Below are 57,443 nucleotides of genomic sequence, written 5' to 3' on the forward strand. Positions count from 1 at the left end.
TGGACGCGGTGCTGCGCGGCATGGCCGATCGCGGCGAAGGCGTGATCATCAACGTCATCGGCATGGGCGGCAAGCTCGCAGCGCCGACCCACCTGCCCGGCGGCGCGGCCAATGCAGCCTTGATGCTCGCCAGTGCCGGCCTCGCGAATGCCTTTGCACGCAAGGGCATCCGCGTAAATGCCGTGAACCCCGGTCTGACCGCCACCGACCGCATGCAGCAAGGCCTCGAAGCCGAGGCTCGCCTGGCGGGACGCAGCGCCGATGAAGTCCTCGACGAACGGGTGCGCGCAATGCCGCTCGGACGCCTCGCGCAACCTGGTGACGTGGCCGACACGGTGGTCTTCCTCGCGTCGAAGCGTGCGAGTTATGTCAGTGGCGCAGTCGTCTCGATCGACGGCGCAGCGACGCCGATGGTCGTGTAGGACGCCGGGGCGACTCGATGTGCGGCGAGCCGGGTCGCCGTCGCTGCGCTATGCTGAATGGCGCGACTGCAGCGCGCATCGACTATTCACAGGCCCGACGCCCGAGGGGCGCCGCCATACGAGGGACATGCCATCATGATCAAAGTAAGCGTTCTCTACCTCCATTCTGACGGTTGCCGTTTTGACTTCGGGTATTACTGCAACCGGCACATGCCGATGGTGAAGGAGCGGCTCGGCGACGCGTGCCAGGGCATTGCGGTCGACCAGGGTATTTCCGGTGACGCTCCGGGCTCGCAGCCGCACTGCATCGCGATGGGGCATCTGTTCTTCGAATCGGTGGACGCGTTCCAGAACGCCTTCGCGCCGCACGCCGAAGCGATCATGGGCGACATTCCGAACTACACCGACATCCAGCCGGTCATTCAGGTCAGCGAGGTGCTGATCAATGCCCGGCGCAGCGAGACCGGCCCGTTCCATCTGCACCTGTCGGGTGGCACGGCCTAGGTTGCCAAGGGCACCCGGCGACGACGGGTGCCGCACGGCGCGCAAACGTATGTCAGCTCACGCGTTTGCTGGTGAACTCGTCTTCGATGTTGTCGCGGTAGTAGCTCACCGGCGAGCCGCTGGACAGGAAACGGCGGGCGATCTCGTCGCCGACGCCGCTGTGCTGGATCACTTTTCCGGTGTCGAATTCGATTTCGAGAATGCGGCTGCCGCGGTCGTAGCCCGCCGAACGGATGCCGCCGCGCCGGATCGGTTTGCGTTCGATCGTCATCATCGCTCCGTCGAGAGAATGGCTGGAACCGACATTCGACTGCAAGCCTGGCGGCGAGTAAAGACCGGCGTGCGCGGCAAGGACATGCTGCGCGCCGCTGCCACCATGCCGGCGAAATGACAACAGCGGAGACCTTGGTCGGCGGTCTTTGCATTTACTTGATGGTCAGTCCAACTTCACGGGAGGAGTACAGCATGTTCAAGGGAATTCTGGTCGAGAAGGACGAGGCGGGCTATCGCGCGACGCTCCGTGACCTCGACGAGGCGCAACTGCCCGAAGGCGACGTGACGATTCGCGTCGCCTACTCGACGCTGAACTACAAGGACGGGCTGGCGATCACCGGCAAGGGGCCGGTGGTGCGCAAGTTTCCGCTGGTGCCGGGCATCGATCTCGCGGGCACGGTGGAGACGTCGAGCCACGCCGACTACCAGGCCGGCGACCTGGTGGTGCTGAACGGCTGGGGCGTCGGCGAAGGGCACTGGGGCGGGCTGGCGCAGAAGGCGCGGCTCAGGGGCGACTGGCTGGTGCCGCTGCCCACCGCCTTCACGCCGCGCCAGGCGATGGCGATCGGCACCGCCGGCTACACCGCGATGCTGTGCGTGCTGGCGTTGGAGCGCCACGGCGTGACGCCGGACAAGGGCGAGATCCTCGTGACCGGCGCCGCCGGCGGGGTCGGCAGCGTCGCGGTGGCGGTGCTCGCGAAGCTCGGTTTCACGGTGGTCGCAACCACCGGGCGCCCCGAAGAAGCCGATTTCCTGAAGCATCTCGGTGCCGCCGAGGTGCTCGACCGGGCCCTGTTCTCCAGCCCCGGCAAGCCGCTCGGCAAGGAACGCTGGGCGGGCGCCATCGATGTCGTCGGCAGCCACACGCTCGCCAACGTCTGCGCGGCGATGAAATACCGCGGGGTGGTCGCGGCCTGCGGGCTTGCCGGCGGCATGGACTTTCCCGCCAGCGTCGCACCTTTCATCCTGCGCGGCGTGACCCTGGCCGGCGTCGACAGCGTGATGTGTCCGCGCCCGGAACGCCTCGTCGCGTGGCAGCGCCTGGGCACCGATCTGGACATTGCGAAGCTGGACCTGATCACCAGCGAGATCGCATTGGCCGAGGCGATCCCGACGGCGGCGAAACTGCTCGAAGGCAAGGTGCGCGGGCGCGTCGTGGTGGACGTGAACCGCTGAGCGGGGACACGGGCGGCGATCGATGCGCCGCCCGCAACGATCCGGCGGAACATCGCGCGCCTGAATACGCGCCCGGGTTCCGGCCGAATGCGGGCGCCGGTCGGCAGATGATCCGCCCACGGTTGCCAAGTCCTCCCCGGCTGATGATACTTCCGACCTTTTGACCCAGCCGCGAGCTGCGAGGAACCATGTCCGCTATCCTGCCCTGCCCCCAATGCACCCTCGAGAACACTTACCCCGATGGCGCGAACTACGTCTGTGCCGATTGCGGGTTCGAGTGGCCGATGACGGACAACGCGGCAGCCGATGACGACGGCGAGTCCGTTGTCAAGGATGCCAACGGCAACGTGCTGCAGAACGGCGACTCGGTCGTGCTGATCAAGGACCTGAAGGTGAAAGGCTCGTCGATCACGCTGAAGGTCGGCACCAAGGTCAAGAGCATCCGCCTGGTGGGTGGCGACCACGAGGTGGACTGCAAGATGGACGGCGGCAATTTCATGCTGAAGGCCTGCTACCTGAAGAAGGCCTGAGTCATGGCCGGGCGGCACAAGCCGCCGCCCGCTACCGCTCAGTGCTGCAGGATCTTGGCGAGGAAGCTCTGCGCGCGCTCGGAGCGCGGCTGGCCGAAGAACTCTTCCTTGGCAGCGTCCTCGACGATGGCGCCGCGGTCCATGAAGATCACGCGATGGGCGACCTTGCGCGCGAAACCCATCTCGTGCGTGACGCACATCATCGTCATGCCTTCGTGCGCGAGCTGGACCATGACGTCGAGCACCTCGTTGATCATCTCGGGGTCGAGCGCCGAGGTCGGCTCGTCGAACAGCATGCAGATCGGGTCCATCGCGAGGGCGCGCGCGATCGCCACGCGCTGCTGCTGACCGCCGGAGAGCTGGCCGGGAAACTTCGCCGCCTGCGACTTGAGGCCGACCCGGTCGAGCAGCTTCAAGCCTTTGTCCTCGGCCTCTTCGCGACTGCGGCCGAGCACCTTGATCTGCGCGATGACCAGGTTGTCGGTGATGGTCATGTGCGGGAAGAGTTCGAAGTTCTGAAACACCATGCCGACCCGCGCGCGCAGCTTGGGCAGATTGGTCTTCGGGGCTTCCACCGCGATGCCATCGACGACGACGCTGCCTTTCTGGAAAGGCTCGAGTCCATTGACGCACTTGATCAGCGTCGATTTGCCCGAACCCGACGGGCCGCACACCACCACCACTTCGCTCTTGCTGACCTGGGTCGTGCAGTCGGTCAGCACCTGGAAGCTGCCGTACCACTTGGAAACGTTCTTGATCTCGATCATCGTTCAGGACTCCGGAATGTCAGCGGATGATGGCGATGTGCGACTGCAACCATTTCACCAGACGCGACAGGGTAAAGCAGATGATGAAATAGACGACCGCCACCGTCGTGTACATCTCGACCGGGCGCAGGTCGCGCTGGGTGATCTTGTCGGCAGCACCGAAGAAATCGGTGGCGCCGATCGCATACACCAGCGAAACGTCCTGGAACAGGATGATGGTCTGGGTCAGCAGCACCGGCAGCATGTTGCGGAAGGCCTGCGGCAGCACCACGAAACGCATTGTCTGGCCGTAGGTGAAGCCCATCGCATAGCCGGCGGCGACCTGCCCGCGTGGCACCGACTGGATGCCCGAGCGCATGATCTCGGAATAATACGCGGCCTCGAAGATGGTGAACGTGAAGTAGGCCGAATTCGCAGCGCCGATCGGCATCTGTTTGCCGGTGACCATCTGCAGCACCAGCGGGAGAATCAGGTAGAAGGCGAGGATCACCTGCACCAGCGGCACGCTGCGGAAGATATTCACGTAGCCGGCGGCGAACCATTGCAGCGGCGTGATCGACGACAGACGCATCAACGCGAGCACGGTGCCGATGAGGATGCCGCCGATCATTGCGGTGATCGTGACCTGCAGCGTATAGCGCAGGCCCTGGGCGAGAAAGGCCCAGTTGGCGGTGATGACCGAGAAATCGAAATCGCTCATGATCATTTCCCTCCCTTGCTGCCGACGATCAGCCCGGGCACGCGGGTGCGACTCTCGACGATCGCGAGGATGCGGTTCATGACGAAAGCAAGAAGGAAATACAGCGAGGTCACGACGATGGTGATCTCGAGCACCTGCGAGGTCTTCTCGATGATCTGCTTGTACTGGAAATACAGTTCAAGAATGCCGACCGCGTAGGTGACGGCGGAGTTCTTGAAGATGTTCATCGCTTCCGACGTCAGCGCCGGCAGCACGATGCGGTAGGCCATCGGCAGGCGCACGTAGCGGTAAGTCTGCCATTCGGTGAAGCCCAGCGCGAGTCCGGCAAAGCGCTGGCCGCGCGACAGCGAGTTGATCCCGGCCTTGACCTGCTCGGCGATGCGCGCGGCGGTATACAGGCCGAGGCCGACGACTGCGGTGACGATGTAGGGCAGATCCTGCTTCATCCAGTTGCCGATCGTCTCCGGCACCAGCTCGGGCACGACGAAAAACCACATGAAAAGCTGCACGATCAGGGGGACGTTGCGGAACACGTCGACGTAGGTGTCGCCGATACCCACCAGCCAGCGATTCGGCGTGGTGCGCATGACGCCGAGCACCGATCCCAGCAGCAGCGCCACCACGAGCGAGGCGAGCGACACTGCCGTGGTCCAGCCCAGCCCGGACAGCATCCAGTCGTAGTACTTGAGACCGTCGTCGGTCTCCTGGAAGAAGAACATCCAGTTCCAGTGATAGTCCATCGCGATCCCCTTTTACGCCACCGGCAAGCAGGCGGCGACGCTGGATGGAAGGAGAAGCGGCCGGGCCCGCTGCGGCTGCCCGGCCGGGCCGTACGCTTACTCGACGCCCTTGTCGGTCGGCGTCTGGAATGCCGCCTTCACCGCCGCGCTCATCGGGAAGTTCAGATTCACGTTGCGCGGCGGAACCGGATTCATGAACCACTTGGTGTAGAGCTTTTCGGCTTCGCCGGACTTCATCAGGCCGACCAGGGTCTTGTCGACCAGCGCCTTGAACGGGGCATCGTCCTTGCGCAGCATCACGCCATAGGGTTCGTCACGCAGCGAGGGGCCGACGATTTCGAAATTGGCCGGATTCTTCGAGCTGGCGATGAGACCGGCGAGCAGGATGTCGTCCATCACGAAGGCCGCGGCGCGCCCGCTCTCGACCATCAGGAAGGAGTCGGCGTGGTCCTTGCCGTAGATGTTGCGCACGTCGATCGTCCTGCCTTTCTCGTTCTGCTTGATGAGCTGGTCCGAGGTCGTGCCGGTAGTGGTCGCGACCGGCTTGCCGGCGAGGTCGCCGATGTCCTTGATGCCGGACTCCTTGCGCACGGCCATGCGCACGCTGGTGATGAAGTAGGCGACGCTGAAGCCGACCTGCTGCTGGCGCGCCACGCTGTTGGTGGTGGAGCCGCACTCGAGGTCGATGGTGCCGTTCTGCATCAGCGGGATGCGGTTCTGCGAGGTGACCGCCTGGTAATTGACCTGCAGGTTCGGCAGCTTCAGTTCGGACTTGATCGCATCGACGACCTTGCCGCACAGGTCCATTGCGTAGCCGATCGGCTTCTGATTGGCGTCGAGGTAGGAAAACGGTACCGAGGATTCACGATGGCCGATGGTGATCGCGCCCGAGTCCTTGATCTTCTGCAGCGTGCCGGTGAGCTGAGCGTGGGCAGGGGCGACCAACCCGGCGGCGGTCAGGCACAGGGCGATGGCGGTGAGGGTCTTGCGCATAAACGGTCTCCAATTGTGTTGGTTCGGGAATGCGGACGGAACGCTTGCCCGATGAGGCAACGGAAGCTGATGCAAGGTGCCGGCTCCTGTCGCCATCCTAAGACAATGCGGCCATGACAGGTGATGCGGGTTGACCCGCAAGGCCTCGCCGGATGTGCACAAATGCCGCGCGTGGCATGGAAACAAGGATGCCGTGCATACGCCGCCCGGCAAGGCGGAGAGCCGACCTTGCAGGTCGCAGGCAACAACTGCGCGGAATTTCTGCCGACCCTCGCGCCACCTTTCCCCCTATCCACGTCGCATCGTCAGCTTACTGGCAACACCCGCCACCTGCCCGCTCGGGACGTTCGACGCGCACCGGACGCTCGACGCGGTCGGGGCGCTCCAGGCGGTCGGCCGCCGCGTCCTTGTCACTGCTGCCCGTATTGCCGGTGCGGAGCCAGTTCCAGAATCCGCCGCCTTCCTTGGACGCATCCTTGTCCGTCGTTTCAGGGGCGGTCGCCGGCTCGCTCGCAACCGGCCGATCGCCGCGGGGGCGCTGCGGCTGGCCGGTGTCGGCCCAGGTCGGCGGCGCGCATGCGAGATACACGAGCACCGCAAAAGTTGAAAGGCGCATGGACGAACTCCTTCGATGGGGAATGTGCTTAAACTATAGTTCAGCAGCGGAGTGACGCCAGATGACCCATTGGCGGGCCTTGCGCGGGCGAGTCGGGCATGGAGGATCTGCGGTGGCTGAACCCCCTTATGGCGTCATCTGGAACCGGCTCAGGCGCGGCAAGGTCGTGCCGTTTCTCGGCGCAGGGGCGTCGATGGCGGCGCGGGCGCCCGACACGACCTGGGATCCGGCCAATCCCGCAAGCCTGCCGAGCGGGGCGGAACTGTCGCGGCTGCTGGCCGACGAGACACGCTTCCCGTTCTCGCGTCCCGCCGAGACCGACGATCTGGCGACGGTGTCGTCGTATTACTGCGACATGAACGGACGCCGTGTGCTGCGCGAGCGCCTGCGCGAATTGCTCAACGGCGACTATCCCTGCGGCGAACTGCACCGCTTCCTCGCCTCGCTCGAGGTGCCGCTGGTGTTCGTCGTCACCAATTACGACTCCTTGCTGGAAAAGGCCTTCATCGCCGCCAACAAGCCCTATGACCTGGTGATCCATCCGGCCGACCGGCGCGACTACGCCAACGCGGTGCTGTGGTGGCCGCATGGCGCCGCGGAGCCGCAGTTCCGCGAACCGAACCGGCTCGAACAGGACATCGACCTCGCCGATACCACGGTCATCTACAAGATGCACGGCTCGGTATGCAGCGACAGCGCGCGCTGGGACAACTTCGTCATCACCGAGGACGACTACGTCGACTTCCTGTCGCGCATGACGACGCATACCGCGGTGCCCTCGCTGTTCAGTTCCGACTTCCGCGAGAAGAGCTTTTTGTTTCTCGGCTACGGGTTGAAGGACTGGAATCTGCGCGTGGTGCTGAAGAACCTCGGCCGCGACCAGGCGTCGCGCGAGGACGGCACGGCGGACGACGAGGAGTTGCCGCGCTCGTGGGCGATCCAGCGCAATCCGTCGGAATTCGAGCGGCGCCTGTGGGAGTCGCGCGGCGTCAGCATTTTCGACGTCGGCATCGACGAGTTCGTGACGAAATTGCGGCAGCAAGCCGAAGGCGGGCGGTCGTGAGCGACGCCGCCGGCGCCGTGACCTGCCCCTACGTCGGCCTGCGCCCCTACACCGAGGCCGAGCGCGAATTCTTCTTCGGCCGCGAACGCGACCAGCGCATCGTCGCATCCAACCTGTATTCGGCGCCCCTGACGGTGTTCTACGGCGCGAGCGGGGTGGGCAAGAGTTCGGTGCTGCTGGCCGGCGTGCTGCCGGCGCTGAGAGCGCGGCCGCGCACCGCGGTGGTGGTGTTCCGGGAATGGCAGCGCGCAGATTTTCTCGCCGCGCTGAAGGCGCAACTGCTCGCCGCCTTTCCACCCGCGGCCGTGGCGAGCGCCCAGGCGGACGACCCGCTGGATGACATCATCGCCGCGCTATCGCGGGCGGTGCATGGCGCGGTGCTGCTGATCCTCGACCAGTTCGAAGAGTATTTTCTCTACCATCCGGACACTCCGGCGGGCGACGACTTCGAAGCGCAGCTGGCGGTGGCGATCAACCACCCGGGCATGGATGTCGGCTTTCTCGTGTCGCTGCGCGAGGACAGTCTGTCGCGGCTCGACCGTTTTCGCCTGCGCATCCCGAACCTCCTCGCCAACACCATCCGCCTGAGCCATCTCGACACGCAGGCGGCGACGGACGCGATCCGCCGGCCGCTGGAGGTCTTCAACCGCCTGGCTGCGACGGCCGAGCCGGTAAGCATCGAAGACGGTCTGGTCGAACGGGTGATCGCCGAAGTCAGCGCGAGCGATGCTTCGCCGGATGCTGCTCCCGAAGCTGCGCACGGCGGCGAAGGCATTCAGGCAGCGATCCTGCAGCTGGTGCTGACGCGCATCTGGCAGGAAGAGATGCGCCAGGGCTCGCGCGTGCTGCGGCTCGCGACCTTCACTGCGCTGGGCGGCGCGCGGCAGGTCGCGCAGAAGTATCTGAACGAGGTGATGGAGCGCCTGACAGCCGACGATCAGGAGTTGTGCGCGCAATTCTTCGACCGCATGGTGACGCCGTCCGGCGCCAAGATCGCGTGCCGCGTCGTGGACCTGCAGGATTGGGCCGCGGCCCCGGCGGCGCGCGTCGAGGCGGTGCTCAGGCAGTTGTGCGACGCGCGCGTGCTGACCTATATCGCGCCGCCACCGGGCGAGGCGGGCAGTGCCCAGTACGAGATTTTCCATGACGTGCTGGCGCCGGCGATTCTCCACTGGCGCCGCGCCTATCTGGAAGTGCAGCGCCAGGCCGAGAGCGAACGCCAGCTCGCCGCGGCACGCGCACGCGCCGAGGAGCAGGCGGCCATCGCACGCCGCTTGCGCCGGCTGGCCGTCGGACTGGGCGTCGCGACCGTGGTTGCAGTCGTCGCCGCGCTCGCCGCGGTATTGGCGCAGCAGGCGGCCGACACGCAGCGCCGCCTGAAAACCGAACTCGCATTGTCGGTGCAGCTCGTCGCGACCGCCTTGCGCTATCTCGAGATCGACCCCGAAGTCAGCGCCCATGCGGCACTCGACGCGCTGCGCCGCACGCGCACCGCCGAACCCTTCCTGCGCATACAGGCCGAGGATGCGGCGCGCCGGGCGATCGACGCGTCGCGTCTCGGCCTGACGCTGCGCGGGCACGAGCAGCGCGTGCAGGCGGTCGTCTTCAGCCCCGACGGCGCACGCATCGCGTCGGCGGGTCAGGATGGCACGCTCAGGATGTGGGACGTGGCGACCGGCCAGAGCGTGTCGCTGCGCGCCCACGAGGACGAGGCGCGCGATCTGGCATTCAGTCCGGATGGCAAGCTGCTGGCATCCGTCGGTTATGACGGCCGCGCGATCCTGTGGGATGTAGCGGGCGGCACGCTGCTGCGCGAGCTGCCGCGCCAGCCGGGACGCCTGCGCGGCGTCGCGTTCAGTCCCAACGGGAAACTCATCGCGACGGTGGGCCAGAACCCCGTCGTGCGCGTATGGGACGTCGCCAGCGGCGGCTTGCTGATGAGCCTCAACGGTCACAAGGCGGAGGTGCGCGCCGTCGCCTTCAGCCCCGACGGCCGTCGGCTCGCCACCGCCGGCTGGGAGCCGTCGTTGCGGATCTGGGATCTGTTCAGCGGTGACACGCTGCACATCCTCGATCGCCACAGCGACAAGGTGTATGGCGTCGCCTTCAGCCCCGACGGCCGCTGGCTCGCCAGCGCCAGTCAGGACCGCAGCGCGATCCTGTGGGACGCGCAGAGCGGACAACTCGTCCGTGAACTGCCGGAACAGCCCGATACGGTGTATGCGATCGCATTCAGCCCGGACGGCAGCCACCTCGCCACGGGCGGCTTCGACGGTACGGCACGGCTGTGGGACGTGTATGGCTGCGTGCAGCCGGCCCTCGACTGCCAGCCGCTGCTGACGCTCGCCGGCCATGGCGACTACGTGCACGGCCTGGGCTTCGACCCCTTCGGCACCCGCCTCGCCACCGCCAGCTGGGACGGCACGATCAAGCTGTGGAATGTCGCCTTCGGCCATGCCGGGGCAATCTACGGCATCGCCTTCAGCCCGGACGGCAAGCGCCTGGCGAGCGCCTCGCTGGACACCGTCGCCAAGGTCTGGGACGCGGCCAGCGGCAAGCCGCTGCTGCGCCTGAGCGGACACACCAACACCGTATTCCGCACCGCCTGGAGCCCGGACGGCCGCCGCATCGCCACCGCCGGTTTCGATGGCAACGCGATGATCTGGGACGCGGCCACGGGTCAGCCGCTGCAGACCCTGCGCGGACACGGCGGCCGCGTGCAGAGCGTCGCCTTCAGCGCCGACGGGCGCCTCGTCCTCACCGCCGGGCGCGACGGCACCGCACGCCTGTGGGACGCGGTGTCCGGTGCCGAGCGGGCCCGCATCCGCGATCGCGGCGCACCGCTGAACCGCGCGATCTTCGGCCCCGACGGGCAGACGCTGCTGACCGCCGGCAGCGACGGCGGCCTGAACGTGTGGGACTTGCCGAAAGGCAGCCTGCGCCAGCGCCTGCAGGAGCAAGGGGCCGAGATCTACGATATCGCCTTCAGCCCGGATGGCGCGCGGCTCGCGAGCGCCGGCGCGGATCGCCTCGCGCGACTGTGGGACACCGCCAGCGGCACGCTGCTGCATAGCCTCGCCGGCCACAACAGCGCCGTCAGCGCGCTCGACTTCAGCCCCGACGGCCGTCAGATCGCGACCGCGAGCTGGGACAAGACCGCCCGCGTCTGGGACGTCGCCAGCGGCACCGAACTCTATGCGCTGCCGGTGCAGAGCGCGCAGATCAATGACGTCGCTTTCGCGCCCGACGGCCAGACGCTCGCGACCGCCGGTGGCGACAAGACGGTGCATTTCTATCCGCTCGACCCGGATCAGCTCGCGCTCGCGCTGCGCGCGCGCCTGACGCATGAATTCAGCGCCGCGGAGTGCGAGAAATATCTCCATCAAAGCCCCTGTCCGCCATGAGCGCGCTGCGTGCTAAGCTGAACGCACGTGAACATGGTGGTTTCATTTTCCCCGGAGCTGACTGTGCCTAGCTTGTTGCCGACGCCTGATCCCGATGGACTGCTCGAATATTCCGTGGTGTACACGGACCGGGCCCTCAACCACATGTCGCAGGCCTTTCAGGGGGTGATGCGCGACATCTCGCGCATCCTCAAGCAGGTGTATCGCGCGCACGCGGCGGTCGTCGTGCCGGGCAACGGCACGTTCGGCATGGAAGCGGTGGCGCGGCAGTTCGCGACCGGCCGCAAATGCCTGGTGATCCGCAACGGCTGGTTCAGCTACCGCTGGACGCAGATCTTCGACATGGGCGGCATCCCGTCCGAGTCGACGGTGCTGAAGGCGCGCCCGGTCGCAGACGGCCCGCAAGCCGCCTTCGCGCCGGCGCCGATCGGTGAAGTGGTGGCGGCGATCCGCGACAAGAAGCCCGATGTGGTGTTCGCGCCGCACGTCGAAACGGCGGCGGGCATGATTCTGCCCGACGATTACCTGCGCGCGGTGGCCGATGCCGTGCATGAAGTCGGCGGCCTGTTCGTGCTCGACTGCATCGCCTCCGGCACGATCTGGGTCGACATGCTCGCAACCGGCGTCGACATCCTGATCAGCGCACCGCAGAAGGGCTGGAGCGCGTCGCCGTGCTGCGCCCTGGTGATGCTCGGCGAGCGCGCACGCGAGCGCATCGACGCGACCACCAGCACCAGCTTCGCGTGCGACCTGAAGAAATGGCTGCAGATCATGGAAGCCTACGAAAAGGGCGGCCACGCCTACCATGCGACGATGCCCACCGATGCGCTGACCGCGATGCGCGAGGTGATGCTGGAAACCGAGCGTTACGGCTTCGACAAGGTGCGTGCCGAGCAGCAGGAGCTGGGCGAACGTGTGCGCGCGCTGCTCGCGAGCCGCGGCTTCCGCAGCGTTGCGGCAGAAGGCTACGAGGCGCCCGGCGTGGTGGTGAGCTACACCGACGACCCGGAGATCCAGTCGGGCAGGAAATTCATCGCGCAGGGTCTGCAGACCGCCGCCGGCGTGCCCTTGCAGTGCGACGAACCGGCTGACTTCCGTACCTTTCGCATCGGCCTGTTCGGTCTGGACAAGCTGCACAACGTCGAGCGCAGTGTGAAAAGTCTCGAACAGGCGCTCGACGCCATCGCGCTGGGCGCCTAGCGCCCGGTCTTGTGCGCGAAGTAGGTAAGATTCATGCGCGGGTTGAGGTACTCCACGACTGCCTGCGGCAGCGTGGACGGCTTGAGCACGCACTCGATCCTCACGTCTTCCGTTTCGGCGACACTGAGAACCAGCGCCTCACGGCGCGGCACCCCCGGCTCATAGACCAGCACCGTCGGCTTGAGCGTATTGCCCGGGGTCACGGCGATGACGATGCCGATCGAGCCGGTGGACAGCCGGACAAAGGATCCGGGCGGATAGACTCCGAGCTCCCGGATGAAGGCGGCGAGCATGAACGGATCGAAGTGCGCCGCTTCGCGCGCAAACATCTGCGACAGGGCCTCCGCCGGCGTCAAGGCATCGGCGAGGCTGTGCGGATTGCACAGGTTGTCGTAGCGGTTGGCGATCGCCACCATGCGCGCCAGCGCATTGATCTGCGCGCCCTTGCGGCCGGCCGGAAAACCGCTGCCGTCGACGCACTCATGGTGATCGCGAATGACCCCGCGCACCGACGGGATCACGTGCTCGCCGACCATCTGCATGCCGTACTCACCATGCAGTCGATATAAGGTCTCCTCGTGCCGGCTGCGCTGCTTGCTGCGCAGTATGATCGGACTGATCCTGCTGGTGCCGATGTCATGAAGCAGGGCGCCCATGCCGGCGGCTTCGAAGATCTCACGCTTGAGTCCCAGCCCCTTGGCCAGGATCATCGTCAGGATCATGACGTTGAGGGCGTGCTGGTGGGTGGCGTCGTCGCGCTTTCTCGATGCCACGAGCATTACCGTGGCGCCGTCATCGTCAAGGAATGTGGACGCCAGCGCGCCCACCATCGCGCCGGCCTGCGCCGTCGCTCGCGCCGGGTCGCGCAGGATGTCGGCGATGACGTTCTTCGCCGAGTCGACGCTCTCGCCGTAGGCTTTCTCGCAGCTCTGGATGCGTTCGCGCTGCTCGAGCATCCCCGCGGCGCGCCTGCGTTTTGCCTCGATCAGCTGCAGCTCGTCGGCTTCGATCCGGGGCGTTTCCCGCGTCGCGGTTTCGTGCTCCGCCGCCAGCGGCGCCGCTTCGGATCGCGCCGGATCGTAGGCAACCTTGCGCAAACCCAGTTCGCGCAAGGTTTGCAACTGCTTTTCGCTGGTGATGCGAAAGGAATTGACCAGGAAGGGATGGTCGAGCCACGACAGTTCCAGCGATACGAACATCCCCACCTGCAACTGATCGACGTTAACAACAGGAAGGGAATCGGACATCGGAGCCGCAACAAGCCATGGACAGAGGGTGAACCGGCTGTTTCCGCCAACCGGATGCGTGCTGCGCGAACCCGGACGGCGTCCGCGCCTACGCCCGCATCATAGCGGAAAGCCGTGTGCCGGCGGGCTTGTCTTCACGCGAGAGAGCGGCCGCGCGAGGCTCGCCCCCGCCCGGGCGCGCGTCTGCCCAGGCCGCCGGCGGCATGTATTGCGGCTTATTTCAGCGCTGCGAGCGCCGCGGCGTAGTCAGGTTCGTCCTTGATCTCGCCCACGAGCTGCGAATGCAGCACCTTGTTGTCGCGGTCGAGCACGACAACGGCCCGTGCCGTGACACCCGCGAGCGGGCCGGAGGCGATCTCGACACCGTAGTCGTGGAGGAAATTGCGCCCGCGCATCGTCGACAGCGTGACGACGTTATCGAGCCCTTCGGCGACGCAGAAACGCTTCGCGGCGAACGGCAGGTCGGCCGAAATCACCAGCACGACGGTATTGTCGAGCTTGCTCGCCTCGGCGTTGAACTTGCGCGTGGAGGTCGCGCAGGTCGGGGTATCGAGGCTGGGTACGATATTCAGGACCTTGCACTTGCCGGCGTAGTCGGCGAGCGTCACGTCCTTGAGGTCGGCGCCGACCAGCGACAGCGGCGGCGCGGTGTCGCCCTTCTGCGGGAAACGGCCGGCGATTTCGATCGGGTTGCCGCCCAGGGTCACGTTGCTCATGGGTTTGTCTCCTCTGTGGGTTCAGGAATGCCGACACCCGGCAAGGGTGTCATCGAACCAGTCTAGTCGGGAAAGCGGCAGAGGGGAACCGCGATGGCAGCAGGGGAAATCTGCGGGGGCAGCCGGCAAGGCCCCCCCCGCGATCGTCCACCGGCTTACGGACGCGAACGGCCGGCTTTCACTTCGTCGTGCCAGAACTGGTGGTGCTCCTTCGCCCAGGTCTCGTCGACATAGCCGGTCCTCATAGACTGGTAGGCCCCCTCGACACCGATCGTGCCCATATAGATATGGCCCAGCGACAGTGCGATCAGCAAGATCGCGCCGACGCCATGGACGATGTTCGCAAGCTGCATGTCGGCGCGCGTCTGGCCGAAGTTCGGGAAATCCATCACCAGGCCCGAAATTGCGACGAGCAGGCCGAGGAAGGTCACGCCGATCCAGAACCAGGTCTTCTCGCCGAAGTTGAAGCGTCCCGACGGCACGTGTTCGCCGCTGGCGATGCCGCCCGCCTTGCGGATCCACACGCTGTCGATCGCCTGCCATACGTTGTCGCGCAGGAAGGTCAGGATCATCAGCAGCGTGAATACGCCGAACACCGGCCCGAGGTAGTTGTGCACGGTCTTGCCGGCCCATAGCAGTCCGCCCAGCACCGCGTTGCCGAAGATCGGCTCGATGAAGTGCTTGCCGAACAGGATGCACACGCCGGTGATGCCCAGCACGACGAAGCTGCCTGCGGTGCCCCAGTGCACGAAGCGCTCGAAGCGGCTGAAGCGCTGCATCTTGCGCCCGGTCGGCGCGCCGTGCAGCTTGATCGCCCCCTTCACCGCGAAGAACAGCCCGATCGCGGTCGGCACGACCAGCAGCAGGATGCCGCCGTAGAAGCTGATCGGGCCGTTGCGCCACTGCCGCCAAGTGTTGCCCTCGTTCTGGATCAGCACGCCGGTTTCGGGGCCGCGCACGGTAGTGAAGTGCGATTCACCCGAGCGCACTTCGCGCCACACCGGCGCATTGTTGAGCGGTTGCGTCTGCTGGCGTTCGACCTGCGCGGCGGCCGGTTCGGCTTGCGCCATCACCGGGGCGCTGCCCAGCGCCAGCAGCCACACCGCGAGCGCCAGCAGCAGGCCTAGGCCGCCGCGGCGCGTGAGGATTGTGCTCATGGACGCCTCCTCATTCGACACGCTTGTATTCGTTCTGGCCACGGACGCGGTTGCGCATCGCCTGTTCCCACGCGCCCTTGTCACCCTTGAAGGCACCGGCCTCCCAGGGACGGGTATCGGCCTTGCCGGAATACTTGCCATCCTCGTACTTCGCGACCTGCGGTTGTTCGCCGCAGCCGGCCAGCAGCGACGCGGCAAGCGACGCGGCAAGCATGTAACGGATGCGCGTTTTCATTTCGCTTCCTCCTTGTCCTTGCCGTAGGCGGTCATCCAGCCCCAGGCCTCGACGCCCTTGCCACGGCGCAGCACGCGCTCGCGGAAGATATCCGAGAGCTCGGTCGCGTCGCCGGCGAGCAGCGCCTTGGTCGAACACATCTCGGCGCACAGTGGCAGCTTGCCTTCGGCGAGGCGGTTGCGGCCGTACTTGTCGAACTCGGCCTGCGAGCCGTTTTCTTCCGGGCCGCCGGCGCAGAAGGTGCATTTGTCCATCTTGCCGCGCGCGCCGAAGGCCGCCGGACCGTTGGGGAACTGCGGCGCGCCGAAGGGACAGGCGTAGAAGCAGTAGCCACAGCCAATGCAGCCGTCCTTGTCGTGGAGGACGACGCCTTCCTCGGTCTGGTAGATCACGTTGGTCGGACACACCGCGATGCACGGCGCGTCCGAACAATGCATGCAGGCCACCGACATCGAGCGCTCGCCCGGCACCCCGTCATTGATCGTGACGACGCGCCGGCGGTTCACGCCCCACGGCACCTCGTGCTCGTTCTTGCAGGCGGTGACGCAGCCGTTGCACTCGATGCAGCGCTCGGCGTCACACAGGAATTTCATGCGTGCCATTTATGTTCTCCTCAGGCCTTGGATACGCGGCACAGGGTGGTCTTGGTTTCCTGCATCATCGTCACCGAGTCGTAGCCATACGTCGTCGCGGTATTGACCGCTTCGCCGCGCACGATTGGCGCCGCGCCGTCGGGGTAGAACTTCAGCATGTCCTCTCCCTGCCACCAGCCGGAAAAATGGAAAGGCAGGAACACCGTGCCGGGTGCGACACGCTGCGTGACCTGGGCACGTACCTTGAGCTTGGCCTTGGTCGGCGACTCGACCCAGATGTAGTCGCCATTGCGGAAGCCGGCGTCGTTGGCGTCCTTGGGGTTCACTTCGGCGAACATCTCCTGCTGCAGCTCGGCGAGCCACGGGTTGGAGCGCGTTTCTTCACCACCGCCCTCGTACTCGACGAGCCGTCCCGAGGTCATGATCAGCGGGTATTCCTTGGAAATGTCCTTGACCTTGTCCTGGAGCGACTTGTAAAGCGTCGGCAGGCGCCAGAACTTCATCTTGTCGTCGTGCGTCGGGTACTTCTCGACGAGATCCGGGCGCGGCGAATAGATCGGCTCGCGATGCAGCGGCACCGGGTCGGGGAAATTCCACACCAGCGCGCGCGCCTTGGCGTTGCCGAAGGGGTGCATGCCGTGGTTCTTCATCGCGACGCGGATGATGCCGCCCGAGAGATCCGTCTTCCAGTTCTTGCCCTCGGCGGCGGCCTTCTCTACGTCGGTGAGTTCCTCCCACCAGCCGAGCTTCTTCAGCAGCACGTCGTCGAATTCGGGATAGCCCATCTGCAGCTCGGCGCCCTTCGAGGCCGAGCCTTCCTCGGCGAGCAGCGACACGCCGTCCTTCTCGACGCCGAAGTTGGCGCGGAAGTTGCCGCCGCCGTCCATCACGTGTTTCGACGTGTCATACAGGTTGGGCGTGCCGGGGTGCTTGAGTTCCGGGTTGCCATAGCACGGCCACGGCAGGCCGAAGTATTCGCCGTCGCACGGGCCGCCGGTCGCCTTCAACGTTTTCACGTCGAAGGTGTGCATGTTCTTCATGTGCAGCTTCAGCCGCTCGGGTGACTGGCCGGTGTAGCCGATCGTCCAGGTGCCGCGGTTGATCTCGCGCAGGATGTCCTCGGTGACCGGCTCGTCCCAGCCCTGCTTGTCCTTCACGAGCGGGATGTTCTTCACCAGCTCGTCGGCGAAGCCGAACTTCTTCGCGAAGGCGTACATGATGGTGTGGTCGGGCTTGGACTCGAACAGCGGCTCGATGACTTTCTCGCGCCATTGCAGCGAGCGGTTCGACGCGGTGGCCGAGCCCGAGGTCTCGAACTGGGTGCAGGCGGGCAGCAGATACACGCCGTCCTTCCTGACCATCGCCGCCATCGACGCGGTCGCCGACGGATAGGGGTCGATCACGACCAGGGTGTCGAGCTTCTTCATCGCCTCGACCATCTCGGCGCCGCGCGTCTGCGAGTTCGGCGCATGGCCCCAGTAGACCACCGCGCGCAGGTTGCCACCCGGCTGGTCGATGGCTTCCGGGTTCTCGAGCACGCCGTCGATCCAGCGCGACACCGTGATGCCCGATTTGGTCATCAGATCTTCAGAAGCGTAGCGCGCCTTGACCCACTCGTAGTCGACGCCCCACACCTTGCACCAGTGCTTCCAGGAACCGGCGGCGAGCCCGTAGTAGCCGGGCAGCGAGTCCGGGTTCGGGCCGACGTCGGTCGCGCCCTGCACGTTGTCGTGACCGCGGAAGATGTTGGTGCCGCCGCCGGCGACGCCGACGTTGCCGAGCACCAGCTGCAGGATGCACATCGCGCGCACGTTGGCATTGCCGACGGTGTGCTGGGTCTGGCCCATGCACCACACGACGGTCGAGGGCTTGTTCTTCGCCAGCGTCTCGGCGACCTTCAGCACCTGTTCCTCGGGGATGCCGGTGACTTCCTGCACCTTGTCCGGCGTCCACTTCATGACCTCTTCACGGACCTTGTCGAGCCCGTAGACGCGCTGACGGATGTATTCCTGGTCTTCCCAGCCGTTCTGGAAGATGTGGTACAGCATGCCCCAGATGAAGGGGATGTCGGTGCCCGAGCGGATGCGCACGTAATAGTCCGCCTTCGCCGCCGTGCGCGTGAAGCGCGGGTCGACGACGATCATCTTCGACCCGTTCTCCTTGGCGTGCAGGATGTGCAGCAGCGACACCGGATGCGCCTCGGCGGCGTTGGAGCCGATGAACAGCATCGCCTTCGCGTTCTGCATGTCGTTGTAGGAGTTCGTCATCGCGCCGTAACCCCAGGTGTTGGCGACGCCGGCGACGGTGGTCGAGTGACAGATGCGCGCCTGGTGGTCCATGTTGTTCGTGCCGAAGAAGGACACGAACTTGCGCAGCAGGTAGGCCTGCTCGTTGCTGTGCTTGCTGGATCCGATCCAGTACACGGCGTCGGGGCCGGATTCCGCGCGGATCTTCAGCAGGCGGTCGCCGACTTCGTTGAGCGCCTGTTCCCAGCTGATCTTCTGGTACTTGCCATCGACCAGCTTCATCGGGTACTTCAGGCGGTGCTCGCCGTGGCCGTGCTCGCGGATCGACGCGCCCTTGGCGCAGTGCGCGCCGAGGTTGATCGGCGAATCGAACACCGGCTCCTGGCGCACCCACACGCCGTTCTTCACCACGGCGTCGATCGCACAGCCGACCGAGCAGTGCGTGCACACGGTGCGGTGCACAGTCTCGGCCCCTGCCGCGCCGGCCGATTCGGCCGTCGCCGCATCGGCACTGCCGATCAGGTTGTAGGGCAATTGCACGGCCATCGCGCCGGCCCCCACCCCCAGACCGGAACGCTTGAGGAAGGTGCGCCGGTCCATCGTCTGGCCGAGATTGCGGGCCGCCGAACTGCGCAACTGGCGCGCACCGCCGGTCGAATGCGTCGATTTCCTGGTAAGCATCGTGAGTTCTCCCCCGCCTAGATGCGCGCAGTGCGGTAGTAGTTGCGGGCGTGCGCGCTGGTTCCGCGCTCGCCCGCGGGTTCAGCGGCGACCTGGCTTGCCGGGGCGACTGCCGGCACCGATTTGCCTGCGACCGTCGCGACGGCTGCCGCCGCTGCGGCACCACCGGCACCGAGCGTCAGCAGGAAATGACGGCGCTGCAGTCTGGATTTCGTGTCTTCCATGCTCCTTCTCCCCATAAAACGGGTCACATTTCCGGTGGACGTTCGTCGGGCCGGGTGCGGCCTACTCCATTGCGAAAGCTTCGCTTTCGATATCGAAAAATGCCCGCGCCAGCGCACCGACCCGGGTGTAGAACCGCGCCTGCGGCGCCGCCATCAGCGCGTCGGCGAGACGCCCGTACCAGGGCTGCAGATGGCGGGTGAAAAACTGGCGCTGGCGCGCGAGTCCGGCCTCGTCCGGACCGGTCAGCACGAGATGGCGCATCACTTCGGCGAGCGCGGCAATGTGGTCCTCGGTTTCGGCGACGCCGCTACGGCGTGCCAGGCCCAGCTCGGCAAGATCGTCACGCAGATGCGCGAGTGGCTCTTCCATCAGGAAACCGGCGAGGTAGAAGGAACCGTAGAGCATCACTTCTGGCCGGCCGATGCCGTAGAACAAGGTTTCGTACTCGTCGCTGACGGCCGCGGCATCGCTATCGGCGGCAATCTCGCCGAGCGCCGCCCAGGCCTGCGCGAAGGCCGACTCGCCGGCACCGAGCACGCGCGCGGAGGCGACCAGCGCGGCGAGCAGCGGCCCATCCGGTGCGGCAAAGAACAGCCGCCCCAGCAGCGCGTAATGATGGGCACGCGCGCGGTCCTCATCGCTCCACGTGGGCTGAGCCGATGGCGCAGCGGGCTGGAAGATCGAAGCGGGGGCGTTCATTCGTTCATGTCCCAGGCCTTGAGGCCGTTTTCGCTTTCCATCAGGTCGATCACCCGACAGTCGGCACACATGTGCAGGCGGCGACGTTCGGCCTCGCCGGCGAACATCGAGTGGCTCGCGAGACGCGCGAACATCGTGTCGATCAGCGCCTTCGCCCCCATCGGTTTGTCACAGCGGATGCAATGGAACATCTCCGCTTCCTTCAGCGGCACGCTGCGCCGCGCGGCGTCGTCGAGCAGCAGGCGCGGGCTGAGCGTGATGGCGTTTTCGGGGCAGGAATTCGCACACAGGCCGCACTGCACGCAGCTCTTCTCGAGGAAGCCGAGGCGCATCGCATCGGTCGCGGCGCTCAGCGCGCCGGTCGGACAGGCGCCGACGCAGGACATGCACAGCGTACAGGCGTCATTGACGGTGACCGTGCCGAAGGGCGCACCGGCCTTCAACGCGATTTCGGCGACCGGCGCCGGCGCGACCGCGAGCAGGTGACGCAGTGCGAGATCCAGCGTGTCGCGCTTGCGCGGCACCAGGCGGAAAGCGGCCGGACGGCTCACTGCGGCGGCGGGGGCCCAGTCCCACAGCGCGGCCTCGAGTCCGGACCAGTCGTCGGTGTCGATCACGCGCAGGTGCTCGCCGGCATAGCCGAGTCCCGTGAGGATGGTTTGCGCGTGCGCGGCCTGCGCCCGCAGCGGCGCGGCATCGTGCGTGCCGGCGGCGAGCACCGCGACCTGACAGGCGCCGAGCGCGACGCTGCCGAGCAGCACGTCGAGGCCGACGGCGTCGGCGCTCCACACGTCGAGCGGAATCACGCGCGCCGGCAGGCCCTTGCCGCGGCGCGCGAGGCGCTCGATCAGCGCGCGCCCGGCGTCGACGGAATGGAACAGCAGACAGGGCGCGTCGCCACCCGTCTCGCGGTAGCGCATCAGCACGGTCTTGATGCGTGCGCCGAGATCTTCGACGCGCGGGTACTGCGAGGCCAGCGCTCCGCTCGGGCACACCGTTGAACAGGTGCCGCAGCCCTGGCACAGATACGGATCGACGCGCACCGCGTCGCCCGCCGACGCAATCGCCTCGGCCGAACAGGCCTCGATGCAGCGCGTGCAGCCGGTCTTGCGCGAGCGACTGTGCGCGCACAACTTGGCGTCCAGCGCGACGTAGCGCGGTTTCTCGAATTCGCCGACGAGCTCGCCGAGCACCTGCACCGCCAGCGCCTGGTCGAGCGCATCGCGTCCCGGCGCGGCATAGCCCTGCGGCGGCTCGACACGCTTCAGCACGGGCTCGGCCGACAGGTCCAGCACCAGATCGAAGCGCCCCTCGCGCGTCACGTCGCCGCGCGCAAAATCGATCGCGCCGACCGAACCGCAGGCGGTGACGCAGGCGCGGTGGGCGCGGCAGCGCGTCGTGTCGACCTGGTAGTCCCAGCCGATCGCGCCTTCGGGACAGGCGCGGATGCAGGCATTGCAGCGCACGCACAGGTCGAGGTCGATCGGATTCGTCTGCGTCCAGGCGACGTCGAAGGCGCCGAGATGGCCGGATACGCGCACCGCGGCGCCCGACCACACCGCGTAGCGCCGCTCGACGGGCAGTTCGGCCTCCGGCGTCGCGCCGGTCGTCAGCACCGACACGTCGAAGCGCCCGGCGAGCCGCTCGGCCCAGCCCAGCGCCGCGCCTGCTTCGCCGACGATCAGCAGGCCATTGCCGGCGGTGAGGCTGACGCCGGCGACCGGCTCCGGTTCGGGCAGCATCGCCGCCGCGATCAGCGCCGCCATCTTCGGCGTCGCACCGGCGCCTTCGGCAGACCAGCCGGCGTTTTCACGCAGATTGAAGAAATCGATACGCGCGGCCGGTACGGCGGCCGCCACGTCGGAGAACAACGCGCTCTCCTGCGTACAGCCGACCAGCACACTGCCACCCGCGAGTGCCGATTCGAGTTCGCCGATCTCGCGGCGACACAGTTCGTGGTGCAGCGTGACCGGCTGCGCGCCGCCCGCCGTGGCCGCAAGGGCTGCGGCATCGACCGTGAAACTGCGATTGCAGTCGCACAGCCGGATCTGTTTTTGAGCTGTCTGCATTGTGGCCACGATGAGTTGGGTATGGACCACTAGCAGGCGCCGTACCGGCGCAGAGGAAATTAAATCAACCGCGAATCCTCAATTTTCTGCGGTTTCAACTACGTGTGTAACTCAGGTGGAACAATTTGTCGCAGAGGCCCCAAAATGTCGCATTCAAGTCCCCACATCCGGGCTACCCGGGCTCGGCTCAGCAATGACATCGGAATTGTCGCCAGCTGCCGCAGCGATCGGCAAGGCGGTTTCCGGGACGGCATCGCCCGCCACCGCATCCGCTGCGCCTTGCGGCGCATCGACGGGGGCCGTCCTGGCCGCTTCCTCCGCCACGGCTGCGCCTTCCTCGTCGTCCTTCAGCAAGGTGTCGAACTGCCGCAGGCGTTTCATCATGTCGGGCGGTATCGGATCGCTGACCGAATAGTCGTCGATGTAGATGTCGAGGCGGTCCATGCGGTCGAAATGGAAATGCGGGTCGCTGAACAGCTTGCGCAGTGCCGCGCGGCGCAGCGATTCGCTGACTTCCTTCTTCAGGAAGCCGCTGAAATCGGCCTCCAGACTGAGGCTTTCGAGCGGCGGCAACGCAGCGTCTGCCGCGGGCACCGCCGCGACAGCCTCGGCAGACGGCATTGCATCGACCTGCGGCGGCGGGATTGACGCAGGTGCGACGGCAGGGCTCGCCTGCGTGCCCGCGTCGCCCCGGCGCTTGAGGCGCGACCAGCGTTCGAGAAAGCGGCTCGGTGTCGTCATGGGCGTTCCCGGTCCTGCGCCAACGGGTCGTTGCGCCGCACCTTCTTGCGCGGCGCCGGTTTGTAGTGGAGGTTCACGAATTCGCCGACCCAGTCGGCCATTTCGCGCGACATCGCGATGCCGTCGACCTGCTCGCCCGAATCGAGCAGCCGCGCCGCCTCGCCGTAACTCACCGTCACCGCCACCGGACGCGCCACGCCGTCTTCGAGACGCCAATTCACGAAGACCTTGGGCACCGGCGAACTGAGATTGAGGAAATAGTTGTCCGCCTCGTCGCGGAACAGTTCGAGCGCGAAGCCGCCGACGAGGAACTGGTCTCGGTCGGTCTCGGCCACCAGCTGGCGCGTCGTCGCGGGGTTGTCACCGAAGGCCGGCACCACGCCGACCGCCTCCCACGCCTCGTCGGCCCAGCGGCTCTGCAGGCGGCGGCGCTCCATGATCACGGCGATGGGGAAAGTGTACATGCGGCGAACTCCAAGGATCCTGATTCATCATAGGATAGGCGAAGCCGGCGAGGCGAGCGAAGCTCCCCACCCGGCGGCGGCGCACGGCGGCCGGGCGGCTGCCGGCGCGCGCTAGAATACCGGCCCGGACATCCGTTTCCACCACCCATGACCTCATCCCCTGGCGCTGCGCCGCGCCGTCCCTTGCTGAGCCACGCCAGCCACCCGCTGACGGTCACGATCCCGGCGACCAACGAGCTCGGCGAGGCGGTGCCGACCGCGATCGCCGGCGAATATCCGCTGACGCTGTACGTCGACAAGCGCGAGATCGTCACGCTGATGACGCTCGGCGCCGAACCCGAGGCGCTGACGATCGGCTGGCTGCGCAACCAGCGCCTGGTGACGAGCCTCGACGACATCGAAGCGGTGCAGGTCGATTGGGACGTCGGCGCGGTCGCCGTCACCACGCGCACGGGCCTCGTCGATGCCGACGCGCGCCTCGGCAGCCGCACCGTGACGACCGGCTGCGGCCAGGGCACGGTGTTCGGCGGCCTGATGGACGAGATCGACGCGATCCGCCTGCCGCCCGGGCGCAGCCTGTCGCAAGCGACGCTGTATGCGCTGATGGACGCGGTGCGCCACCATGAGTCGATCTACAAGATGGCCGGCGCGGTGCATGGCTGCGCGCTCGCGGCGCCCACCGCGGACGGCAGCGAGATCCTGATGTTCGTCGAGGACGTCGGCCGCCACAACGCCGTCGACACGATCGCCGGCAAGATGTGGCTCGCCGGGCTCGAAGGCGGCGACAAGATCTTCTACACGACCGGCCGCCTGACCTCCGAGATGGTCATCAAGACCGCGCAGATGGGCATCCCCTTCCTCGTCTCGCGCTCCGGCCTCACGCAGATGGGCTGGGAGATCGCGCGCCGCATCGGCCTGACGATGATCGGTCGCGCACAGGGCAAGCATTACCTTTTATTCACCGGCGAGGAGCGATTCACGCGATGAGCGCGCGAGAAAAAATCACCGGCGTGATCCTCGCCGGCGGGCAGGGACGCCGCATGGGCAGCGTCGACAAGGGCCTCGTCGAGTTGCGCGGCCGGCCGATGGCCGAGTGGGTCATCGAGCGCCTGCGCCCGCAGGTCGACGAACTGATCATCAACGCCAACCAGAACGCCGAGCGCTACGCCACCTTCGGCTATCCGGTGTTTCCCGACGACATCGGCGGCTTTGCCGGTCCGCTCGCCGGCCTGCACGCCGCGCTGTCGCGCGCGCAGCATCCGCTGGTCGCGACCGCCCCGTGCGACTCGCCCTTCCTGCCCGAAGATCTCGTCGAACGCCTGTACCGCGCGCTCGACGCCGCCGGCGCCGAACTCGCCGTCGCGCGCACTTTCGATCAGCCGCATCCGGTGTTCTGCCTGTGCCGGCGCGACGTGCTGCCGCACCTCGACGAGTTCCTCGCATCCGGCGGGCGCAAGATCGACTTCTGGTACGCGACGCTGAAGATCATCGAAGTACAGTTCGACGACAAGGAAGCCGCCTTCCGCAATATCAATACCCGCGACGAACTCGACGACGTCGACCGCATCGACCGATGAGTGCGCACGAGCCGCTCGCCACGCCGGAAAGCCCCTGCCTGACGGCGCGCCAGGCCGCGGCCTATCTGCACCTCAACGAGAAGAAACTGTACGAGCTCGCCAACAGCGGCGAAGTCCCCGCCGCGCGCGTCGGCGGCAAGTGGCTGTTCCCGCGCAAGCTGCTCGACGACTGGCTGCTCGAGCAGGCGCACGGCGGCGTGTTCACCGACCGGCTGCTGATCGCCGGCGGCGACGATGCGCTGCTCGCCGCGGCCGTCCGGGCGCTGGCCGCCGACCTCGGTGCCGACGCTTTCGTCGCCTACAGCCCGAGCAACACGCTCGCGGGTCTCGGACAACTCGCGCACCGCCGCGCCGACCTGTGTGCGCTGCACTGGGGCGACGCCCAACACAGCGGTACCCAGCACGCGACCCTGCTGCGCGGCTATCCCGGCCATACGCGCTGGACCCTGGTACGCATCGCGCAACGCGAACAGGGCGTGCTGCTGCGCCCGGATGTCGGCATCGACCAGCTCGAAACGCTCGCCGCATTCGACGTGCGCTGGGCCATGCGCCAGTCCGGTTCGGGCGCCGGACACTTCCTCATGTCGGCGCTCAAGGCGCGCGGGCTGCGAGCGGAGGATTGCAGCGTCGTCGCCACCCCACCGGGCGAGCGCGACGCCGCGGCGCTGCTGGTGCGTGATGCCGCCGACTGCGCCCCGGGCACACGCGCCACCGCCACCGAATTCGGGCTCGACTTCCTGCCCTTGGGCTGGGAAGCGCTCGATCTGGCGCTGCCGAAGGAAATCTTCTTCCGCCACCTGTTCCAGCGCCTGCTCGCGCGCCTCGGCAGCGCCGAACTGCGCGAACTCGCCCGGCAACTCGGCGGCTACGACCTCACAGCGCTGGGGCAGGTGTTGGCGACAGCCTGAACATGTAATCGACGACGAAATCCGCGACCGCCTCGGGTTCGTTGATGTCGAGCTGTGGCAGCGGCGTGTCGAGCTCGACGTCGGTCGCAATCGCGACAATGTGCGGATCGTCCGGAAACAGCAGCGGCTCGCGCACTGCCGCGCGATGGACCTCGATCTTCGGCATCGACGCGCGCTTGAAACCCTCCACCAGCACCAGATCGCAGTCTGACAGCTTGCCCAGCAACGCCTCCAGCGGCAGTTCCTCGTCGCCACGCAGCTCGTGCATCAAGGACCAGCGCCGGCCCGAGCTGATCAGCACCTCGCGGCAGCCGGCGTTGCGATGGCGCCACGAATCCTTGCCTTCGTGGTCGATGTCGAATTGGTGGTGTGCATGCTTGATCAGCGACACACGCAAGCCGCGCGCGCTCAGCAGGGCGATCACGCGCTCGATTAGCGAAGTCTTGCCGCTGCCGGACCAGCCGGCGAATCCGATCACTTTCAATTCGCTTCCTTCTCTTCCCGGCCGAAACTTTCCAGCCCATTCACGTCACAGACTCGCCCCAGTCGGCGCACTTGCGCTCCAGCGTCTTGCGCGAAACCCCGAGGCGCCGCGCCGCTTCCGACTTGTTGCCGCCACAGGCATCGAGCATGTGCAGGATGTGGCGCTTCTCCACCTCGTCGAGCGACAGGTCGGCGTCGGAACCCAGCACATCGCCGCGCGCACTCAGCGCATCCACGGGGAATCCGCCGAGAATCAGCGAACGCTCGATGAAGTTGCGCAACTCGCGCACATTGCCCGGCCAGCCGTACGCCGCCAGCTGCGCCAGCAAGCCGTGCGACAGGGCCAGCGGCGCCACGCCGAGCTGCAGGGTCAGCAGATTCATGAAATGGCGCGCCAGATCCGGAATGTCCTCGGCGCGCTCGCGCAGCGGCGGAATCTCGATATCGACAACGGCGAGACGGAAATACAGATCCTGGCGGAAACGCCCCGCTGCCACTTCGGCGGCAAGCTTGCGGTTCGACGCCGCGACGATGCGCACATCCACGGGTACTTCGCGCTCCGACCCCACCGGCCGCACCTTGCGCTCCTCCAGCACGCGCAGCAGGCGTGTCTGCAGCGCCAGTGGCAATTCACTGATCTCGTCGAGGAACAGCGTGCCGCCATGCGCATAGTAGAACAGCCCGTTGCGGCTTTCCGTGGCACCGGTGAACGCCCCCTTCAAGTGCCCGAACAGCTCGCTTTCGATCAGCTCGGCGGCGATCGACGCGCAGTTTACCGGCACGAAGGGACGCTGCGCACGCGGGCTCATGCGGTGCAGCGCGCGCGCCGCGACTTCCTTGCCGGTGCCCGATTCGCCCAGCAACAGCACCGTGCTGGGCATCTGCGCAACGCGGCGCAACACCGCGCGCAGGCTCTCCATCGTCGCCGAATGTCCCACCAGGCCCTCGACGTCGGCGCTGAGTCCCGCCAGTTCGCGCCGCAGGATGAAGTTCTCGCGCGCCAGGTGGGCGCGCTGGAAGCAGTTCTTGATCGAATTGAGGATCTGGTCGACGCGGAAGGGCTTGAGGATGAAATCGGATGCGCCACCGCGCAGCGCATTGATTGCGGTATCGAGGTCGGCGAAGGCCGTGATCAGGATCACGTCGCCGGCGAAGCCGTGTTCGCGCAACTGGTGCAGCCAGTCGAGACCGGACTTGCCCGGCAGCGCGATGTCGAGGATCAGCAGGTCGAAATGCAGGCGCGCCATCAAGCGCATCGCGTGTTCGGCATCCGGCGCCGTCTCGACCAGGCCGCAACGCGGCTTGAGCGCCCGCTCGAGAAAGCTGCGCATGCCTTCCTCGTCATCCACGACGAGGACGGAATGGGCCTGCCAGTTGAACTCCGCGGAGCTGGCGGGGTTACCGGCCAGTACCTCACGCTCGTACTGCACCATAGGTCTTTGTCCTGAAATTCAGCCTGTGCGCGGTCTGCTTGAAATTTGTAACAAAATCATAATAACGACGCCAGACCTCCGGACCGCGTGCATAAATCACCAACGACGCAGGAAACCGGGCGCACTCGGCGAGACGTCATAGCGCGCGTCACGCCTCAGCCACAGCGAAAACTCACTGCCTTCGCCGGGGCGGCTATCCACCGTGATGCGTCCGCCATAGCGCTCGACGATGGTGTAGCTGATCGACAGGCCCAAGCCCGTGCCGCTGCCCTTCTTGGTCGTGAAAAAAGGATCGAAGATGTGCGACAGGTCTTCCGCTGCAATGCCGTGACCGCTATCACGCACCCGGATCACGGCACCCGCCAGTGCCCCGTCCTCGAGCCAGTCGGCCGTCACTAGGCCCAGCGAACCGCCGTCCGGCATCGCCTGCAACGCGTTCACCATTAGATTGATCAACACCTGTTGCAGTTCGCTGCGGTTGATCTCGATGCTCGTCGTCGCGCGCAGATCCGTATCGACACCGATCGCGCGCTTGTCGAGGTTGTGACGTGTCAGCAACAGGCAATCGGCCACCACGGCGTTCACGTCGACCGCCTCGGCGTAGCCGGCGAACTCGCCGGGGCGCGCGAACTGCAGCAGTTTCGCGACGATCTGGCGAATGCGGTCGGATTGCTCGTGGATCAGCCGGATCTCGTGGCGCACCGGTTCCGCGGCCGCCCCCAGCACATCCCGCAGCACATCGAGATTGCCCTGGATCACCGCCACCGGATTGTTGATCTCGTGCGCCACGCCAGCGGTCAGCTCGCCGATCGCCGCGAGCTTTTCGCTCATTGCCAATTGCTGCTGCGCGCGCCGCAGCGTCTCGTTGGCTTCGCTCAACTCGGCGGTGCGCTCAGCGACCTTGCGGTCCAGTTCGTCGGCCCAGCGCTGCAATTCCTCGCGCTTCGCCGACAGCGTATCGAGCAACTGGTCGAACTCGCCCGCCAGCCGCCCCAGCTCATCACGGCTCGCCACCTCGCCGACGCGCGCATCCGTCTCGCCCTGTTCGACCCGCTGGATCACCGCGTTCATGCGCTCGATCGGCCGGAACACGCTGCGCGCCCAGCGCAGACTGAGCACCGCCCCGGCCGCGCTGATCGCGATGAACAGTGCGAACAGCGCGCCCATCGCCATGCGCCTCGCGTCACGGAACGGTGCCTCGAGAAAGCCGACGTACAGCATCCCGACACGCTCGCCGCGACCGTCGACGATGGCTTCGTAGCCCGACACGTAATCGTCGTTCACAACGAAGGCCGTACCGTGCCACATCTCGCCACGCCCCAGCACCCGATCGCGCACCGCCTGCGACACGCGCGTGCCGAGCGCCCGCGTGTCGCCGAACAGGCGCACATTGGTGGCGATGCGCGTGTCGTCGAGGAAAAGGGTGGCGGTGCCGCGGCTGCCGAGCGGCAGCGAACCGTCGCGATAGACGATGGCATTGATGCGGTCGACCATCTCCAGATTGCCGTTGAGCAGCACACCGCCCTCAAGCACACCCACGAGCCTGCGCTTGTCGTCATACACCGGTGCGGCCGAGTGGATCACCAAGCCGCGGTCCTCGGCGGTGCGCGCATCGGGGGCCGCCGCGCGGGTGTCCACCAGCGGCAACCAGGCGCGCTCGCGCAGCTCCGGCGACAGGGTCGCCAGCGCCATTGCCGGAAATTGCTCGACCGTCGTCAGCGCCGAGCCATTCAATGCAGCCATCACCACGGGCCAGTCGCTGCGTGGCGGCACGGTCTCGGGCAGCGCACGCGACGCTGCCAGCGGACGCCCTTCGCGGTCGAGCAGCAGCAGGAAATCGAGACGCCGTCCGGGCGCCAGCTCCGCGAGCAACGCCGACATCGCCCCGGGCGAAGTACCGAGTCGCCCTGCCAGCTGGTGCGACTCGGCGAGGGACTGGACCTCGCGCCCGACACCGATGCGCACACTGTCGAAGTACTCGTGGGCAGTGACGAGGTCGGAACTGATCTTGAAATTGAGGAGGCGCTCGTAGGCCTCGTCGCCCCAGGTCCACACCAGTCCCAGCAAGACCGGGACCCCCACCAACAGCGGGGCGAGAACCAGCACCAGGAGCTTGGCGCGGACCGAACGCTCCAGCCGCTCGGCCCAGCGCCTCTGCGACGTCCGCACGCCGGCGCGCGTCGCAGTTTGCGACACCGCGGGTGCCTAGCGGCGCACGATCAGCTCGCGCAGGCGTGCGATGCGTTCCTGCGTCGACGGGTGGGTCGAGAACAGTCCGCGCAGGCCGCCGCCAGCCAACGGATTCATGATCATCATCTGCGCCGTCTCGGGATGCGCCTCCGCGGCATGCATCGGAATGCCGCGCGCGTAGGCATCGATCTTCGCCAGCGCGCTCGCGAGTGCGTCCGGATCACCGGAGATTTCCGCGCCGCCGCGGTCGGCACCGAACTCGCGGGTGCGCGAGATCGCCATCTGGATCACCATGGCGGCCAGCGGTGCCATCACCATCACCAGGATCTGCAGCACCATGTTCGGGCGCTCGTCGTCACGGCTGCCGCCGAAGAACATGCCGAACTGCGCCAGCATCGAGATCGCACCGGCAACCGTCGCCGAAATCGTCGAGATCAGGATGTCGCGGTTCTTCACATGCGCCAGCTCGTGCGCCATCACGCCACGCAACTCGCGCTCGGACAGCATGCGGATGATGCCCGTGGTCGCCGCCACCGCCGCGTTGTCAGGATTGCGGCCGGTTGCAAACGCGTTCGGCTGCGCCTCGTCGATGATGTACACCTTGGGCATCGGCAGCTGCGCACGCGTCGCCAAATCGCGCACCATGTTGTACAGATAAGGCGAGCTGGTCTCGTCCACCTGGCGCGCGTTGTACATCTTCAGCACCATCTTGTCCGAAAACCAGTAGGCCCACAGGTTCATCGCACCGCCGAACACCAGCGCGATCAACATGCCCTGCTGGCCGCCGAGCATGGCACCCACCGCACCGAACAGGGCGACGATACCCGCCATCAGGATGGAGGTTTTGACCCAGTTGCCGAACATTTTCCGTTTTTCCTCTCAAGTCATTACAGGACATCTGCCCGCTAGATGGGGCATTTTCGACAGGATTCAATCGGCTGCCGACGAGCGCATGGCAACGCGGCCGCGTTCCCGCGGCGTGCCCCCTTGCTCAGGCTGAAGCGCGATCAAGCCGCAGCGAATGCGAAGCGTTCGCCTGCAATGACCGGAAATCCGCGCAGAAATTCCCCCGCCGGCAGACGACGGCTACCCGGCTTCTGCATTTCGATCAGGCGTAGCGCCTGTTCGCCGCAGGCCACCACGACGCCCCCATCGTCAGCCGCCAGCACCGTGCCCGGCTCACCGTGTCCGGCAACCACCTCGGCGCGCCACACCTTGACCGGCACCTCGCGCAAAGTCGCGACCGCCCCCGGGAACGGGTTGAACGCGCGCACCGCAAACGCGAGCTCGGCCGCGGGACGCCGCCAGTCGATCGCCGCCTCGGCCTTGCCGATTTTCGCCGCATACGTTACGCCTGCGGCGGGCTGTGGCGTCGCTGCGAGACCACTCTGCGGCAGCAGGCGCAAAGCCTCGACGATCATCTGCGCGCCCAGCACCGCCAGACGGTCATGCAGCGACCCAGTGGTGTCGTCCGCGCCGATCGGCAGTGCACGTTTCATCAGCATCGGCCCGGTATCCAGGCCTTCGTCCATCTGCATGATGGTGATACCGGTCTCCGCATCGCCCGCCTCGATCGCGCGATGGATCGGCGCCGCGCCGCGCCAGCGCGGCAACAGCGAGGCATGGATGTTGATGCAGCCCAGGCGCGGCAGATCGAGCACCGCGCGCGGCAGGATCAGGCCGTAGGCCGCGACCACCAGCACGTCCGGCGCGCATGCGACGAGCTGTGCGCGTTGCGCGTCGGTACGCAGCTTCTCCGGCTGATCGACGGCGATGCCATGCGCCAGCGCGACCTGCTTGACCGGACTCGGGTTCAGCTTCATGCCGCGTCCAGCCGGGCGATCGGGCTGGGTCAGCACCAGCGGCACCGCAAAACCCGCCGCGATGATGGCCTCCAGCGCCGCCGCGGCGAACTCCGGCGTCCCCGCAAAGGCCACGCGCAAGGGCGCGGCCGTCACGCGGTGATCCGCGCTTTCTTGGCCAGTCGCGTCTTGATGCGGCCCAGCTTGAGCGGCGACAGGTATTCGACGAATACCTTGCCATTCAGATGATCGATTTCGTGCTGAATGCACACCGCCAGCAGATCGTCGGCTTCCAGCTCGAACGGCCTGCCCTGCGTATCCACCGCACGCACGCGCACGTACTCGGCACGACACACCGTCTCGTAGATGCCGGGGACCGACAGGCACCCCTCCTCGCCGATGTGCTCCCCCGATTTCTCGAGGATTTCGGGGTTGATGAACACTTGCAGCGCGGATCTGTCCTCGCTGATGTCGATCACCACGACGCGCTTATGCACGTCGACCTGGGTCGCGGCGAGCCCGATCCCGGGGGCCTCATACATGGTTTCGGCCATGTCCTTGATCAGTTGACGGATCGAATCATCCACGTCGGAAACGGGAGTCGCGCGGGTATGCAGGCGTGGATCGGGATAGCGAAGAATCGGTAATAGCGCCATAAATGCTTGCCGGGTTAAGTCATTACGTGCAGAATTTCAAGTGCTTTGGCATGCCGTCGGACCTACCCCGGCATTCGAATCGAGTCTGTGGATTGGACCCTCGTCCGGCGGGTGGCGTTCCGGTAGCACGAGAATCCCGTCTGCTCCAATCGGAAGCGAGCAATGACCCGCATTATATTCCCTCTCCTGTTCTGCGTTGCGACCCTTCTCAGCGCCCCCTCGGTCGCTGCACCGGCGGCTCTGGCAGACGACGCACCCGACAGCCACACGGTAGTGCGCGGCGATACGCTATGGGGTATTTCCGGACGCTTCCTCAAGGAGCCGTGGCGCTGGCCCGAAGTCTGGAAGCTCAACCGCGACCAGATCCGCAACCCGCACCTGATCTATCCCGGGCAGGTCATCCTGCTCGACCGCAGCGGCCCCTACCTGTCGATCGGCCGGCGAGTCGGCGACCAGAAACTGCAGCCGCAGGTGTACACCGACGGCGGCGAGAGCGCCGTCGCCAGCATCCCGATGCAGGTCATCGAACCCTTCCTGACCCGCCCTCTGGTCATTGACGAAGCCCGCCTCGCCGGGGCCGGCACCGTCGTTGCGACCGAAACCAGCCGCGTCTATACGGGCCCCGGGGACACCATCTTCGCGAAAAACCTCGGCTCCGAACAAGGTGTGTGGCAAGTCTTCCGCCCCGCCAAGGCACTGACCGATCCGGTGACCCGTGAAGTGCTCGGCTACGAGGCAGCCTTCCTCGGCACCGCCCGTGTTACCGAGTCGGGCACGCCGGCAACGCTTGAAATCGTCGATGCCGTCGAGGAGATCGGCACCGGCGACCGCCTCGTGCGCAGCGAGAATCCCGAGATGTTCTCGTTTGTGCCGCATGCGCCGCAATCCGACGTTTCCGGCCGCCTCATCGGCATCTACCGCGGCGTCGCCGAGACCGGGCGCAATCACGTCGTTACCCTCAACGTCGGCAGCCGCGACGGCCTCGAGCGCGGTCACGTGCTCGCACTCCACCGCAACCGCGGCGCCGTGGTGTACAAGGACGAAGAAGGCAACAAGGAAAACTTCACCCTGCCGGAGAAGCGCTACGGGCTGGCTTTCGTGTTCCGCGTGTTCGACCGTGTCGCTTACGCGCTGGTGATGGAAACCGACGGCCAGGTTGCCGTCGGCGACAGCGTTCACAAGCCCTGACGCTGCCTGTCCGTGGAGGACGATCTCGCGGCCTGGCTGCGGCTGACCCTCCTCCCCGGCGTCGGGCCTGAACGCCAGCGCAGCCTGCTCGCAGCCTTCGGCCTGCCCGAACACATCTTCGCCGCCAGCCGCAGCGCCATTCTCGCGGTGGTCGGCGCCGAAATCGCCGACCTGCTGCTCGCGCCTCCTGATCAGGCCCGCATCGACGCCGCCCGTGCGTGGGCCGCGGAGCCCGGTAACCACATCATCACGCTGGCCGACCCCGACTACCCGCGCGCGCTGCTGGAAATCGCCGACCCGCCGGTGCTGCTTTACGTCAAGGGCGATCCGGCGCTGCTCGCCACCACCGCGCTGGCGCTCGTCGGCGCACGCTCGGCCACTCCCGCCGGCGTCGCCAACGCCGAGGCTTTCGCCGGCAGCCTTGCCGCCTCGGGACTCACCATCGTCAGCGGCATGGCGCTCGGCGTGGATGCCGCCGCACACCGCGGCGCACTGGCACAGCCCGACGGCAAGACCATTGCGGTCATCGGCACCGGCGCCGATCGCGTTTATCCCGCGAAGCACCAGGCACTGGCACGCGAAATCGCCGCACGCGGTGTCATCATCAGCGAGTACCCACTGGGAACCCCAGCCCTGCCGCACAACTTCCCGCGCCGCAACCGTCTCATCGCCGGGCTGAGCCGCGGCGTGCTGGTCGTGGAAGCCGCAGTCGGCAGCGGCTCGCTGATTACCGCGCGGCTGGCGACCGAATGCGGACGCGAGGTGTTCGCGATTCCCGGCTCGATCCACTCGCCGCTGGCCCGTGGCTGTCACCGCCTGATCCGCGATGGCGCGAAACTGGTCGAAACCGCCGCTGACGTGCTCGACGAGCTCGCCTGGGCGAGACCACCGGAAAGCCCCCGCGACACCCCCAAGCGCGCCACCACGCGCCGCAGGGTTGGTGCCGACAGCGCATCCGCGCCCCTATTCACCCCGCCAGCGGCAGCCGTCGATATGCCGCCCCAGCACGCCGCCGTGCTTGCCGCGCTTGGGCATGATCCGCTCGACATCGACACCCTGACCGCGCGCTGCGGCTTGACGCTCGATGCGCTCTACGCCATTCTGCTTGCGCTGGAACTCGACGGACAGGTGGGCCGACTGCCGGGCGGACGTTTCCAGCGCCTCTGAATTGATGGTGTGCCGCCATGTTCGACATCCTTGTTTACCTCTTCGAGAATTACGTCCACGCCGCGGCCTGCCCCGAAACGGCCCAACTCGCGCGCAAGCTCACGGCGGCCGGTTTCGAGGAAGATGAAATCACCGAGGCACTGGACTGGCTGTCGGGCCTGCGCAGCATTTCCGACGCCTCGCCGCTGGCCGTCCTGCCACACCCTGGGGCGATACGCATCTACGCCCCCGAGGAACAGGCCCGGCTGAACACCGAATGCCGCGGCCTGCTGGCATTTCTCGAAAACGCCGGCGCCCTCGACGCGGCCACGCGCGAAATCATCATCGAGCGCACGCTGGCGCTGAATGGTCTCAATGTCGGCGTGAACCGGCTCAAGGTCATCGTGCTGATGGTGCTGTGGCAACGCGAACTGCCGCTCGACAGCCTGATCGTCGACGAATTGCTCAGCGAAGACGCCGACGACGACGCCCGCCTGCCGCAATAGGCAAACCCCGCCGGCTTGCATGCGCGACGGCGGCCTGCTTATCATGCGCCGCTTCTAACCCTCTAAACGAAAGCCTCCAACGGTTTTCCAAGGCAGCCCCACCGGCATGAGCAAGCAACTGATCATCGCGGAAAAACCCTCTGTCGCGCAGGATATCGCCCGCGCGCTGGGCGGCTTCACCAAGGAAAAGGACTACTTCGAGTCCGACGACTACGTGTTGTCGTCCGCCGTCGGCCACCTGCTCGAACTGGTCGTGCCGGAGGAATACGAGGTCAAGCGCGGCAAGTGGACCTTCGCCCACCTGCCGGTGATTCCGCCCGAGTTCGCGCTGAAGCCGATCGAGAAGACCGACGACCGCCTCAAGCTGCTGACGCGCCTGATCAAGCGCAAGGACGTCACCGGCCTGATCAACGCGTGTGACGCGGGACGCGAGGGCGAGCTGATCTTCAACTTCATCGTGCAGCACGCAAAATCGGACAAACCGGTGTCGCGCCTGTGGCTGCAGTCGATGACGGCGACGGCGATCCGCGATGGCTTCGGCCAATTGCGCTCGGCGCAGGACGTCGAAGGCCTGCGTTCCGCAGCCGTGTGCCGCGCCGAGAGCGACTGGCTGATCGGCATCAACGGCACGCGCGCGATGACCGCGTTCAATTCCAAGACCGGCGGTTTCCACCTGACCACCGTCGGCCGCGTGCAGACGCCGACGCTGGCGATCGTGGTCGAGCGCGAACAGAAAATCCGCCAGTTCAAGCCGCGCGACTACTGGGAACTGGAAGCCTCGTTCGGCTGCGCCGCCGGCAGCTATGCCGGGCGCTGGTTCGACGAAGGTTTCAAGCGGCCCGAAGGTGACGAACACGCCACCGCCTTCCGCCTGTGGGACAAGGCGCGCGCCGAGGCGATCAAGGGCAAGTGCGACGGCAAACCCGGCATCGTCAGCGAGGAATCCAAGCCCTCGACGCAACTGTCGCCGCTGCTCTTCGACCTCACCAGCCTGCAGCGCGAAGCCAACGGCCGCTTCGGCTTTTCGGCCCGCGTCACTTTGCAGATCGCGCAGGCACTGTACGAAAAGCACAAGGCACTGACCTATCCGCGGACCGACGCGCGCGCGCTGCCGGAAGACTACGTCGGCACCGTCAAGGACGTGGTCCGCGCGCTGCCCGACGACTACGCGCCGTTCGCCAACGAGATCACCAAGCAGGGCTGGATCAAACCGAACAAGCGCATTTTCAACAACGCCAAGATCTCCGACCACTTCGCGATCATCCCGACCGGGACGGTGCCGAAGAGCCTGTCGGAAGCCGAACACAAGATCTACGACCTGGTCACGCGCCGCTTCCTGTCGGTGTTCTACCCGGCAGCCGAATACCGCATCACCACCCGCATCACCCGCGTCGAGAACGAGGCCTTCAAGACCGAAGGCAAGGTGCTGGTCAATTCCGGCTGGCTCGCGGTGTACGGCAAGGAAGCGGTGAAGGCCGACGACGAAAGCGGCGCGCAGCTGGTTGCGGTACAGCCGAACGAGACCGTGTCGACCGACGACATCCTCGTCAAGGCGCTGGTCACCAAGCCGCCGGCACGCTACAACGAAGCGACCCTGCTGTCGGCGATGGAAGGCGCCGGCAAGATGGTCGACGACGAGGAGCTGCGCGCGGCGATGGGCGAGCGCGGCCTCGGCACGCCGGCGACGCGCGCGCAGATCATCGAAGGCCTGATCGCCGAGCAGTACATCCACCGCGAAGGTCGCGAACTGATCCCGAGCGCCAAGGCATTTTCGCTGATCACGCTGCTGAAGGGCCTCGACGTGTCGGCGCTGACCTCGCCGGAGCTGACCGGCGAATGGGAGCACAAGCTCGCGCAGATGGAGCGCGGCCAGCTGTCGCGGCCGGAATTCATGCGCGAGATCGCCGAGATGGCGCGCGAGATGGTCGAGCGCGCGAAGCGCTACGAATCGGACACCGTGCCGGGCGACTTCGTCACCTTGGCGACGCCCTGCCCGAAGTGCAGTGGCGTGGTGAAGGAAAACTACAAGAAATTCGCCTGCCAGGCCTGCGACTGGAGCGCGTGGAAGATCGTTGCCGGGCGCCAGTTCGAGATCGACGAGATCGAGACCCTGCTGCGCGACGGCAAGGTCGGCCCGCTGACGGGCTTCCGCAGCAAGATGGGACGCCTGTTCAACGCCGAGATCAAGCTCAACGACGACAAGCAGCCCGAATTCGACTTCGGCCAGCCGAAGGACGACGGCGAGGGCGCCGAAGCGGTCGACTTTTCCGCGCAGGAACCGCTCGGCGCCTGCCCGAAATGCGCCGCGCGGGTGTTCGAGCACGGCATGGCCTACGTGTGCGAGAAATCGGTGGGGCCGGAAAAGTCCTGCGATTTCCGCTCCGGCAAGATCATCCTGCAGCAGCCGGTCGAGCACGAACAGATGGTCAAGCTGCTCACCGACGGACGCACCGACCTGCTCAAGGGCTTCGTGTCGACGCGCACGCGGCGCAAGTTCTCGGCCTTCCTGGTACGCGCGGCAGACGGCAAGGTCGGCTTCGAGTTCGAGGTGAAGACGCCGAAGGCCGGCGCGAAACCGAAGGCAGCCGCCGCCGCCCCGGCCGGCAAGGATGGCGAGAAAGCCGTGAAGGCGCCCGCTGCGGCGAAGCCTGCGGCAAAGAAGGCCGCGCCCAAGCGCAGCAAGGAAACCTGAGGGTCGGTCCGGGGAGGGCAGCGCCGCACCCCCTGCGTACGCTGGGCAGGCCACGCGTGCTTGCGGAGCCGGACGCTGGGCAGTCGCGGCCATCCCAACCGGGGCGCGTCAATGCCCGATATGGCTGAGCAGGTGGTGCGCGTCGCTGACCGCTTCCCCGACCAGCACAAAGCCGCGCAACCTGCCATTGAAATCGTGGAACAGGGCGCGTACGCCACGGGCGGTGGCGGTCTCGTGCCATTCCCCGGCAATTGGCGGCGGTTCGCACAATACCGTCGGGCAGCACTCGAGCTGCAGCCGCAGCGACCGCACCTGCCAGCGCAGCTGCGTGTGGCCACCGGTGAGCACGCCGGCCAGCACGCGTGCGCCGGCGTCGATGTCGTCCGACAGGGTGAACAGGCGCCCGCCCATTTCGGCACACTCCCCCAGCGCGAAGATGTCGGGGTCAGAGGTGCACAGCCGGGTGTCGACGACGATGCCACGCCCGACATCGACACCGGCGTCAGCGGCGAGCTGCACGCGCGGGGCGCTGCCGAGTACCGCGATCACGACTTCCGCGTTCAGGCGCGCACCGGAAAGGGTGGTGATTTCAAGCTCATCCAGGCCCTGCTCGATACGCTGAATGCCGTCCTCGAGTCGCAGGCGTACGCCGGCGGTGTGCAGCGCGCCAGCAACACGCTCCGAACAGAGAGCCGGCAGACGGGCCCCCAGCAGACGGCTGCCGGGCTCCAGCAGCGTGACGTCGCAGCCGCCGCGCAACAGATTGTCGGCGAACTCGCAGCCGCTCGCGCCGCCGCCGAGCACGACGACGCGGCGACGGCCCGCGAGTTCGCTGCGCAGGTAGGCGTATTCCGCGAGGCTGCCAACGGTCAGCACGCTGGTGACACCCGTGCCTCGAATGCTGGCGGGGCGCCGCGGTTCGGCGCCGGTCGCGATCACCAGCTGCCCGTAGGCCAGGTCGGCGGTATCGGTCCGCAGGATGTGGCGCGCGCGATCGATGCGCAGCGCACGGGTGCGCGGAAGGATGCTGGCATCGTAACGGTGGGCCATCTGCTCGACGCTGGCAAGCACCAGCTCGCCGGCGTCGCGCCTGCGAGCAAGCGCACCCGGCAACTGGAACTTGGCGTAGGCCGCCGCGTCGTCGGCGGTGACCATGCAGACGGCCATCCGCCGGTCCACATGGCGCAGCGCACGCAGCAGGCCGTACCCGGCCATCCCTGTTCCGACGATGAGCAGCGGCGCGCCCATGTTGCCTCCCTGTAATCCGGCAAGCCTGAAACTACGCTGCAATCCTCGTCACGGCGCGGCATTCGGTCACACCGGGGTCAGCCCACGCGGATGATGCCTCAGTTCTCGAGCAGGCTGCGCAGCATCCATGCCGTCTTCTCGTGCACCTGGATGCGCTGCGTGAGCAGGTCTGTGGCCACGTTTGCCGCAGACTATGACGTTTCGAGCACTTCGAGGGGCACGGCGCGACCGATGGGCCGCACGCCCGGCAGCTCGCTCTCGAGGATCGCGGTACGCAGCACGTCGATGGCACCGCTGCGCGGGTAGGTAACACGCCATGCCAGGGCGACGCGACGCGACGGTTCGGGTTCGGAGAACGGGCGCACGGCGACCAGCGTGTTCTGCGTGGGCAGATCGTCGGCGGCGGTGCTGGGCAGTACCGTGACACCGAGGCCGGTGGCGACCATGTGGCGGATGGTCTCGAGTGAGCTGCCCTCCAGCGTGCGCTGCAGGCCGCTGACGTTGCGGCAGTGCGGGCACACTTCCAGCACCTGGTCGCGGAAGCAGTTGCCGGCGCCAAGCAGCAGCAACTGGTCGTCGGCGAGTTTCTCCGGATCGATGCGCGCCAGGGCGGTCCACGGGTGGGTGGCGGGCATCAGCACGCGGAAGGGTTCGTCATAGACCGGCTGGGCAACGATGCCGGCTTCCTCGAAAGGCAGCGACAGGATGATGACGTCGAGTTCACCGCGCTTGAGCGCTTCGAGCAGCCGCGTGGTGTAGTTCTCGTGGATGATCAGCGGCATGCGCGGCGCCAGACGGTGCACGCGCGGGATCACCCGCGGCAACAGGTAGGGCGCGATGGTGTATATCACCCCCAGGCGCAGCGGACCGGACAGCGGATCCTTGCCGGCAGCGGCAATCTCGTGGATCTGCGCCGCCTCGAGCAGGACTTTTTCGGCCTGCGACACGATGCGCCGGCCGGTTGCGGTGATCTTGACCTCGGTGGCGCTGCGCTCGAACAACTGCACGCCGAGTTCGTCCTCGACCTTCTTGATGGCCACCGACAGGGTCGGCTGGCTGACGTGGCACTTTTCCGCCGCGCGTCCGAAGTGGCGTTCGTGGGCAAGTGCGATGAGGTAGCGAAGGTCGGTAAGGGTCATGGAGGCAGGCGTCCCGATCTGCGTTGCATGGGAGTTCGGTGACGATGTTACTCCGCCTGCGCACAGGCGCACACCCGGATCGGGCCGGTCGGAGCATCAGGCGATATACTGTTTCGAAACATCTCCCGCATCGCCGGGAATAGAAGAACTATCCACCTCATGACATTTCTTCGCTTATCCCGTTATCTGCTTGCGACCGCATGGACGGCCTGCTGTTCATTGGCGGTGGCGCAGACCAATGATTCCGAGTCGCCGTATTTCGACGCGTTGCCGGTGGTCCTGACGGTGTCGCGCATGCCGCAGCCGCAGCGCGAGGCACCGGCGTCGATCACGGTGATCGACCGCGACCTGATCCGTGCCACCGGCTACCGCGACATCGGCCGGCTGCTGCGCCTGGTGCCGGGCATGCAGGTGGCGCAGGAGGGTGGCAATGACCAGTGGGTGAGCTACCACGGGCCGGGCACCGACTATCCGAAACAGATGCAGGTGCTGGTGGACGGGCGCGCGCTGTATTCGCCGTATTTCGGCGGCGCCTTCGCCGGCGCCTTGCCGCTGGCGATCGAGGACATCGACCGCATCGAGGTCGTACGCGGAACGGACGCCGCCTCGTACGGTTCGCAGGCCTTCGACGGGGTCGTGAATATCATCACTCGCCATACCGCCGAGGAGACCGGCAGTTCGGCGGCTGTGCGGCTGGGCAGCGGCGGGCTTGCGGGCGCCGGCGCTCGCGTGGTGGCGCGACAGGGCGCCCTGGGCATGCGCGTGAGTGCCCAGCATGAACGCGACGACGGCATGGCGGGCCTGCACGACGGGCGCGTCATCAGCCGCGTCAACGTGCGCGGCGACCTTCAGCTTGGTGCACGCGACGAACTGACCCTGGTTTCCGGTCTGGTCGACAGCGAACGCGAAAAGGGTTATCCGAACACGCCCCTCAACGGCAACCCGGAGCGCGAGGCCAGCGCCGAGAGCCAGTTCGTACAAGTTCGCTGGCGTCACGCCCCGAGCAGCGAGGAGGAATTCATCCTGTCCGCGTATTACACGCGCGACCGGGCGCGTGACGATTGGCTGGCCAGTACACGCGGCTTCCAGCCCCTGATACCGCTCCTCGCCATTCCGGTCGATGAGGACAACACGACGCAACGCCAGAACGTGGAATTTCAGCATCACTTCGCACCCGTTGCGGGGCTGCGTGTCGGCTGGGGCGGTGAATGGCGGCGCGATCAGATGAATGCGCCGTTCCTGTTTCATGGCGAGCCGAAGCAGGCGGAGGAAATGCGGCGTCTCTTCGGCAACCTCGAATGGCGGGCCGACCCCGCATGGCTGCTGAATGTCGGCATGATGGCCGAGCGCGCGCAACACGATCGCACCCGATTCGGGCCGCGCATCTTCGTGAACTGGCTGGCGGATGCGGCACAGACCTGGCGCGTCGGCTATTCGCGCGCCTACCGTCAGGCGAATGTGTTCGACCGGCGCAGCGATGTGCGGATCTTCCTGCCCGGCACGAACCTGGTGCTGCAACAGCGGCACGTTCCCAACCCCGACATCGAGCCGCCGCGCATCGATGCTTTCGAACTCGGCTTTCTGGGCCAGCTGCCGGACGGGCGGGCGAAGATCGACGTGCGGTTGTTCCACGAACGCGTCAGCGATCAGATCCGCCGCACGCCGACCTTCGTTGCACCGACGAATCCCCTTCAGGCAAGGGTGCAGGCGCTGTTGCCGCCTTCACGCTGGACCAACCGCGACGATGCGATCAAGGTCGAGGGCGTGGAGTACCAGCTCGAGGCGCGTCCGTGGGAGGGTGGCCGCATGCTCTTCAGCCACACGCTGATCCGCGCGCGCTCGAGCGACGAGGCGATCCGCCGCAGTGTCGCGCCCTACACAGCCAGCCTCACCTGGCTGCAGCACGCCGGAGCGTGGCAGACAACGCTTACCGTGCTGCGCATGGGGCCGCTCGACGCGGGAACCGGTTTCTCGCCGGATTTTCGTTACAGCGTGCCGAACTACACCACGCTGGACGCGAGCATCGCGCGCGAATTCCGGCTCGCCAGCGGCCGCAGCGTGGAGCTGCGCCTGACCGGGCTGAACCTGCTCGGACGGCATCAGGAACTGGCGCACTACCCGCTGCAGCGCCTGGCCGGCGACAAGCCGGTGAATCGTGTCGAACCGCAGATCGCGCTGAGCCTGCAGACGGAGTTCTGAAGCGTCGCACGCGCCGGGCGTGAGCCTAGCGTCGTGGGGGCCCGATCTGTTGTCGCGCACGGCGCCCGGGAACGCACGACGCTTACCTGCGTCTACCCCACGGCTTCATGACAATTCGAGGGAATAGCACAATATGCGAAAGACGATTCTTGTCCGCGCTCTGGCCTTGGGCCTTGGCGTCGCGCTCAGCAGCGGATTTGCGATTTCGACCGCGCAGGCCGCCCCTGCGGCGGCGATACCCGCGGCGCAGATGGTGACGCCGAACCGTTTTGGTCTGCCGGACTTCGGCGATCTGGTCGAGCAGGTCGGCCCGGCGGTGGTGAATATCAGCGTGACGCAGAAACAGCGTCCGGCGCCCGACGAAACCGCCCAGGGGCCGCAGCCCGACGATCCGTTCTACGACTTCCTGCGCCGCTTCGGCGTCCCCGTTCCCGGCATGCCGGGACAGCCCGGCCACGGCAACCGCGGCCCGCGTGCCAATCGGGGCGTGGGTTCGGGCTTCATCGTCAGCAGCGACGGCTACGTGCTGACCAATGCGCATGTCGTCGGCGAAGGCGAATCCGAAGTGACCGTCAAGCTGATCGACAAACGCGACTTCAAGGCCAAGGTGGTCGGCATCGACAAGCGCACCGACATCGCGCTGCTGAAGATCGACGCCACCGACTTGCCGATGGTGCGCACCGGCGACGCCGAGCGTGCGCGCGTCGGTGAGTGGGTGGTGGCAATGGGTTCGCCTTTCGGCTTCGACAACACCGTCACGGCCGGCATCATCTCCGCCAAGGCGCGGCGCCTGCCGGACGAGAACTACGTGCCTTTCCTGCAGACCGACGTGGCGATCAATCCCGGCAATTCCGGCGGACCCTTGTTCAATCTCGCCGGCGAGGTGATCGGCATCAATTCGCAGATCTATTCGCGTTCGGGGGGCTTCATGGGCATCTCCTTCGCGATCCCGATCGACGTGGCGCTGAAGGTCAAGGACCAGATCGTCAAGTACGGGCGCGTGCAGCGCGGCAAGCTGGGTGTGACGATCCAGGGCATGGACAAGGAGCTGGCCCAGTCCTTCGGCCTGACGGAGCCGCGCGGCGCGCTGGTGGCGAGCGTCGAGGCCGACAGCGCCGGCGAAAAGGCCGGCCTGAAGCCGGGCGACGTGGTGCTGGGGGTGGATGGCACGAAGGTTGGCGAATCCGCCGATCTGCCGCGCCTGATCGGCGACAAGCGGCCCGGTACGACGGTGAAGCTGGAGGTCTGGCGCGACGGACGCAGCCGCACGATGAGCGCGACGCTCGGCGAGATGAATCCCGAGACGCTCGCGGAACTGCCCAATGGCGGAGCGCCACGCGGCGAGGATGCGGGCGGCAAGCTGGGTCTTGCGGCGCGCGCACTGACGGGCGAGGAGGCGGCGCAACTGGGGGTGCGCGGCGGCGTGGTGGTGGAGCGCGTCAACGGCCCCGCGGCGCAGGCGGGACTGCAGCAGGGCGACGTGATCCTCGCGGTGAACAACCAGCCGGTGAGCAACGTCCAGACTTTCCGCCAGTTGCTGGAAAAGGCGGGTAACCGCTTCGCGCTGCTGGTGCAGCGCGGTGGTGCGCGCATCTTCGTTCCCGTCAGGATCGGCTGATCGACGAACGTGGAAACCTGCGCCGGGAGCGGAGCTGTCCGCCCCCGGCGTTTTCCTGTCGACCCCGGTATACCGCAGAGGCTATGTGACCTGGGTTACACGGCCATTGGCAATGGAATAAATCATCGTAAACTGCTGTTTGCACAGCGTCAGCACCCGTGCATGCGCCACTGCGGGTCAGACCGGTTTTTTCCAAACACCCAGTAAAGAGAGAGATCACCAATGAAGAAGACCATCACTCATGCCGCGTTCGGCATTCTCGCGCTGTCCCTCACCACGCTCGCTGCGGCGCAGATGAAGCCCGAAGACGCGATCAAGAACCGCCAATCCGGCTATACCTTCATGGCGTGGAACATGGGCAAGATCAAGGCGCAGGTGGTCGACGGCACCGTTCCGTACGACAAGGCGCAGGTCGTCGCCGCGGCCAACGTGATTGCCGCCGTCGCCAACTCCGGCATGGGCGCACTGTTCCCGGCCGGCACCGACAAGGGCAAGGGCTGGAAAGACACGCGCGTGAAGGCGGAGTTCTTCAAGGAACAGGATGAAGTGCGCAAGATCGCGATCAACTACATCGAGCAGACGAACAAGCTGCAGCAGGTCGCCGCGACCGGCGACCAGGCGGCGATCAAGGCACAGTTCGGCGAGACGGGCAAGGCGTGCAAGGCCTGTCACGACAAGTACCGCATCGAGGAATGATCCCGGCCTTGCCGGCATGGCCGGCAAGGTGAAAGGAAGAAAGGCCGCTCCATCGAGCGGCCTTTTTCGTTGCGCTGCCCGATCAGGCCGGACTTGCTGCCGGACGCAGCACCGGCGCCTCGCGGATCGGCAGATTGACGACGGCCGCGGCCGCGGCGAGGGCCATGTCGGCATACCACATCCACGTAAAATCACCGAATTCGGTGATCGCGAGGCCGCCGAGCCAGGCGCCGAGGAAACCGCCGACCTGGTGCGAAAGCAGGGTCAGGCCGAACAGCGTGCCGAGATAGCGGATGCCGAACAGCTTGCCGACGATGGACGCGGTCGGCGGCACCGTCGCGAGCCAGGTGAAGCCAAGGCCGGCGGCGAAGACGTAGAAGGTCATCGCGGTCTTCGGCGCCAGCAGATAGGCCGCGATCAGCAGCGCGCGCGAACCGTACATCGTCGCGAGCACGTACTTGCTGCGGTAGCGCGACACGCAGGAGCCGGCATACAGGCTGCCGGCGATGTTGGCGAGGCCGATGATCGCCAGCGACCAGCTCGCGACCGACGGCGGCAGACCGCACAGGTCGACCTCGCCCGGCAGGTGGGTGACGAGGAAGGCGATATGAAAGCCGCAGGTGAAGAAGCCCGCATGCAGCAGCAGGTAGCTGCGGTCGCCCATCGCCTGGCGCACCGTGCGCCACAGACCGGCGTCTTCGTGCGTCGCGTGGTGCTGCACGCCGGTACCGGAATTGACCAGCACGCGCACCAGCGGCAGCGCGGCGAGCGTCATCAGTGCGAGCGACCACATCGCGCCCATCCAGCCGATGCTCTGGATCAGCTTCTGCAGCACCGGTGCGAACACGAACTGGCCGAAGGAGCCGCCGGCGTTGATGACGCCGGACGCGGCCCCGCGCGCCTCAAGCGGCAGGCGCTGCGCCGCGGCGCCGATCAGCACCGAAAAGCTGCCGGCGCCCGAGCCCATTGCCGACAGCACACCCAGCGACACGACGAGACCGAAGCCCGAACCCATGAAGGGCGTCAGCGCGCTGCCCAGCGCGAGGATGATCAGGCCCCAGACAAGCACTTTGGCGGGGCCGTATCGGTCCGCGACGGCACCGGCAATCGGCTGGATCGCGCCCCACATGAACTGGCCGACCGCCAGCGCGAAGCTGATCGTCGCGATGCCGAGGCCGGTCGAGGTGTTGAGCGGGGAGACGAAGAGGCCCAGCGACTGGCGCGCGCCCATCGTCACCATGAGGATGCCGGCGGCCGAGAGGGTGACGATCAGCGCGGCGCGGGTGTTGAGGGATCGCAGCATCGGATTCTTCTTTCTTGGTCGTTATGGCCGGGTTGGGGAAGGGGGTGCGCCGCCTTATTTCTTGCGCACGAACAGCGTGTGCAGGCTGCGGCCCAGCGCGCCGTCGAGGTCGAACACCGCGGTGGTCACGGTGCCGATGCCGCCCGGGTCGATGATGGTGCGCGCGGACATGCCGAACCACTCGCCCTGCGGGTGGCGGTGCATGTTGATCGTGAGATCCACGGGCACGAAGGTCCAGTGGCGGATGTCGAGCTCGGCGCTGACGCCGTTGGCCGAATCGAGGATCAGCAGCAGGGCCTCGATGCCGTCGGTCGGCTGGCCGGCGACGAGCGGGATGCGCGGGCGTGCCCACACCGTCGCCGGGCCGGGCTCGATGAAGCTGCCGTCGGCGAAGCGCCATTCGAGCGCATCGGCGTAGGGGAAATAGTCGACGCCGTGGAAGAACACCTGCGCCTGCGCCTCGGGCAGCGGCGGTGCGGCGAAGGGGTCCGCGACGGCGACGGCGCTCTCGGGCTTGCGTTCGACGCGCCAGGCGTGGGCCAGCAGGACGGGCTTGCCGCGGACCAGCATCTCGCCCTGGATCAGTTCGATGCGCCGGCCCGGACGCAGCACGCGCACGCGCAGCTCGCACGGCTCGACCGGCACCGGGCCGAGGATCTCGAAGGTGATGCGTGCGATATCCAGCCCGAATTCAGATGGAAAACGGCGCAACGCCTGGGCGAGCAGCGCGATCGGCGGGCCGCCGTGCTGGCTGTCGACGGACCACGGGCCGATCGTGGCCTCGGTGGGCTGGTAGGCGTTGTCGCCGAGCGGCAGGAAGAAGGCTTGGGGAAGCGCGATACTCGTGTGCATGTTCAATACCCTAGCGTATGTGACCCGAAATTTAACCGACTACTTTGGAAACAAAAAGCCGATAATCATTGCTGATACGTCAACAGATCATTGACACATGAGCTGGCTCGCAAGCTGGGAAACCTTCGTGAAGGTCGTCGAGAGCGGCAGCATGGCCGCGGCGGCACGCCGCCTCGACTGCACGCGCGCGCAGGTCAGCAAGCAGATCGGCGAGCTCGAGCGGCGCTTCGGCGTGCGCATGTTCGACCGCTCGACGCGCAGGCTCTTCCTCACCCCCTCCGGCGAGGTCTTCTACCAGCACGCGCTGCGCGCGCTCGAATCGATCGAGCTGACCGAAGTGGCCGTGCGCAACCTCGGCGACGTGCCGAGCGGCCTGCTGCGCATCAGCGCCAGCGTCGTATTCGGCCGGATGTGGGTCGCGCCATTGCTGCCGCGGCTCGCCGCGCGCTACCCGGAGCTCGACTGCGAGCTGATCCTCACCAACGCGCTCGTCGACCTCGCCGAGGACCGCATCGACCTCGCGCTGCGCTTCTGCCGCACGCCGCCCGAGGACGTCGTCGCGAAGCGCATCTTCACGATGGAGACGGTGATCTGCGCCGCGCCCGACTACCTGGCGCGCCACGGCAGCCCGACGGCGCCGCGCGACCTCGTCGATCACCAGTGCTTCAGCTTCCTGCTCTTCGACAACCGCGTGTGGCGTCTCGTTGACCGGGAGGGTGTGGAAATCGGCATTCCCGTGCGCAGCCGCATCCAGTTCAACGATGCCGGCAGCATCCTCGACGCCGCACTCGCCGGCCATGGCCTGGCGATGCTGCCGACCTATCTGTGCTGCAACGAATTGGCGAGCGGCCGGCTCGTCCGCGTGCTGGCGAACTACGAGCCGCAGATCGACTTCGGCCGCCACCTGTACGCCTGCTACATGCCCAGCCGGGCGCGCCTGCCGAAGGTGAAGGTGCTGCTGGACGAACTGGCGGCATTGCTGACGCCGATGCCGCCGTGGGGGAGTCTTACCGGCTGAGTCCGGACGGGCCCGGCTCGCCCCCCTGCGCTGCGTTCGCAAGGCCTTCGAGCACCCGCACGCCGAGCAGGCCCCCGCGCGTCGCGACGATCTTGCCGTCGCGATCGACGGCGTAGGCGAGCGGGCTGTCGAGCAGGATGCGCAGCGTCGACGCATCGAGGCGGTTTTCGTCCGCGACGACGGGCAGGGAGAGGCCACGCCGCGCCAGCATCGCGCGCGCGTCGTCATACACGCCGGCCGGAACGACGGTGCGGACGGCAACGCCGTCCTTCGCGGCGATCGCGACGAAGCGTTCGATCTCGGCGAGCGACTTGCGGCAGGTCATGCAACCGGGCGTCCACAGCACGACGACCGCCGGGCTGCCTTCGGCAAGCTGCACCGCAACCGGCGCGGCGGAAAGGCCGGCGAGGTCGGCGGCCGGGGCCGGCAAGGTCGCGCCGAGGGCCAGCGCCAGCGCCAGCCGGCGTGCCGGGGCACGCATGGCGCAACCGAACTCCGCAAGAATCCTCGCTATCGCCCGTCCAGTCATGTCGCTCACCTGATCAGTCTCCGGCTGTTCGAACCGTTCGAAAAGGATCGCCTGCGGCGCGCCGGCGCTCATTGACCGGCGTCAATCGCTGCTTCACCGCCCGCCTCGCAGCCGCGGTAGCGCTGGCCATGGCCGCCTGGAGTGACGTGCAGCAGTAGCGCGGCACTTACCAGGCGGGCGTCGTCGCAGCGGGAACGGCGGCAGGCGGCGGGAGCAGCCCGCCGGAAACGGCCCAGACCGAGAAGCCGGCGATCGCGAGCGCGACGATCAGCGCGACCGGACCGCCGCCGCGTGCGGGCGGAATCGCCGGGTCGTCCACCGCCTTGACGCCGGTGATCATCGGCCGGATCAGGTTGTCCTTCTTGACGTGCGTGTGCCACATCACAGCGCCGATGTGCAGCGCGACGAGGCCATACACGAGCCATTCGGTCTGACGATGCAGGCCGGCGATCCACGTGGACAGTTCGCTCGACACCGCATGGTAGAGCGGCCCGTAAAACGCGATGTCGTCGTTGGAAAACGCGCCGGCGAGCGCCTGGCCGGCCATCAGCGACAGCAGCGCAACCGTCGACAGCGCGCCCAGCGGGTTGTGGCCGACGCCGCGCCAGTGCCCGCGCAGGTAGGCGCGGAATTCGCCGGGCGTGGGCAGGAACTGGGCAAAACGCGCGTAGGTCGAGCCGACGATTCCCCACACGATGCGGAACACGACGACGCCGAAGATCGCCAGGCCGATGCGGCCATGCCATTCCATCGCGTTGCCGCCGATCTTCACGCTCACGATGGCGCCGGCGACCAGCACGACGAGCAGCCAGTGCGCGAGGCGGGTCGGGAGATCCCACAACAGGATGGGGTGCTTCACGATTTTCTTCCTTTTTTCGTCTTGCCTTTCGCCTGTGGCACCGGCGAATCGCTTACGGCGCTTCCCCCGTTAACAGCGCGGGACGCGAGAAATTCCCCGAGGATGCGCGCGGTGTGCGAGCCGGAGCTCGCGCACACGTCCGCGACCGGCCCCTGCGCGACGATGCGTCCGCCGCCGTCGCCGCCTTCCGGGCCGAGCTCGATCAGCCAGTCGGCCATCCCTGGTGGCGCATGCGCATGTCTCCATTCGTTGACAATGCTCAAACTCCCGGCAGAAAAATCCGCAAGTGTCATCCGCGCTTCCTATAGTTTTCAGGGACGGTACCGACCGTGACACTCCATCGATGCTGAGGCTGATTGTAAAGACGCGAGCGGGGTGAACAGCCCGTTCCGAATGGCGATCTCGACGACCATGAGGAGATCGGATCATGCGACGGCACGCCGAATCTTACCCTGCCGTTGACGCACACCAAACGCGCCGCCTGATCTGTGCATGACAGGCAACCCGGGTTGCTTCCGATACCAGGAGGCGACGCTCTCCCAGTGCTTCCTGCCTGGCACGCAAGATTTCGCGGGTACGTGTCGTTGTTCTCAAACGAGGCAATCGAAATGAAACACGAGATTCCGGGGCTGTCTCTCAATACGCAACCGATCAGGACCAAGGGACTCTGCCGTTCGACTTTGCTCGGCGTGCTATTCGTCGCGTTACTGTTTGGTCTGGCGCAGTCGGTGGCAGCCCAGCTCACGTCCGCGAATGGAAAGATTGCCTACGTTGAATGCGGGTCGAGCACGCATCCCTGGTTTTCCCCGCAGTGCGATATCTGGATCATGAATCCGGATGGCACCGAACCAACCAACGTCACCAATACGCCGGACCTGAATGAAATAAACCCGGCCTGGTCGGCTGACGGGACGAAGGTCGCTTATATCGAAGGCTGGAACGGCGTCAACTATCTCAAGATGGTGGATCTTGGCATCGATGGCACGGGAAGGGCCATCACGACCATCACGGAGGAGTACTCCTATCAGTTCGGCCCCACCTGGTCACCCGGCGGGACACAGATCGCGCTTGTACGCCAGGTTCCAGGCGTCGTCTTTTCAATTCAGTTCGACATCATTGTCATGAACGTTGACGGCAGTGGGGAAATCAACATCACGAATTCCGATGTCGATGAAATGGACCCTGCCTGGTCGCCGGACGGCAGCAGGATTGCTTTTGCCAGTGTGAGACCCGAGCATTACCTCGACCCGATCACCGGAACTCCGACCACTGGCGGACAGTGGGAAATTGTCACGGTCAACCCTGACGGCAGCGGTGAACAGATCGTGTCTGCGGGCGACACCGGGACGCCGCGAGCGCAATATCTGGAAGAAGATCGAAGCCCCGCCTGGTCGCCGGACAGCAGCATGATTGTTTTCATGAGTCAGGCTCAGATACCGTCTTGCTGCGGTAACTGGCAGATTTGGGCGGTAAATCGCGACGGTACCAGCATCACCAATCTCACCGACGATGAAACGGTCAATGACGGGTCCCCGTCGTGGTCTCCAGACGGCACACAGATCGTATTCTCGCGCGCCACCGGATCGGGTGGATTCGACCTCTACACGATGCCCACTCCGAGCACCCTGTCGTTAACCGCGGCGACGCTCTCGTTCGCCACAACCGTGCAGGCGGCAGCGTCCGCTACGCGGTTGGCCATGAACGCGAGCGATGCGGACTGGGGGCGTGATCCGAATTCTGCGCCTACGACCGGCAGTTACGCCCTCTTTGTTTCAGTTTCGCTGAACGGTAAAGGCGCTGGAGGCACTGTGACGAGCACACCGGCGGGCATCAAATGCGGACGCGATTGTTCCGCAATCTACCCGACTGACACTTGGGTGACCTTGTCCGCGACACCGAAGAAAGGTTCGCAGTTTTCCGGCTGGTCAGGCGCATGCGGGTCGGCGGCCGGTTCGGTTTGCTCTGTCTTGATGAACGATGCCAAGACGGTCAGGGCCGACTTTACGCGCAACAAATAATCATCGGGCACGGGCCGTGAGGCAAGACATGAGGCCGCCCCGAAGATGGAAGACGCCGATGCGCGTCGTCGGGGCCAGCAACGATCAGGCCAGGAGTGACTGAATCATGCAACGACAACAGTATTCTCATTCCCCCAATGAAGGGCAAGTAACGCGCCGCCTCATCGGCGCGGCGATGGTGGTGCTGATGCTCTTGGCCGGAATGAGCCTTCAGGTGGGTGCCGCCACCACCGAGCCGGTGCTGCAGTGGACGGCGGGCGGCCTCTCCGCAGGCACCGACAGCGTCGGCCAGGCGGCCCGCGTCGCGACCGACGCCTGGGGCAACGTCGCGGTGCTGTCCGGCCCCAGCGGCCGCGATCTCGCGCTCACGAGCTATACCGAAAACGGCATCCTGCGCTGGCGCAGCACGCTCAGCCCGGCGTCGGGCACCTTCGCCGGCGACTGGGTGGCCGCGGCGCCGAACGGCGACTTCGTGGCGGTCGGCCACAACGTGACTAGCAGCGGCAATCCGATCCAGATCACGCTCGCCCGATTCGACGCCAATGGCGCGCTGCTGTGGCGGAAGGAGCCGTCGGTCGGCTTCTTCCCGACGGTCGGGCGGATCGTCGTCGACACGGACGGCAACGCCTACCTCGCGGCATCGGGACGCGGCACCGGTCGTTTCGTGCAGAAGTACAGTCCCACTGGCGAGCTGCTGTGGTCGCAACTGGATGCGAGTGCCGGGGGGTTCGTGATCGCCGCCTCGCTGGCACTGAGTCCGGACGGCAGCGACGTCGTCGTGACCGGCAGCGTCTCGGGTGGCGCGGTGTGGAATACCGCTGTGCATGACGCCGCAACCGGGGTGCGCAAGTGGCAGGCAACGGCGGCGGAAGGCTTGGGCGCGCTGGACGTCGTCGTCGATGCAACGCGCGTGTACGTGACCGGGCAGGGCGCGACGGGTGGCGGGACGCCCGCGCTGACCTACTACCTCAGCGTCGTGGCCTACGACCGGACGACCGGAAAGCGCCTGTGGCGGACCGACAGGAAACCCGCGGACAGTTCGGGCGCAACCGGTTTGCGCATGAGCCTGGCGCCGGATGGCAGCCTGGCCGTCGCAGGGCATGCGTACCGCGGATTCCTCGACTGGTACACAGTGGCACTGGAAAAGACAGGTGCCGTACGCTGGGAGGCGGTCCGCGACGGCGGATTGAATACCGATGAAATCCCGCGCGTGGTGCTGGTCCTGCCCGACGGCACGACCGTCGTGAGCGGCCCCGGCGGGCCCAACCTCCCCGGCGGCTACATCCCCGGCGTCACCACCGGCTACAGCTCGGGCGGCGCGCGCCTGTGGGAAGCCTTTTCGGCGATGGCGACCACATGGGCGACGGCCCTGCCGAACGGCAACGTCTGTGCCGTCGGCGGCTACGACGCGTTGATCAACTGCTGGTCGGTGCCGCCGAATGACGCGACCGAGCCTCCGCCGCCACCTCCACCGCCCCCGCTGCTCGCTCCGACCGCCCCGACGAACCTCGCGGCGAGTTCGAGCGTGCGCCGCCGGATCGAGCTCGGCTGGACCAACACGGCGACCAACGCGACCTCGATCACGGTCGAACGCTGCTTGGGAAGCGGCTGCGCGAACTTCGCGGCCGTCTCCCTGCTCGCTCCAACGGCAAATCGGTGGACCGACGCGAGCGTGAAATCGAGATCGACCTATTCCTACCGGCTCCGGGCGTCCAACAGCGCCGGGACTTCCCCGTATTCGAACACCGCGACGGCAACAGCGCGCTGAACGCGCCGCTCAACCAGCGGCTTTTTTCGCCTTCGCACGACGGACTGGCACGGGCGCGGCAGCAGCGCCGCGCCCTTCGTCGCCTGAAGGACGCGCCCGCGCGGCCAGAAACTCCGCGAGGATGCGCGCGGTGTGCGAGCCAGGCGTAGCGCACACCTCGGCGACCGGCCCCTGCGCGACGATGCGCCCGCCGCCGTCGCCGCCTTCGGGGCCGAGGTCGATCAGCCAGTCGGCCTCGGCCATGACGTCGAGGTCGTGCTCGATCGCGAGCACGGTGTGGCCGGCGTCGGCGAGGCGGTGCAGCACGCGGATCAGCTTGTCGACGTCGGCCATGTGGAGTCCCACGGTGGGCTCGTCGAGCACGTACAGGGTATGTTTTTCCGCCGGCAGCGGGCGGCCGCCGGTCGCCGCCGATTCGCCGGCGCGCCCTCTCACTTTCGCCAGTTCGGTGACGAGCTTGATGCGCTGCGCCTCGCCACCCGAGAGCGTCGGGCTGGGCTGGCCGAGCGTCAGATAACCGAGGCCGACGTCTTGCAAGAGCGCCAGCGGGTGCGCGATCCCCGGGTGGGCGGCGAAGAAGTCGACGGCCTCGTCGACCGGCATCGCGAGCACGTCGGCGATGCTCTTGTCGCGCCAGCGCACGGTCAGCGTCTCGGGGTTGAAGCGCGCGCCGCGGCAGGCGTCGCAGGGCAGCTTGACGTCGGGCAGGAAGCTCATCTCGACGGTCGTCTGGCCCTGGCCTTCGCACACCGGACAGCGGCCGGCGCCGGTGTTGAAGGAGAAGCGCGACGCGTTCCAGCCACGCGTCCTGGCCTCAAAGGTCTCGGCGAAGAGCTTGCGGATCGCGTCCCAGAAGCCGACGTAAGTCGCCGGGCACGAGCGCGGGGTCTTGCCGATCGGCGTCTGGTCGACTTCGAGCACGCGGCCGACCGCCTGCCAGCCGTCGATGCGTGCGCAGCCGACCGGATCGGCCGTGCTCGACTGTGCTTCGCCGCGGCGGCGCGCACGCTGCGCGTCCGGGTCGCCGAGCAGCGCGTGCAGGCTGGCGTGGATGACGTCGCGCGCAAGTGTCGATTTGCCCGAGCCGGACACGCCGGTGACGACCGTCAGGCGCCCGAGCGGCACGCGCGCCGCGACCGACTGCAGGTTGTGCAGCCGCGCCTCGCGCACGACGAGCGACGGATGGTCGGCGTCGACGCCTTTCGGCGGACATAACGGGTGCTGCAGCGGCGCACGGAAGCAGGCGCCGGTCGCGGAGGCCGGCGCAGCCATCAGGTCCGCGAGCGTGCCTTCGGCGACGACTTCGCCACCGCGCACGCCGGCGCCGGGGCCGAGGTCGATGACGTGGTCGGCGCGGCGGATGGTGTCCTCGTCGTGCTCGACGACGAGCAGGGTGTTGCCGCGGTCGCGGAGCCGCTCGAGGGTGTCGAGCAGCATGCGGTTGTCGCGCGGATGCAGGCCGATCGTCGGCTCGTCGAGGATGTAGCACACGCCGCGCAGGTTCGAGCCCAGCTGTGCGGCAAGACGGATGCGCTGCGCCTCGCCACCGGACAGGGTCGGCGCGCCTCGGTCGAGCGCGAGGTAGGCGAGGCCGACCTGTTGCAGGAAGTCGAGTCGCCCGCGGATCTCGGTCACGAGGTCGCGTGCGATGTCGGTCTCGCGGCCGGCGAGCGCGAGGCTGTCGAAGAAGCCGGCGACTTTCGCGACCGGCTGCGCCGACAACTCGTGGATGCCGAGCTCGCGAAAACGCACCGCGCGCGCGACCGGGTTCAGACGGGCGCCGTCGCAGGTCGGGCAGACTTCGTCGGTGACCTGTTCGGTCTCCGCGAGGTCCAGCTCGTTCGCATCCTCGACGCGGCCGATGGTGCGCTGGCCGGTGCCGTAGCAACTGGGGCACCAGCCGTGCTTGGCGTTGTACGAGAACAGGCGCGGATCGGGTTCGGGAAAACTGTCGCCGCAGGACGGACAGGCGCGCAGCGTCGAGAAGGTCAGCGGGACGGCCCCGACCTTGCCGAGTTCCAGCACCTTGACGACACCCTTGCCGTGCGCGAGCGCCTCGGCGAGCTGGGTGCGCAGCGCGGCCTCGTGCTCGGGCGCGACGACGACCATGCCGACCGGCAGCTCGATGGTGTGTTCGACGTAACGGTCCAGCCGCGGCCACTTCGCCGTCGGCAGGTAGTAGCTGTCGACGCGCAGCTGCGCATAGCCCTTGCCCTTGGCCCATTTCGCGAGCGCCGTGTACAGGCCCTTGCGGTTGGTCACCAGCGGCGCGAGGAGTTCGACCGAGGCGCCGCGAAAATCGCGCAGGATCTGCGCGGCGATCGCGTCGAAGCTCTGCGGCGACACCGGGATGTCGCACTTCGGGCAGTACTGCGTGCCGAGCTTGACGTACAGCAGGCGCAGGAAGGGCTGGATCTCGGTCAGCGTGCCGACCGTGCTCTTGCGGCCGCCGCGGCTCACGCGCTGCTCGATCGCGACCGTCGGCGGGATGCCGAACAGCGCATCGACGTCGGGGCGCGCGGCCGGCTGCACGAACTGGCGCGCGTAGGCGTTGAGCGATTCGAGGTAGCGGCGCTGGCCTTCGCCGAACACGATGTCGAAGGCCAGCGTCGATTTGCCCGAGCCGGACAGGCCGGTAATGACGGTGAAGCGGTCGCGCGGGATCGTCAGGCTGACGTTCTTCAGGTTGTGCTCGCGCGCGTGACGGATCTCGATCACCGGCGCGGCGATCGGCCGGTAACGCGCAACCGGCTCGGCAACGGCGGCGGGCTTGCCGAGCGCACCGGCGTAGGCGGCGAGCGCCCGGCCGGTGTGCGATGCGGCGCAGGCCATGACCGTCTGAGGCGTGCCGGCGACGACCAGTTCGCCGCCCGCCTCGCCGCCTTCGGGGCCGAGGTCGAGGATCCAGTCGGCGGCGAGCAGCACGTCGAGGTTGTGTTCGATGACGACCAGCGCGTGGCCGGCGTCGAGCAGCTTCTCGAAGGCGCGCAGCAGGGTCGCGACGTCCTCGAAATGCAGGCCGGTGGTGGGTTCGTCGAACAGGAACAGCAGGCGCCCGGGGGCGGCCTTCGCCTTGGACTTCTTGCCGGCGAGTTTCGCCGCTTCGGCGAGATGGCCGGCAAGCTTCAGGCGCTGCGCCTCGCCGCCGGACAGCGTCGGTACCGGCTGGCCGAGGCGCAGGTAGTCGAGGCCGACGTCGGCGAGCGGCGCGAGCGCGGCCTGCACCGCCGGCTGGTCGGCGAAGAAGGCCAGCGCCTCGGACACCGTCATCTCGAGCACGTCGGCGACCGACTTGTCGCGCCAATCAAGTTCCAGCACTTCCGGCCGGTAGCGCTTGCCGTCGCAGTCCGGGCAGCGCAGATAGACGTCGGACAGGAACTGCATCTCGACATGTTCGAAACCGGAGCCGTTGCAGGTCGGGCAGCGCCCGGTGCCGGCGTTGAAGCTGAAGGTGCCGGGGGTGTAGCCGCGACTCTGTGCGTCCGGCAGCGCCGCGAACAGCGCGCGGATCGCGTCCCATGCACCAACGTAGCTGACCGGGTTCGAACGCGCGCTCTTGCCGATCGCCGACTGGTCGACCATCACGACGCCGGCCAATTGCTCGACGCCTTCGAAACGCTCGAACACGCCGGGGGCGTCGGCACTCTGGCCGAAATGCTTGGCGAGCGCCGGATACAGCACGTCCTGGATCAGGCTCGACTTGCCGGAGCCGGAGACGCCGGACACGCACACCAGCTTGCCGAGCGGAATGGCGATGTCGATGTCGCGCAGGTTGTGCTGGCGTGCACCGACGAGACGCAGCACCGGGTCGTCCGCCGCCACCGGGCGCGACTGGCGGCCCGCATCGACGCGCTTGCGGCCGGCGAGGTAGGCGCCGGTCAGCGACGCCGGATCGGCGGCGATTTCGGCGGGCGTCGCATAGGCGACGATCTCGCCACCGCGTTCGCCGGGGCCGGGACCGATGTCGAGCAGACGGTCGGCGGCGCGCATCAGCTGCGGGTCGTGTTCGACGACGACCAGCGTATTGCCGGCGTCGCGCAGGCGCGTCATCACCGCAAGGATGCGATCGATATCGCGCGGATGCAGGCCGATCGACGGTTCGTCGAGGACGAACAGGGTATTCACCAGCGACGTGCCGAGCGCGGTGGTGAGAT

At 66.9% G+C, this 57,443-nt stretch carries 50 protein-coding genes and 2 pseudogenes (2 of these 52 cut by a window edge); 20 read left to right on the forward strand and 32 right to left on the reverse strand.

Going from position 1 to position 57,443, the window contains the following annotated elements:
• Both GPA25_RS07470 and GPA25_RS07475 read left to right on the forward strand, forming a co-directional pair.
• Positions 1-422: the 3' portion of an SDR family NAD(P)-dependent oxidoreductase gene (locus GPA25_RS07470; RefSeq protein WP_169259745.1), read on the forward strand. It extends 367 nt beyond the left edge of the window; 422 of the gene's 789 nt are visible here — the last part of the coding sequence; its start codon lies beyond the left edge, outside the window; its stop codon occupies positions 420-422.
• Between the two features lie 135 nt (positions 423-557).
• Positions 558-926 (forward strand): EthD family reductase, encoded by a 369-nt coding sequence (locus GPA25_RS07475; protein ID WP_169259746.1) that lies wholly within the window; start codon positions 558-560, stop codon positions 924-926.
• A 52-nt stretch (positions 927-978) separates the two neighbouring features.
• On the opposite strand, the gene GPA25_RS07480 is transcribed toward GPA25_RS07475, so the two are convergent.
• Positions 979-1,200, reverse strand: coding sequence for a KTSC domain-containing protein (locus GPA25_RS07480; RefSeq protein WP_246265449.1), 222 nt, complete (start codon positions 1,198-1,200; stop codon positions 979-981).
• 191 nt (positions 1,201-1,391) lie between these two features.
• Here GPA25_RS07480 and acuI point away from each other — a divergent pair, with 191 nt between their 5' ends.
• Entirely contained in the window at positions 1,392-2,375 is a 984-nt protein-coding gene (gene acuI, locus GPA25_RS07485; protein ID WP_169259747.1) for an acrylyl-CoA reductase (NADPH), read from the forward strand.
• A gap of 188 nt (positions 2,376-2,563) precedes the next feature.
• Complete coding sequence (locus GPA25_RS07490; RefSeq protein WP_169259748.1) at positions 2,564-2,905, forward strand: zinc ribbon domain-containing protein YjdM; 342 nt, start codon at positions 2,564-2,566, stop codon at positions 2,903-2,905.
• A gap of 38 nt (positions 2,906-2,943) precedes the next feature.
• On the opposite strand, the gene GPA25_RS07495 is transcribed toward GPA25_RS07490, so the two are convergent.
• From GPA25_RS07495 to GPA25_RS07515, 5 genes are all read right to left on the reverse strand, one after another.
• Positions 2,944-3,672: an amino acid ABC transporter ATP-binding protein gene (locus GPA25_RS07495; protein ID WP_169259749.1), complete on the reverse strand. Its 729-nt coding sequence runs from the start codon at positions 3,670-3,672 to the stop codon at positions 2,944-2,946.
• 19 nt (positions 3,673-3,691) lie between these two features.
• Complete coding sequence (locus GPA25_RS07500) at positions 3,692-4,372, reverse strand: amino acid ABC transporter permease (RefSeq protein ID WP_169259750.1); 681 nt, start codon at positions 4,370-4,372, stop codon at positions 3,692-3,694.
• Positions 4,373-4,374: 2 nt separating this feature from the next.
• Positions 4,375-5,112 carry an amino acid ABC transporter permease gene (locus GPA25_RS07505; protein ID WP_169259751.1) on the reverse strand — a complete coding sequence of 246 codons (738 nt, stop codon included), beginning with the start codon at positions 5,110-5,112 and terminating at the stop codon, positions 4,375-4,377.
• A gap of 96 nt (positions 5,113-5,208) precedes the next feature.
• Positions 5,209-6,105 carry a transporter substrate-binding domain-containing protein gene (locus GPA25_RS07510; RefSeq protein WP_169259752.1) on the reverse strand — a complete coding sequence of 299 codons (897 nt, stop codon included), beginning with the start codon at positions 6,103-6,105 and terminating at the stop codon, positions 5,209-5,211.
• A 310-nt stretch (positions 6,106-6,415) separates the two neighbouring features.
• Entirely contained in the window at positions 6,416-6,721 is a 306-nt protein-coding gene (locus tag GPA25_RS07515) for a hypothetical protein (protein WP_169259753.1), read from the reverse strand.
• A 112-nt stretch (positions 6,722-6,833) separates the two neighbouring features.
• On the opposite strand from GPA25_RS07515, the gene GPA25_RS07520 reads away from it, so the two are divergent.
• From GPA25_RS07520 to GPA25_RS07530, 3 genes are all read left to right on the forward strand, one after another.
• Positions 6,834-7,784 (forward strand): SIR2 family protein, encoded by a 951-nt coding sequence (locus GPA25_RS07520; RefSeq protein WP_169259754.1) that lies wholly within the window; start codon positions 6,834-6,836, stop codon positions 7,782-7,784.
• Positions 7,781-11,188 (forward strand): nSTAND1 domain-containing NTPase, encoded by a 3,408-nt coding sequence (locus GPA25_RS07525; protein WP_169259755.1) that lies wholly within the window; start codon positions 7,781-7,783, stop codon positions 11,186-11,188. Before GPA25_RS07520 ends, GPA25_RS07525 begins: the two co-directional genes overlap by 4 nt.
• Before the next feature lie 63 nt (positions 11,189-11,251).
• On the forward strand, positions 11,252-12,388 hold the full coding sequence (locus GPA25_RS07530) for an aminotransferase class V-fold PLP-dependent enzyme (protein ID WP_343034868.1): 1,137 nt from the start codon (positions 11,252-11,254) through the stop codon (positions 12,386-12,388).
• Here GPA25_RS07530 and GPA25_RS07535 read toward each other — a convergent pair.
• The 11 genes from GPA25_RS07535 to GPA25_RS07585 form a co-directional block, all read right to left on the reverse strand.
• Entirely contained in the window at positions 12,385-13,635 is a 1,251-nt protein-coding gene (locus tag GPA25_RS07535; RefSeq protein WP_169259757.1) for an HD-GYP domain-containing protein, read from the reverse strand. The two genes, GPA25_RS07530 and GPA25_RS07535, sit on opposite strands and share 4 nt — an antisense overlap.
• A 215-nt stretch (positions 13,636-13,850) precedes the next feature.
• Complete coding sequence (gene tpx / locus GPA25_RS07540; RefSeq protein ID WP_169259758.1) at positions 13,851-14,351, reverse strand: thiol peroxidase; 501 nt, start codon at positions 14,349-14,351, stop codon at positions 13,851-13,853.
• A gap of 155 nt (positions 14,352-14,506) precedes the next feature.
• Entirely contained in the window at positions 14,507-15,508 is a 1,002-nt protein-coding gene (locus tag GPA25_RS07545) for a formate dehydrogenase subunit gamma (RefSeq protein WP_169259759.1), read from the reverse strand.
• Between the two features lie 10 nt (positions 15,509-15,518).
• Positions 15,519-15,743: a hypothetical protein gene (locus tag GPA25_RS07550; protein WP_169259760.1), complete on the reverse strand. Its 225-nt coding sequence runs from the start codon at positions 15,741-15,743 to the stop codon at positions 15,519-15,521.
• Positions 15,740-16,345, reverse strand: coding sequence for a formate dehydrogenase FDH3 subunit beta (gene fdh3B, locus GPA25_RS07555; RefSeq protein ID WP_169259761.1), 606 nt, complete (start codon positions 16,343-16,345; stop codon positions 15,740-15,742). Before fdh3B ends, GPA25_RS07550 begins: the two co-directional genes overlap by 4 nt.
• An 11-nt stretch (positions 16,346-16,356) precedes the next feature.
• Positions 16,357-19,263 carry a molybdopterin-dependent oxidoreductase gene (locus GPA25_RS07560; protein ID WP_169259762.1) on the reverse strand — a complete coding sequence of 969 codons (2,907 nt, stop codon included), beginning with the start codon at positions 19,261-19,263 and terminating at the stop codon, positions 16,357-16,359.
• 17 nt (positions 19,264-19,280) lie between these two features.
• Positions 19,281-19,487, reverse strand: a complete 207-nt coding sequence (locus GPA25_RS07565; protein WP_169259700.1) for a hypothetical protein — start codon at positions 19,485-19,487, stop codon at positions 19,281-19,283.
• 61 nt (positions 19,488-19,548) lie between these two features.
• A complete protein-coding gene (locus GPA25_RS07570; protein ID WP_169259763.1) occupies positions 19,549-20,187 on the reverse strand; it encodes a TorD/DmsD family molecular chaperone in 639 nt (212 codons plus the stop codon).
• A complete protein-coding gene (locus tag GPA25_RS07575) occupies positions 20,184-22,256 on the reverse strand; it encodes a 4Fe-4S binding protein (RefSeq protein ID WP_169259764.1) in 2,073 nt (690 codons plus the stop codon). Before GPA25_RS07575 ends, GPA25_RS07570 begins: the two co-directional genes overlap by 4 nt.
• Before the next feature lie 153 nt (positions 22,257-22,409).
• Positions 22,410-22,997 (reverse strand): DUF3306 domain-containing protein, encoded by a 588-nt coding sequence (locus GPA25_RS07580; protein ID WP_169259765.1) that lies wholly within the window; start codon positions 22,995-22,997, stop codon positions 22,410-22,412.
• Positions 22,994-23,461, reverse strand: coding sequence for a DUF3305 domain-containing protein (locus tag GPA25_RS07585; RefSeq protein WP_169259766.1), 468 nt, complete (start codon positions 23,459-23,461; stop codon positions 22,994-22,996). The genes GPA25_RS07580 and GPA25_RS07585 overlap by 4 nt, the downstream gene beginning before the upstream one ends.
• Positions 23,462-23,608: 147 nt before the next feature.
• Between GPA25_RS07585 and GPA25_RS07590 the strand changes: the two genes are divergently transcribed.
• Genes GPA25_RS07590 through GPA25_RS07600 form a run of 3 tightly spaced genes read left to right on the forward strand, consistent with a single transcriptional unit; the run spans position 23,609 to position 25,946 of the window.
• Entirely contained in the window at positions 23,609-24,448 is an 840-nt protein-coding gene (locus GPA25_RS07590) for a formate dehydrogenase accessory sulfurtransferase FdhD (protein ID WP_169259767.1), read from the forward strand.
• Positions 24,445-25,038: a molybdenum cofactor guanylyltransferase MobA gene (mobA, locus tag GPA25_RS07595; protein ID WP_169259768.1), complete on the forward strand. Its 594-nt coding sequence runs from the start codon at positions 24,445-24,447 to the stop codon at positions 25,036-25,038. The genes GPA25_RS07590 and mobA overlap by 4 nt, the downstream gene beginning before the upstream one ends.
• Positions 25,035-25,946, forward strand: coding sequence for a helix-turn-helix transcriptional regulator (locus GPA25_RS07600; RefSeq protein WP_169259769.1), 912 nt, complete (start codon positions 25,035-25,037; stop codon positions 25,944-25,946). The genes mobA and GPA25_RS07600 overlap by 4 nt, the downstream gene beginning before the upstream one ends.
• Here the strand turns inward: GPA25_RS07600 and mobB are convergent.
• The 6 genes from mobB to def all read right to left on the reverse strand — a co-directional run bounded on the left by mobB (position 25,912) and on the right by def (position 32,510).
• Positions 25,912-26,430 (reverse strand): molybdopterin-guanine dinucleotide biosynthesis protein B, encoded by a 519-nt coding sequence (mobB, locus tag GPA25_RS07605; RefSeq protein WP_169259770.1) that lies wholly within the window; start codon positions 26,428-26,430, stop codon positions 25,912-25,914. The genes GPA25_RS07600 and mobB overlap by 35 nt on opposite strands.
• Positions 26,431-26,470: 40 nt before the next feature.
• Positions 26,471-27,862 (reverse strand): sigma-54-dependent transcriptional regulator, encoded by a 1,392-nt coding sequence (locus GPA25_RS07610; RefSeq protein ID WP_169259771.1) that lies wholly within the window; start codon positions 27,860-27,862, stop codon positions 26,471-26,473.
• 96 nt (positions 27,863-27,958) lie between these two features.
• Entirely contained in the window at positions 27,959-30,058 is a 2,100-nt protein-coding gene (locus tag GPA25_RS07615; RefSeq protein WP_343034869.1) for a sensor histidine kinase, read from the reverse strand.
• Between the two features lie 9 nt (positions 30,059-30,067).
• Positions 30,068-30,916 carry a zinc metalloprotease HtpX gene (gene htpX / locus GPA25_RS07620; protein WP_169259772.1) on the reverse strand — a complete coding sequence of 283 codons (849 nt, stop codon included), beginning with the start codon at positions 30,914-30,916 and terminating at the stop codon, positions 30,068-30,070.
• A gap of 143 nt (positions 30,917-31,059) precedes the next feature.
• Positions 31,060-32,010 carry a methionyl-tRNA formyltransferase gene (fmt, locus tag GPA25_RS07625; protein ID WP_169259773.1) on the reverse strand — a complete coding sequence of 317 codons (951 nt, stop codon included), beginning with the start codon at positions 32,008-32,010 and terminating at the stop codon, positions 31,060-31,062.
• The gene (def, locus tag GPA25_RS07630; protein WP_169259774.1) at positions 32,007-32,510 is read right to left on the reverse strand and encodes a peptide deformylase; all 504 of its coding nucleotides are present in this window, start codon (positions 32,508-32,510) and stop codon (positions 32,007-32,009) included. The genes fmt and def overlap by 4 nt, the downstream gene beginning before the upstream one ends.
• A gap of 162 nt (positions 32,511-32,672) precedes the next feature.
• On the opposite strand from def, the gene GPA25_RS07635 reads away from it, so the two are divergent.
• From GPA25_RS07635 to GPA25_RS07650, 4 genes are all read left to right on the forward strand, one after another.
• Complete coding sequence (locus GPA25_RS07635; RefSeq protein ID WP_169259775.1) at positions 32,673-33,698, forward strand: LysM peptidoglycan-binding domain-containing protein; 1,026 nt, start codon at positions 32,673-32,675, stop codon at positions 33,696-33,698.
• 12 nt (positions 33,699-33,710) lie between these two features.
• The gene (dprA, locus tag GPA25_RS07640) at positions 33,711-34,865 is read left to right on the forward strand and encodes a DNA-processing protein DprA (RefSeq protein WP_425486369.1); all 1,155 of its coding nucleotides are present in this window, start codon (positions 33,711-33,713) and stop codon (positions 34,863-34,865) included.
• A 17-nt stretch (positions 34,866-34,882) separates the two neighbouring features.
• Entirely contained in the window at positions 34,883-35,350 is a 468-nt protein-coding gene (locus GPA25_RS07645; protein WP_169259776.1) for a Smg family protein, read from the forward strand.
• Between the two features lie 106 nt (positions 35,351-35,456).
• The gene (locus GPA25_RS07650) at positions 35,457-38,042 is read left to right on the forward strand and encodes a DNA topoisomerase III (RefSeq protein WP_169259777.1); all 2,586 of its coding nucleotides are present in this window, start codon (positions 35,457-35,459) and stop codon (positions 38,040-38,042) included.
• A gap of 108 nt (positions 38,043-38,150) precedes the next feature.
• On the opposite strand, the gene GPA25_RS07655 is transcribed toward GPA25_RS07650, so the two are convergent.
• The 3 genes and pseudogenes from GPA25_RS07655 to GPA25_RS07665 all read right to left on the reverse strand — a co-directional run bounded on the left by GPA25_RS07655 (position 38,151) and on the right by GPA25_RS07665 (position 40,429).
• A complete protein-coding gene (locus GPA25_RS07655) occupies positions 38,151-39,290 on the reverse strand; it encodes an NAD(P)/FAD-dependent oxidoreductase (protein WP_169259778.1) in 1,140 nt (379 codons plus the stop codon).
• A 98-nt stretch (positions 39,291-39,388) separates the two neighbouring features.
• A pseudogene (locus GPA25_RS24300) lies at positions 39,389-39,460 on the reverse strand (DNA starvation/stationary phase protection protein); the annotation flags it as partial.
• Positions 39,461-39,481: 21 nt separating this feature from the next.
• Positions 39,482-40,429 carry a hydrogen peroxide-inducible genes activator gene (locus tag GPA25_RS07665; RefSeq protein ID WP_169259779.1) on the reverse strand — a complete coding sequence of 316 codons (948 nt, stop codon included), beginning with the start codon at positions 40,427-40,429 and terminating at the stop codon, positions 39,482-39,484.
• A 159-nt stretch (positions 40,430-40,588) separates the two neighbouring features.
• Between GPA25_RS07665 and GPA25_RS07670 the strand changes: the two genes are divergently transcribed.
• From GPA25_RS07670 to GPA25_RS07680, 3 genes are all read left to right on the forward strand, one after another.
• Entirely contained in the window at positions 40,589-42,628 is a 2,040-nt protein-coding gene (locus tag GPA25_RS07670; RefSeq protein ID WP_169259780.1) for a TonB-dependent receptor plug domain-containing protein, read from the forward strand.
• Positions 42,629-42,761: 133 nt separating this feature from the next.
• Entirely contained in the window at positions 42,762-44,246 is a 1,485-nt protein-coding gene (locus tag GPA25_RS07675; protein WP_169259781.1) for a DegQ family serine endoprotease, read from the forward strand.
• Between the two features lie 222 nt (positions 44,247-44,468).
• On the forward strand, positions 44,469-44,942 hold the full coding sequence (locus GPA25_RS07680; RefSeq protein ID WP_169259782.1) for a c-type cytochrome: 474 nt from the start codon (positions 44,469-44,471) through the stop codon (positions 44,940-44,942).
• A gap of 82 nt (positions 44,943-45,024) precedes the next feature.
• Here GPA25_RS07680 and GPA25_RS07685 read toward each other — a convergent pair whose 3' ends face one another.
• Positions 45,025-46,245 (reverse strand): MFS transporter, encoded by a 1,221-nt coding sequence (locus tag GPA25_RS07685; protein WP_169259783.1) that lies wholly within the window; start codon positions 46,243-46,245, stop codon positions 45,025-45,027.
• Between the two features lie 54 nt (positions 46,246-46,299).
• Positions 46,300-47,097, reverse strand: a complete 798-nt coding sequence (locus GPA25_RS07690) for a thioesterase family protein (protein WP_246265450.1) — start codon at positions 47,095-47,097, stop codon at positions 46,300-46,302.
• A gap of 97 nt (positions 47,098-47,194) precedes the next feature.
• Between GPA25_RS07690 and GPA25_RS07695 the strand changes: the two genes are divergently transcribed.
• Complete coding sequence (locus GPA25_RS07695) at positions 47,195-48,115, forward strand: LysR family transcriptional regulator (RefSeq protein WP_169259785.1); 921 nt, start codon at positions 47,195-47,197, stop codon at positions 48,113-48,115.
• Here the strand turns inward: GPA25_RS07695 and GPA25_RS07700 are convergent.
• The 3 genes and pseudogenes from GPA25_RS07700 to GPA25_RS07710 all read right to left on the reverse strand — a co-directional run.
• Entirely contained in the window at positions 48,105-48,644 is a 540-nt protein-coding gene (locus GPA25_RS07700) for a TlpA family protein disulfide reductase (protein ID WP_246265464.1), read from the reverse strand. The genes GPA25_RS07695 and GPA25_RS07700 overlap by 11 nt on opposite strands.
• 166 nt (positions 48,645-48,810) lie before the next feature.
• Positions 48,811-49,506 (reverse strand): cytochrome b/b6 domain-containing protein, encoded by a 696-nt coding sequence (locus GPA25_RS07705; protein WP_169259809.1) that lies wholly within the window; start codon positions 49,504-49,506, stop codon positions 48,811-48,813.
• Positions 49,500-49,718: pseudogene (locus GPA25_RS07710) on the reverse strand (hypothetical protein); the annotation flags it as partial. The pseudogene GPA25_RS07710 and the gene GPA25_RS07705, both read right to left, overlap by 7 nt.
• Before the next feature lie 393 nt (positions 49,719-50,111).
• Here GPA25_RS07710 and GPA25_RS07715 point away from each other — a divergent pair.
• A complete protein-coding gene (locus tag GPA25_RS07715) occupies positions 50,112-51,521 on the forward strand; it encodes a TolB family protein (protein WP_169259788.1) in 1,410 nt (469 codons plus the stop codon).
• A 106-nt stretch (positions 51,522-51,627) separates the two neighbouring features.
• Entirely contained in the window at positions 51,628-53,289 is a 1,662-nt protein-coding gene (locus tag GPA25_RS07720; protein ID WP_169259789.1) for an outer membrane protein assembly factor BamB family protein, read from the forward strand.
• Between the two features lie 9 nt (positions 53,290-53,298).
• Here GPA25_RS07720 and GPA25_RS07725 read toward each other — a convergent pair whose 3' ends face one another.
• A protein-coding gene (locus GPA25_RS07725; protein ID WP_169259790.1) for an excinuclease ABC subunit UvrA crosses the window boundary here: on the reverse strand, positions 53,299-57,443 show its 3' portion. Its footprint extends 1,639 nt past the window's final position; the window shows 4,145 of its 5,784 coding nt (coding positions 1,640-5,784); its start codon lies off the right edge, out of view; its stop codon occupies positions 53,299-53,301.

Origin of the sequence: Aromatoleum diolicum (assembly GCF_012910955.1) — a bacterium.
Classification (GTDB): domain Bacteria; phylum Pseudomonadota; class Gammaproteobacteria; order Burkholderiales; family Rhodocyclaceae; genus Aromatoleum; species Aromatoleum diolicum.

Excerpts from the sequence above, each read along its gene's own strand:
- GPA25_RS07475 (WP_169259746.1), top strand. The coding sequence starts at position 558 with ATGATCAAAGTAAGCGTTCTCTACCTCCATTCTGACGGTTGCCGTTTT.
- GPA25_RS07480 (WP_246265449.1), bottom strand. The coding sequence starts at position 1,200 with ATGATGACGATCGAACGCAAACCGATCCGGCGCGGCGGCATCCGTTCG.
- acuI (WP_169259747.1), top strand. The coding sequence starts at position 1,392 with ATGTTCAAGGGAATTCTGGTCGAGAAGGACGAGGCGGGCTATCGCGCG.
- GPA25_RS07490 (WP_169259748.1), top strand. The coding sequence starts at position 2,564 with ATGTCCGCTATCCTGCCCTGCCCCCAATGCACCCTCGAGAACACTTAC.
- GPA25_RS07495 (WP_169259749.1), bottom strand. The coding sequence starts at position 3,672 with ATGATCGAGATCAAGAACGTTTCCAAGTGGTACGGCAGCTTCCAGGTG.
- GPA25_RS07500 (WP_169259750.1), bottom strand. The coding sequence starts at position 4,372 with ATGAGCGATTTCGATTTCTCGGTCATCACCGCCAACTGGGCCTTTCTC.
- GPA25_RS07505 (WP_169259751.1), bottom strand. The coding sequence starts at position 5,112 with ATGGACTATCACTGGAACTGGATGTTCTTCTTCCAGGAGACCGACGAC.
- GPA25_RS07510 (WP_169259752.1), bottom strand. The coding sequence starts at position 6,105 with ATGCGCAAGACCCTCACCGCCATCGCCCTGTGCCTGACCGCCGCCGGG.
- GPA25_RS07515 (WP_169259753.1), bottom strand. The coding sequence starts at position 6,721 with ATGCGCCTTTCAACTTTTGCGGTGCTCGTGTATCTCGCATGCGCGCCG.
- GPA25_RS07535 (WP_169259757.1), bottom strand. The coding sequence starts at position 13,635 with ATGTCCGATTCCCTTCCTGTTGTTAACGTCGATCAGTTGCAGGTGGGG.
- tpx (WP_169259758.1), bottom strand. The coding sequence starts at position 14,351 with ATGAGCAACGTGACCCTGGGCGGCAACCCGATCGAAATCGCCGGCCGT.
- GPA25_RS07545 (WP_169259759.1), bottom strand. The coding sequence starts at position 15,508 with ATGAGCACAATCCTCACGCGCCGCGGCGGCCTAGGCCTGCTGCTGGCG.
- GPA25_RS07550 (WP_169259760.1), bottom strand. The coding sequence starts at position 15,743 with ATGAAAACGCGCATCCGTTACATGCTTGCCGCGTCGCTTGCCGCGTCG.
- fdh3B (WP_169259761.1), bottom strand. The coding sequence starts at position 16,345 with ATGGCACGCATGAAATTCCTGTGTGACGCCGAGCGCTGCATCGAGTGC.
- GPA25_RS07560 (WP_169259762.1), bottom strand. The coding sequence starts at position 19,263 with ATGCTTACCAGGAAATCGACGCATTCGACCGGCGGTGCGCGCCAGTTG.
- GPA25_RS07565 (WP_169259700.1), bottom strand. The coding sequence starts at position 19,487 with ATGGAAGACACGAAATCCAGACTGCAGCGCCGTCATTTCCTGCTGACG.
- GPA25_RS07570 (WP_169259763.1), bottom strand. The coding sequence starts at position 20,187 with ATGAACGCCCCCGCTTCGATCTTCCAGCCCGCTGCGCCATCGGCTCAG.
- GPA25_RS07575 (WP_169259764.1), bottom strand. The coding sequence starts at position 22,256 with ATGCAGACAGCTCAAAAACAGATCCGGCTGTGCGACTGCAATCGCAGT.
- GPA25_RS07580 (WP_169259765.1), bottom strand. The coding sequence starts at position 22,997 with ATGACGACACCGAGCCGCTTTCTCGAACGCTGGTCGCGCCTCAAGCGC.
- GPA25_RS07585 (WP_169259766.1), bottom strand. The coding sequence starts at position 23,461 with ATGTACACTTTCCCCATCGCCGTGATCATGGAGCGCCGCCGCCTGCAG.
- GPA25_RS07590 (WP_169259767.1), top strand. The coding sequence starts at position 23,609 with ATGACCTCATCCCCTGGCGCTGCGCCGCGCCGTCCCTTGCTGAGCCAC.
- mobA (WP_169259768.1), top strand. The coding sequence starts at position 24,445 with ATGAGCGCGCGAGAAAAAATCACCGGCGTGATCCTCGCCGGCGGGCAG.
- GPA25_RS07600 (WP_169259769.1), top strand. The coding sequence starts at position 25,035 with ATGAGTGCGCACGAGCCGCTCGCCACGCCGGAAAGCCCCTGCCTGACG.
- GPA25_RS07610 (WP_169259771.1), bottom strand. The coding sequence starts at position 27,862 with ATGGTGCAGTACGAGCGTGAGGTACTGGCCGGTAACCCCGCCAGCTCC.
- htpX (WP_169259772.1), bottom strand. The coding sequence starts at position 30,916 with ATGTTCGGCAACTGGGTCAAAACCTCCATCCTGATGGCGGGTATCGTC.
- def (WP_169259774.1), bottom strand. The coding sequence starts at position 32,510 with ATGGCGCTATTACCGATTCTTCGCTATCCCGATCCACGCCTGCATACC.
- GPA25_RS07635 (WP_169259775.1), top strand. The coding sequence starts at position 32,673 with ATGACCCGCATTATATTCCCTCTCCTGTTCTGCGTTGCGACCCTTCTC.
- GPA25_RS07645 (WP_169259776.1), top strand. The coding sequence starts at position 34,883 with ATGTTCGACATCCTTGTTTACCTCTTCGAGAATTACGTCCACGCCGCG.
- GPA25_RS07650 (WP_169259777.1), top strand. The coding sequence starts at position 35,457 with ATGAGCAAGCAACTGATCATCGCGGAAAAACCCTCTGTCGCGCAGGAT.
- GPA25_RS07655 (WP_169259778.1), bottom strand. The coding sequence starts at position 39,290 with ATGGGCGCGCCGCTGCTCATCGTCGGAACAGGGATGGCCGGGTACGGC.
- GPA25_RS07665 (WP_169259779.1), bottom strand. The coding sequence starts at position 40,429 with ATGACCCTTACCGACCTTCGCTACCTCATCGCACTTGCCCACGAACGC.
- GPA25_RS07670 (WP_169259780.1), top strand. The coding sequence starts at position 40,589 with ATGACATTTCTTCGCTTATCCCGTTATCTGCTTGCGACCGCATGGACG.
- GPA25_RS07675 (WP_169259781.1), top strand. The coding sequence starts at position 42,762 with ATGCGAAAGACGATTCTTGTCCGCGCTCTGGCCTTGGGCCTTGGCGTC.
- GPA25_RS07680 (WP_169259782.1), top strand. The coding sequence starts at position 44,469 with ATGAAGAAGACCATCACTCATGCCGCGTTCGGCATTCTCGCGCTGTCC.
- GPA25_RS07685 (WP_169259783.1), bottom strand. The coding sequence starts at position 46,245 with ATGCTGCGATCCCTCAACACCCGCGCCGCGCTGATCGTCACCCTCTCG.
- GPA25_RS07690 (WP_246265450.1), bottom strand. The coding sequence starts at position 47,097 with ATGCACACGAGTATCGCGCTTCCCCAAGCCTTCTTCCTGCCGCTCGGC.
- GPA25_RS07695 (WP_169259785.1), top strand. The coding sequence starts at position 47,195 with ATGAGCTGGCTCGCAAGCTGGGAAACCTTCGTGAAGGTCGTCGAGAGC.
- GPA25_RS07700 (WP_246265464.1), bottom strand. The coding sequence starts at position 48,644 with ATGACTGGACGGGCGATAGCGAGGATTCTTGCGGAGTTCGGTTGCGCC.
- GPA25_RS07715 (WP_169259788.1), top strand. The coding sequence starts at position 50,112 with ATGAAACACGAGATTCCGGGGCTGTCTCTCAATACGCAACCGATCAGG.
- GPA25_RS07720 (WP_169259789.1), top strand. The coding sequence starts at position 51,628 with ATGCAACGACAACAGTATTCTCATTCCCCCAATGAAGGGCAAGTAACG.